Source organism: Paenibacillus sp. FW126-R14 (genome assembly GCF_058789495.1).
The window spans coordinates 1-57,671 of the sequence record NZ_JBYTBS010000044.1 but is presented as its reverse complement, the minus strand read 5'-3'; the positions used below and the strand labels follow the sequence as shown (position 1 = coordinate 57,671).

Below are 57,671 nucleotides of genomic sequence, written 5' to 3'. Positions count from 1 at the left end.
GATAGTGCTTAATTTCTTCATGCAGCTGCTCGATCAACAGCTCCTGAAATTTGCGCTTCCCGGCTTCGGTGATTTGATATACGGTTTTCTCCGGTCGATTCGTATCGCGCACGACTTCAAGTGCTTCCACAAGACCGTCCTTGCGCAATTGATCCATGGCATAATACAGCGAGCCGTCCTGCAGCTTCATATAATTATGCATGCCTCTTTCTTTCATCGTTTGCCGGATTTCATACGTATGCCGGTTGGCTTCCATCAAGAGACCGAGTATGACGAGCTTTATCGACATAGCGGTTAACCTCCTAGTGCCCTACAGAGCCGCTCCCTTTGACAGGGGCGCTTCCCATTTCCATCTTCGCATTCCCCATGAGCAAAATGAACGCGAGTCCGATGACCGCTAAAACGACTGTTGTTTGAAAAACGACCGCAATGGAATCTGCCAGTGCCGTCAGCAGCTTGTGCAGCACTTCGGCAGGAATGTTCGCCCGAAATTGCGGCTGCAGCAAAATGCGCGCATCATGATACTTTTCAGCCATCGCAGGATCATGTAGGGATTTTGTAATGTTATCTCTAAGAGAGTTTACCTGAATACTGCCGAATACCGCAACTCCGATAGCGGAGCCTACGGAACGGAAGAAGCCGACGAGCGAAGTCACGGTGCCTCTGCGGCGGAAATCTACCTTATGCAGGGCCGACATGGAGGTAATCGGGAAGCAAGCGCCGATGCCGAGTCCCATTAGAATCATAAACGTCGTGATTACCCACCGTTTGGAATCGATGGAGATGCCGCCCAAAAGCGAAGTGGCTACCAGCAATAGCGCCGCGGATACCAGCATCACATTCCGGTAAGAGAACTTCCCGATGAAGCGCCCGCCTAATGCGGAGCTGACGACGACGCCAAGCATCATCGGCGTTAATGTAGAGCCTGCGCTTGTAGCAGAGCCTTCAAACACACCTTGAATAAACAAAGGAATATACGTACCGGCCGAAATCAGAACGGCCCCGTAAGCGAAGCTGACGCCCATGCTTGCGGTGAACAAGCGATTTTTGAACAAATCCAGAGGAACAATCGGTTCTGCCGCAAATCTTTCGATCATCAGGAAGACGACCAAGAGAACGGCAAATCCTGCGAACAAGCTAATAATTTGCCAAGAATTCCAAGCGTATTCTTTACCGCCTAGCTCTAACGCAAACATGAGTGACATAATCGCTGCCGTCAGTAAAATCGTACCGCTCCAGTCGATCTTGGCCTTGCTGTGTTCCACGGACTCGTGGTACGAGAAAATAATGAGTAATAAGGATACGACACCGAGTGGAAGATTAATAAAGAAAATCCATTCCCATGTAACGTGATCCGTGAAATAGGCGCCGATAATCGGGCCGAGCACGCTCGACAAACCGAATACGGCTCCGAATAGCCCTTGCATTTTCCCCCTTTTCTCCGGCGGGAAAATGTCAAAAATAATGGCAAACGTTATCGGCATCAGAGCGCCGCCTCCGATACCTTGGATGGCGCGGTACACGATGAGCTGGGTCATCGAGGTAGCCGTTCCGCATAAAGCAGAACCAACCATGAATACAATGATCCCAATGATAAAAAACAACTTGCGCCCATACATATCCGACAGCTTCCCGAAAATCGGCATCGCTGCCACGTTCGCAATCAAATACGCCGAGAAAACCCAGACGAACTGGCTGAAACCGCCTAGCTTAGAAACAATGGTCGGCATCGCCGTCGAGACGATCGTCTGATCCAGCGAAGCCAGTAGAAGTCCTAACATTAACCCGACGACTGTCCATGTGGGGTTTGACTTGCGTGTTAACGACATGAAGTGAATCTCCTTTATCATTCAATTTTAACTATACGAATTATTATAATCAAATTTGAGTAATTAGCAATAAAATTCATACTTTGTCTTTCCTGTTTTTCCGAAAATATTGCCGACCCCGGCCCTACTATCATATAATAGGCTTACAAAAGCTTTTTATGCACTTTACAATTTCGATAAATTTTATTTGTAAACATACTATGAATCGCAGGAGGTAATCGCATGAATATGAACCAGTTGGAGACATTGCTCACGATTTCCAAGACGATGAGCTTCCGTAAAGCTGGCGAAATTCTTAATTTGACCCAACCTGCCGTTTCCGCGCAAATCAAGAGTCTAGAAGACGAATTCGGCACGATTCTCATTGATCGCAATCAGCCTGTTACTTTAACGGACAGCGGAAAGCTATTTTTGGAGCATGCTGAGAAAATGCTGCGGATCGCCAGTGACCTCAAGCAGCGCTTGACTGACTTACATCAAACGCCGCAGGGCCATATCCATATCGGCACGACGACCTCTATTGCCATGCAAATTTTGCCGCGGGTGCTTTCTTATTTTCAAGACCAATTCCCCCTAATCAAAACGACCATTCACTCTATGACGTCTTCCCAAATTATGGCCTCTGTTGAGAATAGCCAAATTGATATCGGGCTTACCTATTTATTTGAGAAAAATCAAGCGTTAGAAACTTCCGTGCTGTACTACGACACCTTCGAATTGATCGTCTCGACGCATCATCCACTTAGCCGGTTCGCCCATTTATCGATTGAGAAGCTGCGCAATATTCCGTTCATCATGCTTTCGCCGGAAACCGCCGGTCGGCGCTTCGTCGATCACATTTTCAAAGCGTATGACGTCTCGCCGCATATTGTGATGGAGTTGTCCAGCAGTGAGGAAGTGAAGCGGATGGTGGAACTAAATCTCGGCGTCGCGATCATCTCCAAGCTTTCTGTGGCGGATGAACTGCGGCATGGGACGTTGAAAATGGTAAAAGTCAGTGAGCTGGATAGTACGCATCCTGTAGGTGTAGTATATAAATCGGGACGCTACTTGAATTCTGCCATGCAGCAGTTCCTTGCAGATCTGAAAGGAATGCCAGAAACGCAGTTTCTTGGCTCAGAATAAAGAGAAATCAACTCAATTCATTGTTCAGGAGGCATCCTTGTATGAAATTCGACCTACATACCCATCATGACCGGTGCGGGCATGCACAGGACAAAATTCGCGACTATATCGAGGCCGCCATTGCCGGCGGTTTGAAAGCGATTGGGATTTCGGACCATTCCCCTTATTTCGGTAGCCCTGAAGATCACGCTCAACCTTTAATCGCCATGGCCAAAAGCGAATTTCCCCGCTATATTGAGGAAGTGCTTCAGCTTAAAAAAGAATATGAAGGCAAAATCGATGTGCTGTTAGGCGTCGAATCCGACTATTTCCCCGAGCACGTCGACATCTATCGCCAGGAGTATGCCAAATACCCATTCGACTACATCATCGGCTCGGTGCATTTGTCCAGCGGCGTCAGCATTTTTAACCGCAACCGATGGAAACATCTGAACGAAGAGGAAAAGATTCAGCACAAAGAGGAGTACTACCGCCTTATCGCAGATTCCGCCCGTTCCGGCATGTTCCATATTCTTGGGCATATCGATGCGATGAAAGGCTTTTACCCGGCTTTCTCCGACATCGTGACGCCGGCAGTAGGCGAAACTTTGAAAGTCATCGGCGAGTCCGGCGTAGCCATTGAAATCAATACGTCAGGCAAAACCAAAGATGTCGGCGGCTGGTATCCTTCGCACGCGATCTTGGAGCAAGCGCTTCACTATGGCGTCGAGGTGACGTTCGGCTCCGATGCGCATATCCCTAGCCGCGTCGGGGATGACTGGGATGAAGTGAGCAGAACGCTCAAAGAGATCGGCTTCAAACGCTGGGTGTACTTCAAAAACAAACAAAAACAAATTGTTCCGCTATAAAAAAAGAGGCTCCCTTGCGCAGATCACTATACGCGAGGGCAGCCTCTTTTAGTTGCTGCTAATATTGTCCATAAACGCCAGCTTCGGCTGAAGGCTCTCATGCAGTTTGTCATGCGTCTGACCTGCCGTCATAGGCATAAAGAAATAATAGCCTTGGATTTGGCTGCAGCCGTTAGCAACCAGGAAGCCGGCCTGCTCTTCCGTCTCGACCCCTTCAGCAATGATTTGCAATTGAAACGATTTGGCTACGGAAATGATCGCTTTAATCATAGCCCGATCCTTGTCATCAGTTTGTACGCCGCGGACAAACGATTGGTCCAGTTTGATTTTGGTGACCGGAAACCTTTTTAAATAGCTTAATGAAGAATAATGAGTGCCGAAATCGTCGACGGATATCGCAATACCAAGCTCGCGCAGACGGCCAAGGGCTTCCAGCTGCTCATCCTGCATCGCGACATTTTCCGTAATTTCGATTTCCAAATATTTCGCCTCAAGGCCCGTCTCTTCGAGAATTTGAATCACTTTATCGACAAAGCGCTCATCGTTCAGCTGCTTAACGGAGAGATTTACGGATATCGTCAGCGGCTCTTCCAGGGTGTTGTGCCAAGCTTTCATTTGCATGCAAGCTCCCCGCATCACCCATTCGCCGATCGCGACGATGAAGCCCATTTCCTCGGCAATCGGAATGAATTCCGAAGGGGAAATATAGCCCTTGGTCGTATGCTTCCAGCGCAGCAGCGCTTCAACGCCCGTAACTTTCCCCAGCAGGCAGTCAACCTGCGGCTGATACACAATCTCTAGCTCATTTCGATCCATCGACTGCCGGAGATGATTGCCCATTTCCAGCTTCGATACGGAATTCATCGCCATTTGCTGATTAAAGAAGCTGTAGGAGCTGCCGCTCTCTTTCTTGGCCATATACATGGCAATATCTGCGTTCTTAAGCAGCGAATCCCAGGTTAGACCTCCATGCGGATACTGCACAATGCCAATGCTCGCGCTGATGAAAAAGGAGCGGCCCGCGATCATGCACGGCGGCTTCAGGATCTCGATCAATCCTTCGCAAAAATGCTGAATGTCCTGTTCTTCCGGGCAGTCTTCGAGCAGGATCGCAAACTCATCCCCGCCGAATCTGGCGAACGTATGATAAGGAAGCTCGGAATGCTGAATCCGGTGAACAACTTCGTTCAACATGAGATCGCCCATATGATGTCCGTGCGAATCATTCACCATTTTAAAGTTATCCAGATCAAAAAACAGCACCGCCAGCGAAGTATGATTAATTTCGTTATAGACGATTTGTTCCTTCAAGATCATTTGAAAATGGGCCCGATTATGAATTCCTGTCAGCACATCATGATAGGCCATATAGGACAGCATATGCTCCGATTCTATCAGCCTTTTGGTAGACTCCTGCAGCTCCTGCTGTCCGGCGATCAGCTCCTCATTCATCGCTGTCAAATCTTCATTGGCGAGCTGCAATTCTTGTGTGCGCTCGTTCACGGCCCGGCTTAACGCATTGCGCTGTCTAACCATGTAGAGGATGAAAAAGAAACCGAGCAGCAAAACCGTCATATACGAGCAGCGCGCCACGAGAATCTGCTTGTTAATGCTATGCAGCGCACTGCTGTGAGGCAGCGCACCCAGCTCCCAGTTGTGATCCGCAAGCTCAATCGTGGTGATCATCGTGCTCTTCGCTTGGAAAACCGCATCATCTCCAAAAAAGGCCGGCTGTCCCGGGTTGCGGAGGGCGAGTCCTTCATTTCTTGCCTCTTCCTCTCCCAAGCCCGCTTCGGTAAGCAAGTTATCCGAGTCGGCTCCGACGGATACGAATCCCCAAAATTGCCCGTTTTGATAGATCGGTTTGCGGGCAACTAATCCATTCACCCCTTGCAGCAATTGAAACGGACCATCTATGGTCATTTTCTTGGTTTGAAGGGCTCGTGCAATTTGCTGCTGCACATTCGCCCGGGGATCTTTCAATAAATCCCAGTTTAAAATGGTTTCATTCCCCTTAAGCGGAAAAACGAATTTCATGACCCCTTTGGGCGCGATAATTAAATTAAGCGTTGAAGCCTCTGCTCCAAGATACAGAGAAGCTATGTAATTCAAAACCTCTTGATCCGGTATGTTTTCCAAATATGTAGAACTTACGTAAGCTTCTAAACTGACCATGACGTTAAAATTACGATCAATCACAGATTGCAAGGCCAAAGCCCTCGAGGATAACTGCGATTGTTCGATAATACTAAGCTCGTTCAACAAGGAGCTTTTGTACTTACCGAGCACAAACTCGGATGAAGAGATCAGTATAACGAAAACTAGAGCTATAATCGTATATTGCATCGTTTTCATGAGTCTCTGCTCCCGTCAATTAACATTAAACGCCAAACTTCGACACGTTCCTCTCTATTATTCCATCTACGAAGTACTAGATCAATCTTTTTATTGCCGAAAAGAAAACCTGCTTCCCGGCTCTTGCACTTTTCACAGATCCTATGAAACAATAGAGGCAAGTCACAGCCTTATTTGGGGGGAAGTCCGATGAAGACTCATCTCGGATCACTCGGGAATTTGCGTCCAACCGTTAACTTCTGCAATTATTTTCAAGCTCCGGCCGGTACGTATTGGGGCCCCCGCACGATTCCGGACTGTCAGCTCATCCTCTTGGTATCCGGTTCCGCCAGTTTTGAATTCGCAGGTAAATGCCTGAATTTACTTCCGGGAAACTGTCTGTTCTACGGAAGGGATACGCCGCACCGTTTAGCGATTTCCTCCGATGGTCCCTCTACTTTAGGCAGCATTCATTTTAGCTGGGATTCGGCTTCGAGCGAAGCGATTCATCCCGAACCGGCGATTATTTTACATACGAAAGAGCACTTGGCCAAGCCAGCCAGAACGTACACCGTTCATGTGGAAGGACACGGCGACGTGGATATGTGGCATTTCTATGAGGTTGCACAGCTGGAAAGCCTGTTTGCGCGGATCGCCAAGGAATTCGTACACGGAGAGCCAGGCTATGGCGCTATCGCCCGCGGCTATCTTCTCCAAATCCTTACCACGTTATTGCGCTATCAAATCGATAAACGTTTTCGCGCTGCCAGCGGGCATAGCAAAATCGCCGCATCGCTAGAGGCGATTCAACAGGATACGTCCCGACAGTGGTCAACGCCTGAGCTTGCAGCCATAAGCGGCTACCACCCCACCTATTTCGCAGAATTGTTCCGCGAAGAGACCGGGTATGCCCCAAAGCACTACTTGGTGATGGAAAGAGTGAAACAAGCGCAGCTGCTGCTGCTGCAAGAACCCTCCATTGAAGCCGTGGCGATGAAACTGGGGTATTCCAGCATTCATTATTTTTGCCGGAATTTCAAAGCCGTTACCGGCCTGACCCCTACTGAATTTAAGCAGCGCAATGCTGCGTTATAGGGAGTTATTTCCACAAATTGAACCTTGTTATATAATAAGCCAAGGAAATCTGAAGGATTGGAGACATGTTATGGACATTATTGAAATTCCTATCGCTCTCATCGATGAAGACACAGATCAGCCCAGATATCAGTTCGATGAGGAAGCGCTGCAGGAGCTGATGAAAAGCATTGAGGAGATCGGCTTGCTCTCGCCGATTAAAGTAAGAACGACGGGCAATAACCGCTACAAAATCATCTATGGGAACCGCAGATATAAAGCGAGTAAAATGCTCGGAAAACAAACCATGTCCTGTATTGTGTCCACGGTCACGGATGAGATGGAAATTTATTTGGAGCAAATTGCGGAGAATTTGACGCGGGAAGGCTTTTCCCCGATTGAGGAAGCCGAGGCTTTCCATAAGCTGATGAATGATGCCAGATTCAGTTCCTCCATTAAATACCTCTCCGGCAAGCTGGGGAAGCCTGAAGCCTACATCAAAAATAAATGCGATTTATTGAAATTCGGCAACGCCGTCAAAAAATTGATCGTAAGCGGAACGGAAATTCGCAAGGACAAATTGACGGAAGACCAGCTCCTGCCGCTCAAGGACTTACCGCTCGAGCACCGCGATCCGCTGGCCTTGATTGTTGCAAGAGATGAAATGCCGGTCAGCGACGTGAAAAAAATCGCCAAAATGTTCAAGGATAAAGATATTTCGGAAAGCACGAAAGGGAAGCTGCTGTACAAATCAGGTCATGAGCTGGTGGAAACGTGGTCGATCTTTCAAAATAACCGCGCAGAGCGAGCCAAGCCTGCAGCTGCAAAGCCTTCTGCTAAAGCGCAAAAATCGCAGAAAGCAGCTGCGGCAAGCGATGCGCCAATAGCTGCGCCAGCCGGCCAGCCTCAGCTGGAAGCGGCTGCGGCAGCCGCAATCGCCGCAGCCCCCATTCAAATCAAACTGCAGCAGCTGCTTGAGGCCGTACAAGCTCCGACAGCGAGTGATCTGCATACCGATGCGGGCAAACTCGACATCACTGAGAAAGATAAGTTTCTGGACGATGTCAACACGTTAGTCGAGCATTTGGAAAAACAGTTGGATGAATGGAAAAAGGTAAGAGAGCTTGCCCTCTCAAAATAGCTTCTTCGCGTAGCAATGCCTTGGCAGACCGCCGTACATCGGGCGGGAGAATTGAAGCGTGAGTCCGGCCGCCTCTAAGTTGTGCCGGCTGACCGCATTGTCCGGATGAACAGTGGCGTAAAGGTACAGCATGTCCTTTTCCCGTGCGCGCTGTTCTCTCCAGGCATGGAAATGGCGCTGCAGCCCTTGTCCTCTCGCCGATTCGTGAACAATCGTTCCTTCCAGCGAAGCGACTCTGGGCAGTTCCTCCTCCGGCACGCCAAACTCCCGCCCGAGATTGCCGGCGCTTAAACCCGGGAATGCGATCACCGTATAAGCAACGAGCGCGTCCCCTTGATAAACGCCGTACATTTCGCCTTTTTGCTCAACATATTCGTACAGGGCATCCAAACGATCTGCCGAATACAGAGCCGCCGACGGCAGGCGCGAAACCACATCCGTCAGCAGTGCTTGTACCTGCGGTACGTCTTGTTCCCATAGCCGTCTTATTTCCAAGATGCTCGAACCTCCCTATGACTTGTTTTGCAGAGCCACCCACATGGATTTGTTCCTGAATTCTTCCTCCGCACCCAGCTCCCGCCCGAACCAGGCAGGTACTTCAAAGCGTTCAGCCGCTTCTAAGCTTGGAAATTCAACTTCCACCACGACCAAATCCACTTGTTTATACTCATCGATTTCAAAACAATTCCCCTGAAATTCCACTGTCGTGCGAATCTTCTCCAACGGAATCAAACCGGTACGCGCCAACAGCTGTTTATAGACAGATTCTGAGATGCTGTATTCGATTTCTTCCCGAACCATGCCATGGCCGGATTTAAACGTATGGGTAAAATGCGACTTGCCGGAGCTGTCAACCAGCTGACGCACGCGAATTTCCTGATCCTCCGAAAAAGCTAAATACGTTTGATAAATATACTGCTTGGAAACTAACTTCATTGTTTCCTTTTCTAATTCCCCTGCTGGAAACACAGGCAATAGAAACTTTCTTTCGATCTCGGCACCCATAGGTAAAGCCCCTCTCCCTAACCAATCGTTTTTTAAACTATTTTACCATAAAAATGTTGGAACAACCTGCTAGGAGCTATTTATACAAAGCTCTGAACCGGGCCGGGGATACGTCATTCCAAACCCGGAACATTTTGCCAAAATGAAATTCGTCGGCAAAGCCGCAAGCGATCGCGATCGCTTTCATCGGCTCCTCCGTCAGCAGCAGAAGGGTTTTGGCTTTCTCGTTGCGGATCCGGTTCAAATATTCCTTCGGAGAAATGCCGGTTTGCTGCATGAACATTTTGCGTAATTGGGAGACTGAAATATGGAAATTCCGCGCTAATTCCTCCATCCTGAGAGGCCGGTTATAGCAGGTTTCCATCCAAAATTTCGCTTGCTGAAAAGCTTTCATATACGGATCCGCCGATGCCTGCGTATCTCTCATATAATGAAGCAGCTTGGAAAGCACGTATTGAAACTCCGCCTGCCTTTCATGCGGATCCGTACTGCTGATCGACCACATTTGCTTAAATTGCTCATGAATCCAAACCGCTTGTTCCGGGGAATACAATTTGATGAACGGCAAGTGAAGCGTGTCCACATATACAGGCTTTTGCCAGGTTGAATGCGCATAAGGCACATCGAAAGCGTCAAACAAAAGCATCCGAATGTACAGCGGTTGGTCCACCGAGGATGACATGGTCAGCGAAAAACCGGGCTTCAGGTAGAGAAGCGTTCCCGGCTTCACCTGTATAGGCTCCTCCTCAGAGGAATGGGCAAATTCCCCCTCCCCGCTCATTATCCAGTACAGCGAATGAACATCCATCGTATTCCGAATATCCTTCCAACCAGGCACCGGAAGCTTCTCATAGGTAAGACGGAGATGATACATTCTGTGCGCTTTGATTTCCATATTGCCACCACCTGTAAAGCGATTTTGACAAAGATTAAAAGACTTTATCCATAGATAATCCCCATTCCTCCATGATACGCTTTACGAAACAGACATGAAAGGGGCTTTTTCTCATGATACGTTCTTTCAACCAGCATATCCTTCGCAAGACCCGTCTGCTCGATGGTTTATGGGACTTTGTCACAGACCCCGGCAATGCAGGCACGACGGAGGAATGGTACAAGCACTTTCCTTCCGATTCCCGAAAGCTCGTTGTTCCTTCCTGCTGGAATAATGAATTGGGTTTATTCGAGTACATTGGGGCAGCTTGGTATCGCACTTATTTTGATACGACACAGGATACGAATGTTCGCCTGATCTTTGAGGGCATTCTTCATCACGCCGATGTGTATGTAGACGGTCAGCATCTCGGATATCATTTTGGCGGTTATACGCAGTTCTCCACCCTCCTTCCGCATCTGGCGCAAGGACGGCACGAACTAATCATTCGCGTAGATAGCACGCTGGACTGGCAGACACTGCCGACGGATGTGGCCGATTGGTACTCTTACGGCGGCATCATCCGTTCTGTAGAGCTTCAGGAGCTGCCTGACGTCTATATCGATACATTGAAAATCGATTATGACCTAACAGACGATCAAGCGGATATCCGCTTGCAGGTTCAGATTCATTCTTTAAGCGACAAGGACGCTGAAATTGCTGTTAACGCCTCTACGGAAGGACTGGCCTTCCTCGCTTCGACGGTGCAGCTGGCCGCCGGCCAATCGGAGACGCTGACAATGCTCGGAAGCCTCTCCAACGTCCGTAAATGGGATGTCGGAGCTCCCGAGCTTTATACGTTCACAGTGCGGACAGACGATGACGATCTGATCGATCGTACAGGTTTCCGTACGGTGAAAGTCGACAATGGCCAAATCCTTTTAAACGGAAAAACACTTTATCTACAAGGGGTTAACCGGCACGAGGAGCATCCGGAGTGGGGTTTTGCATTTCCTCCTAAGCTCATGCTGAAGGACCTCGCTATTTTGCAAGATTTGGGCTGCAACATCGTACGCGGTTCCCATTATCCGCAAAGTCAGTTCTGGGTCGATTTGCTTGACGAACACGGCATGCTTCTATGGAGTGAGATTCCGATGTGGGGCTGTTTTATGAGCACGGAAACGCTGGCCAGTCCTCTCTTTGCGGAGCGCGGCGTGCGGATGCTGGATGAAATGATTACCCGGGATTATCATCATCCTTCGATCATTTTCTGGGGAGCTCATAATGAAATCGATACGCGCACGACAGAGGCGCTTGAGCTTACGAAGAAGTTTGTGGGCAAAATCCGCAGCATGGACGAGAGCCGTCTGGTCACCTACGCTACCATGCACCCGGTGGAAGATATCGTCCTGTCCTATTTCGATGTCATCGGCATCAATAAATATTATGGTTGGTACGAGGGCAACGTAAACGGCTTCCGCGATATGCTGCATAATTATTATCGCAATGCCGAAGCCCAAGGCGCCGGCGGCAAGCCTCTCATCATGAGCGAATTCGGTGCGGCCGGTATTTTCGGAGACGCAGGCTGGGAGCCGCGCTTATTCAGCGAAGACTATCAAGCTGACGTTGTGAAGCAGGCGCTGACCATTTTCCGCGAGGACCCGCGCATCGTGGGTACGCTGATCTGGCACTTCGCCGACATCCGCGTTGACGTGCGCAGCGACCGTCCTTACTTCCGCGACCGCGCGCGGAGCTTTAACAATAAGGGGCTGCTGAATGAGTACCGCAAGCCTAAATTGGCTTACCGGTTGGTGAAGGAGATTTATCGTTCTGAGCGGTAATTGATGAGGGATCTGGCCTTTGCGGCCGGGTCCTTTTTTGCTGTTTGGACAGTGCCCCGGGGTCAAACGCTTATGCTTGTTTGCGAGTAGTGTGCGAGGGAGATTGAGGAGATATTTGGGACCGATGGAGATAGATTGAGGTAGATCGAGGTAGATCGAGGTAGATTGAAGGTAGATTGAAGGTAGATGGAGGTAGATTGAGGTAGATTGAGGTAGATTGAGGTAGATCGAGGTAGATCGTGGTAGATTGAGGTAGATTGAGGTAGATCGAGGTAGATCGAGGTAGATCGAGGTAGATCGAGGTAGATGGAGGTAGATTGAGGCTGATGGGGGAAAATATAAAGAATAAGGTAGATAGTGTGCGATATTGAAGATTTGGGGGAACTACGGGGCGCTATTCGAGCAAAACGAGCTCATCCCCGGTGTGGGCGGAACTACAGGGTCTTATTTACCCTGAATGGCTATGATGTTGGCCCAGTTCGGTGAAATAGAGGATCATAGTTCCCTCTGAACTGGGATATGGCTGTTTTTTGGGAAAATAGCGGACTGTAGTTCCTCTCACTCGCAGGTTAGATCTCACAGGCAAAAAAAGGGACCTCGCCTACGGGGCCAGGTCCAAAGTTTATATTAAAAAAGGGGGTCTTGTTTATTATAATAGCCCATCCATATTAGAGGACTGTAACAGAAATGTTCCAATTGTGTTACAAAAAAAGCGATTCATGGCGAATCGCTTTTTTGCCGTCCGTTTTGTACATACTACAGATGTAAATCTTTAGGATAGGAGCATGTCTGGTAAACATGAACAGGACCATAAACGAGAACGGGAACCGTGGCACCCAAGAAGCCATCGTGGAACAAATCAAGCAGCAGGCTGTACCTTTAAACTCCCCGCAAGATCTGGACGTGCTGATCGAAGCCATCGGAGATCGAAAATATGTGCTGCTCGGTGAAGCATCGCACGGCACATCCGAGTTTTATAAGCTGCGCACGGAATTAACACGCAAACTGATACAAACGAAAGGCTTTTCGTTCATTGCCGTCGAAGGCGACTGGCCCTCCTGCTATGAGGTCAACCGCTATGTGAAGCAGTACAAAGATGCAAAATCAAACACACATGAAGTGCTGCAGGGCTTTAACCGCTGGCCGACGTGGATGTGGGCAAACGAAGAGGTCATAGAGCTTGTCGATTGGCTCAAGGAGCACAATGCGGATAAGCCCGTAGATCAACACGTCGGTTTCTACGGACTGGACGTCTACAGCCTATGGGAATCGTTAGAAGAAATCGAACGCTATTTGCAGGAAAAAGGCACGCCTGAGCAGCTCGCTTTAGCGCGCTCAGCTTTTGAATGTTTTGACTCCTATGACAAGGAGGGTCAAAACTATGGGGTGTCCGCAGCTTTCTACGGAGAAAGCTGCAAAGACGAGGTCGTGAAGCTGCTGAAAGAGCTTCACGCGAAGCGCGTGCGGTACGGCGAAGACAGCGAAGCGGCCCTCAGCGCGGAACTGAACGCGCTTGTTGCCGTGAACGCGGAGGACTACTACCGCACCATGGTCCGCCACGACGCGGAATCGTGGAACGTCCGCGACCGCCACATGACCGAGGCGCTGCGTCGCCTCGTACAGCACCACGGCCCAGACGCCAAGGTCATCGTCTGGGAGCACAACACGCACATCGGCGATGCGCGTGCAACGGATATGCTGGACGACGGCATGGTCAACGTCGGCCAGCTCGTGCGCGAAGCGCACGGCGAAGCCGATGTGTTCGCCATCGGCTTCGGCACTTACCGCGGCACGGTCGTTGCCGCGAAAGGCTGGGGCGCGCCGGAGGCGACGATGCAAGTGCCCGCTGCCCAGCCGGGCAGCTGGGAGGAGCTCATGCACCGCGCCGGCGCGCACGATCAAATCCTCCTGCTGCGCAAGGAGGATCCGGTACTTGGGCACGAGGTGCTGGGGCACCGTGCCATCGGGGTCGTGTACCGCCCTGCATATGAGCGCGGGAACTACGTTCCCTCGGTGATGGCCCGGCGGTACGATGCTTTCGTGCATGTGGACGAAAGCCACGCGCTTCGTCCCTTAACGATTGAAAAAGTGCTTGTGTGAACTCACACAAGCACTTTTTCGCATCTTCCCGCAAAAATTCGCCTCATATTTCCCAGGAAATTCTGAACTCTCGACAAAATATGGTAGAATAAGAAGCTAATAACGCCCATCACTTAGGAGCTTTTTTATATGATTCGTTCACTAGCGGTTACGACCGATTTTACCGTACTTCACGATATCCCCCTTAAACAGCTGAATGACGCCAATATCAAGTGGTATTGGGTTGATTTCCATCATCCCAGCGAAGAGGAAGCACTGTTGTTGAGAGACCATTTCCGTTTCCATCCGCTGGCCATCGAGGACTGTTTCTATTTGCTGCAGCGGCCAAAAATGGACCATTACGACGAAAATGTCCATTTCTTTGTCATGCACGCAATGAACGCTAAGACGCTGGATGCCGAAGAGGTGGATATGTTTCTGGGGAGAAACTTCATCGTTACTTTTCATTTGCACGCATCCAGGGAAATCGAGGATGCCTGGTGCCGCCTGTCCGAGCAAGAAAATTTGCGCAGCGAAGGCCATATTTATGCCGCCTATTTAGTGCTGGACAATTTGGTAGATCAATATTTTCCCGTCGTCTACCAATTAGAGGATCAACTGAACGAAATCGAAAACAACGTGCATTCCGAGTCCATTGAGGTGCTCATGAATGATATTTTTGAGATTCGTTCCAAATTGTTAAAAATACGCCGTACCATCGTGCCCATGCGCGATCTGCTGTACAGGGTCATCAATACCGAACGGATTGAACAATTTCGTGAGCATATCGTATTTTTCACGGATATTCACGATCATTTGCTGAAGCTCTCGGAGATGATTGAGTCCAACAGGGACATGACGGCCGATATGCGCGACAGCTATATCTCCTTGAATTCCAACCGCATGAACACAATTATGAAAACGTTGACGGTTATTACGACGATTTTCATGCCCTTGACGTTCATTGCCGGGTTATACGGAATGAACTTTGCTTATATGCCTGAGCTGCAATGGCAATGGGGGTATTTCGCCATTCTCATCATCATGTTCGGCATCGGTATCGGCATGTTCGCCTGGTTCTGGAAAAAAGGCTGGTTTAAATAGCCCGTTTCATTCTCTGGTGTATATTCCAAAAGGAGTTCGTATTCAAATGACCAAAATACTTATTGTGGATGACGACGCGCACATTCGCGAGCTTATGAGCTTTTTTCTGCAAAATGAAGGATTTGACATCCTAGAAGCGGTAAACGGCGAGGAAGCACTTTCCGTGCTGGCGGATACGGTCGTTGAGCTTGTCATTCTTGATATTATGATGCCGCTGATGGACGGCTGGGATTTATGCAAAGAAATCCGAAATCGGGATCCGCATATCCTTCTTCTCATGGTGACTGCCAAGGGAGAGTCAGGGCATAAAGTGAAAGGCTTTCAATTGGGGACAGACGACTACTTAGCGAAGCCGTTTGATCCGGTGGAGCTTGTGATGCGGGTCAAAGCGCTGCTGAAACGATCCCGAATATCCTCTTCCAAGATCATTCAACTGGGTGACATTGTGCTGAATCTTGGAACCTACAAGGTCGTTCGCGGAAATGAAGAACACTCGCTGCCGCTAAAAGAGTTCGAGCTGCTGTTCAAGCTGGCCAGCCATCCTGGTCAAATTTTCACCAGGGAGCAGCTGATCACCCAAATTTGGGGGATGGACTACGAGGGCGACGACAGAACCGTGGATGTACACATCCGAAGGCTGCGGCAGAAGTTTTCCGGCGATATGAAGCATTTTCACATTGAAACGACTCGCGGCCTCGGCTACAGGCTTGTGGTGCATGCAGGATGAAGAGCTTATATGTGCGTGTTGTGCTCACCTTTTTGGCTGCGATCGTCATCGGCTTAATCTCCTCCTTCATCATCGGAGTCGCCATCTTTCAAAAAGAGTTAAATGAGCTTGGACAAAACGATATGATCAAGGTGGGCGATAACCTCATAGGGCTTTATCAACAAACTCAGCCTCAGGATCTGGAAGCGTTCATGGAGAAGGCATCCGAGTTGACGGTGTACCCGGTGCAAGTTTTTTCGGCCTCAGGCGAAAAGGAAGTATTTGGGTCCGACAAAGGGCAGGCTGTTGGGATTGATGGGGAGACTATTCAACATGTGCTGAATGGCGGGCAGTACCGCTCGAAGGTTAAAGCACAAGGGGCGATCTACGTCGGGCTTCCTTTTGCGCTTGGGGGTCAGGACTATGCCCTCTTCCTCCAGTCGTCCTCCAAAAATGAGAAAGCCCTAAACCGGTTCTTGATTACAATTTTGCTGCTTGTGCTCGTGATAGGAAGCTTGTGTATCGTTATTGCCGCCCGCTATTTGGTAAGGCCGCTTAAATTATTGACGAAAGCAACCAAACGGCTCGCTAAAGGCGATTTCAATGTAGAATTGAAGCTGAAGCGAAAAGACGAATTGGGGATTCTTGCCCGAAGCTTCAACGAGACGGCCCGCGAGCTGAAGCAGCTCGAGATGATGCGTCAGGATTTTGTTTCGAATGTCTCCCACGAGATTCAATCGCCGTTAACGTCCATTTCGGGTTTTGCGAAAGCGCTCAAGCTCGACCATCTGGTAACGCCGGAGAATCGGGGACGGTATTTGGATATCATTTTGAAGGAAAGTGACAGGCTGTCCCGGCTTAGCGATAATTTACTTAAGCTTGCCTCTCTGGAATCGAAGCATCATCCTTTTGTGGCAAAAACGTTCAACCTCGATGAACAAATCCGACAGGTCGTGGTTTCCTGCGAGCCGCTTTGGTCAGCCAAGCATATTCGGATCGACCTGAAGCTGCCGATTGCCGCGAAGATCACGGCGGACCCCGATCAGCTCAATCAAGTATGGATTAATCTGCTAGGCAACAGCATTAAATTTACGCCCGACAATGGCACGATCCGCATCGAGCTCATCGCTAATACCCATTCGTATACCGTTGTCATGAAAGATTCAGGGATCGGTATTACGCCTGAGGAATTGAACCATATTTTCGTACGTTTTTACAAAACGGATCGATCGCGCAACAGCACAGGCAGCGGTCTCGGTCTCGCTATTGTGAAGCAAATTGTCTTGCACCATCAGGGCAACATTGAAGTAGAAAGCGCAGTCGGGCAAGGTACGAAGTTCACCATACATCTTCCGGCTTCTCCGCCACATACGCTTTAAACCGCAGCCGGTACCTCATGGTGCCGGTTTTTTTGGCATGGTTTTATAAACAATTCCACTAATACCCAATTCCGTTCACGCTCCGTTCACATTTCTTTTCTAAGCTTTAGGAGTAACGTAAGCCTTATTTTGAAGGAGATGAAGAATGAGCATGGTGGGAGATTTATTGGGTTCATTGAAATGGTTCACCGTATATGAACTGCTGTTATTTGCTATCAATTTGATTCTTTTAGTGTGGTATGCAATATCAGCAGTACCAGCAGTACCTATTCGAAAATATGTCAGATGGCTTGATTTTTTGCCTAGTGCAGGTCTCCTTATCGCGATTGCAAGTGTGCTAAATGGTGACACGACCATACTGGCGTTATTGCTCTACGCAGTGACCGCTATACTTTTCCTATGTACGGTCAAAAAAATAGTTAAACCGGCTCGGCGCATCCCTATGCCCAAATACAGAATTGTAAGAATCGTCCTATGTCTATTCGGCCTTCTCCCTCTTGCCCTCTCATTGATGCTGGCGGGTGAGTCGCGTTTCAATCCGGTGAGCCATTTTAGTACATTGAGCTATTCCCAAGCCTTTGTGCAATTGAACGAGCGGCTATCCCGGGAGTACCCGTTTGGAGATTGGAAAAAGATTGACTGGACGGCAATGAAAAATAAATATGAACCCCTATTTCAACAAGCAGAGAGAGAAAATAACAAAGATTTATATTATAAAACGTTAAGATCGTATCTTTATTCTTTTCGAGACGGGCATGTCAAAATCATGAATGAGAACCTGTACGATGACAATCCGGTTTTCAAACAAGAAGTCGGCGGCGGCGTTGGTCTTAGTACGATTCAATTGGATCAAGGCAAGGTTTTGGTTAATTTGCTTATAGCAGGCAGTCCCGCTGAACAAAGCGGTATCCAGCTTGGAGCAGAGATTATTTCCTGGGATGGAAAAGAGGCCAGTGAAGCTTATCGTGCCTCCTACTGGAGCGAAAACCCGATGGCTACGGAAGGGGACCAGCTTCAGAACCAAGGACGATTCATGGTGAGAGCCCCCATTGGAAAGGAAATTCAGGTTGCTTTTAAAAATAAAGGTGAGCATGAAATAAAAAAAGCAACATTAAAGGCTTATGACGACAGTTACGAGACGCTAAAGAAAACAAAAGTAAAATTAAACAAAACGGATGCGCCGGTGGAAGGCAAAGTTCTAAGCAACGGATATGGTTATGTGAAAATAAGATATTTTCTTCCAAGCACGACCATGTCTAATCCGGATAAAGTATTGGGAGATATATTGAAAGAGTTTCAGACACAGCAAATAAAAGGCTTGATTATTGATGTTCGTGACAATCCGGGAGGAAGCGATGACCTCGTTACCGCAATGGCAGGTTATTTCGTGAATAAGCCGAAGCTGTATGAATATGTAAGTTATTACAATCGGATGACTGGAAAATTCGAAATCAATGCCAATGAAACTCGCACAATCAAACCTGTGGAGCCTTACTATGGCGGTAAGTTAGCGATTTTGATCAATCAACGAACGGGAAGTTCCGGAGAAGGCTTGCCGATTGCGGCAAAGGGCTTGCCCAATGTCCGAATTGTTGGATTTACGTCTACAAATGGATCATTTGGCGTTGTATCAAGCCCTATTCAAGTTGACATGCCGGAAGGCTACATCCTGCAACTGCCTGATGGGAGGTCGCTGAACCAAGATAAAACGATTCAAGGAGATAGTGACAACCAAGGGCAAGGCGGAGCAATGCCCGACATTAAAATCCCTTTAGATGAACAAACGTTCGAAGATAAATATGTTCGCGGGCAAGATGTCGAGCTAAACTATGCGATTCAAGCTTTGGAGAACATGGAGTAAAACTATCCGGTATACCAAAACAGCGCATACTCCGTCATTACAGAAGGATGTCCCAGTTGGCGCAGCATCGCGGTAACATTTCCACGGTGATAGGTGCCGTGATTGACCACATGGAGGAGCATTTCCGCAAGGCTGGTGTCCCGCACCCCTGCATAAGGATTATCCAACACAATTGTTTTCTCCAAAGATGCTTGTGTATCCAAGAACGCTTTAAACCGCTCTGATAACTGGATGTACAGTGCTTCTATCTCTTCTATGCTCTTGGACTCGGCATCAGCCGTCAGCTGGGCCGAATCCGCCATAGCTTCGTTCATGCTTTTACCGTGCATCATGTCTAGCCAACCGGAGTCCACAACATAAATGTGAGCGATAGCCTTCGAAACTGTAGGAAAAACACTTTGCATCTCCCTCGTATAGATGTCTTCTCCAAGCTTTTTGAGGTGAGTCAGCATCGTTTGGTTTGCCCATACATGGAAATCGTACATGTTCCGTACTTGTTGTTGTGTCATAAGTATCTCTCCCTTGGCTCAATGTCATTTCTCATTATTGCCTTAATCATACAGGAGATGCCCTGACAGCATACTGTCAGTTGAACGGAAAAAATTCTACATCTTACATTTCCTTAGCGTTCGCAAACCGATGCATGCCAAAATCATGGATCGTGGAGTTTAAAATAGCATTTTTCAATGGATGCAGGTTCGGGGTGAATCTTACTTCAATGTTAAGCAACATAAGAAGATCGAGTAAATTCGTAAGCGGTTCGACTTCCTCCGGAATGATAGTTTGAGGGGAAATGTAGTAGCCGGCGTAGGCATCGAACAATTGGAATGTATCGCTCGGCATTTTATAACGATATAGCGTTGTATGTTTGATTCGTTCGTACCAGTCTGTTTCAACCGTTATGACAATATTTGAAGAGGTTAGGCCAAAAAACTTCTCATGATCCTCATCCGAAATATCATTCGTTTTCGTATACACAACTCGCGGACAATCTCTCGGAAGATAAAAAGTAAATGCGTGCGCATCATCAATCGCCCAGACGACCGGCGGCATATCCCTTCGATTTTCCTTCACTCTAGGAACAAATACTTCGATTCCGCTTTCCTCGCTAAAATGATATAAGTTCATCGGGAGCTCCTTTTTTCACACTAAAAACCAACGCTGAACTGTTTAATTTTTCCTGTTTCAGAATTTCGTGATAGACTGGGAAGTATCCTGCTTCATATGGCATATGGCTTGGCGGCGTATTAAAAACATAGGATGGATAAGGGAAGGTGATGGCAAAATGTCCGGGATTAAACCTAACATGGATACCCGTTTAGCCGAAGCTTTTTTACAAGAGATTTTGAACAGTACGGTTACCGATGTACGGCCGATTGAGCAGGGCGAAGTGAGCAAAGTGTTCAGCTACAAAGAGCAGGATGAGGAATTTATTATTCATTTCAATAGCAGCAGCGAAGGGTTTGTCAGAGAGCGGTACGTGCATGGCCTGTTCGCATCCCAAGGCATACCGGTTCCGCGTGTTTTGAAGATCGGCCGAGCGAACGAAGCCTTATGCTTCTGCATTGCCGAGAAAGTGCCGGGCCGAACCATCATTTCCTACCCGGAAGCCGAAATCAAGCAGATTCTTCCCGACCTTGTCCGGCAATTTACGAATATGAATGAAGTCCAGCTTGGCCAAACCGAAGGATACGGCTGGATTCAGCCTTCGGGAGACGGCTCGCACGGGAGTTGGCCTGAATTTCTGGCCTCCTTCTTCCAGCAGGAGCAAACCGGCTTTTGGCTTGGGTGGTATGCACTGTTTGAAGACAGCTTTTTGGAACGGGATGTTTTTGAGCGTTTATACGGCATGATGATGGAGTTGTCCAAATATTCCCCGCAGCAGCGCTATCTTGTGCACGGCGATTTCCATTTGGGAAACATGCTGACGGACGGACATCGCGTCACGGGCATCGTCGACTGGGAGATGGCCTTCTATGGCGACTTCGTGTTCGACTTGGCGACGCAGCATCTGTGGACCCCGCAGCTGCAAATCCCTGAATTGGTGCGCAGCACTTGGGCTGCTGAGGGACGGGACATTCCGCATTTCGAGGAGCGTCTGCGTTGCGCACTGCTTTTCAAAGGCATTGACGGCCTCCGGTTCTACGCCAAGAAAGGCGACCGGAGCGCCTATGATAGCGTGAAGGCGGAGCTTTATAGATCCGAAAGCTCCGTTAAATAAGGGATCGAATCCTGCGCGCCTCTCCTGGTAACCGAAATGGAAGCCGCCTGCTGCGCAATGTTCACCGCTTCATCCAAGGATTTGCCGGCAGCAATCATGGCCGCAAGCGTCCCCGAAAACGTATCACCGGCGGCCGTTGTATCTACGGCATCCACTTTACGGCCTTCCATGTACACATTTTCGGTTCCGTTATAATACACAATGCCTTTCTCGCCAAGTGTGATCAACGGGAAACGAATGCCCTTCTCGCGCAATATAGTAAGCGCTGCAAAAGCATCTTCGGTATTTTGCACGTCCACATTCGTGTACAGCCGGCATTCGATTTCGTTCGGCGTAAAATAGTCTACACCTTCCAATATCTCATCATCCAAGGGAACCGCAGGCGCTGGATTTAAGAAAATCGGTACCTTCCCTTTCACGAGCCGAATTGTTTCGTAGACAGTTTCCAGCGGGATTTCAAGCTGCAGCATAATGGCCGAGGCGGAGAGCAGCTGATCTTTATAGCTTTCAATATACGCAGGTTTAACCAGGTTATTGGCGCCGCCGTCAAGGATGATCGCGTTATTCCCACCGCAAACGGTAATCGCGGCCACACCGGTCGTTACTTCCGACTCAATTCCCACATAATCTGTGTTCACGCCGAAGTCTTTGAGACTGCCGATCAACGATTGTCCGAAAATATCAGCGCCAACTTTTGCCATAAACCAGGTATCGGCGCCCATCTTCGCGCATGCAACCGCCTGATTGGCTCCCTTGCCTCCGGCAGACAGCATAAATCCTTCGCCACGCATCGTTTCGCCCATTTCCGGAATACGGCTCGTCCGCATAACCAAGTCCATATTTGCACTGCCTATGACAACTATTTTCATAATTTTCTCCGATCCATTCTAAAAATTCTAAATGAGCCCCTCCCTGCCTAGAGCAGAAAAGGGGCTCTTACCGTGTTTTTTGGGATACTCAAATAAAGCCTATGTAACGATTTTTATAAACAAGAAAAATTAGCCTTTATTCGTTGCCGATATAAGAAGCATACTCATCAGCCGTAAGCAGGCCTTCAAGCGCATCTGCGCCGGAAACCTCGACCTCAACCATCCATCCTTCGCCAAACGGCGCACTGTTAACGAGCTCAGGAGAACCTTCCAATGCCCCGTTGACAGCCGTTACTTTACCGGATACAGGCGAGAAAATATCGGAAACCGTTTTGACGGATTCCACACTGCCGATGCTTTCATTCGCGGTAATGGATGCTCCTGCCTTAGGCAGCTCAACAAAGACAATATCCCCCAATTGATCTTGGGCAAAATCAGTGATTCCCACACGGACTACAGTATCCGACAGCTTTTCTACCCACTCATGATCTTTGGTGTATAACAAACCCGCTTGTACGTTACTCATCGTTTTACGCCTCGCTTACCAGCAAATTTTGCTTTTAGCTTAATCTAACGGGAACACCAAAGTCAAGGCGGACGTTGGCAAATGTTATCAAAAGTTGGTGTTGACAATTCACACCTGGATAGGCAAATATTAATACAATACTATAAATTGAATATTGGCGAATGATGGTACAGGGAGAGACCGCAAAGCAAGCTCGCGGCGCCGAAGGAGTAAGCCGGACAGCGGTGAATCTCTCAGGCAAAAGGACCTGTATCGGACGCAACTCTGGAGAGCTTCGAAGCGCGCGGCAGCGCGGGATTCGGACACCAAAGGGGAAACTCGGGCAGACGGATCGCACAGGTCTCATCGAGGTAACTCTCAGGTACAAAGGACAGAGCAAAAGGTATGTTTGTGTTGCATATCTTTTGCTCTTTTTTTGCATTTCCGGTATTTCCGGCATGTCCGGCAATTTTCGGCGGTTTTGGGCAACATAGGAGAAGTACAAAATCGAAGGTGAGGTTAAAGCATGCTGAAACGAACACCGCTCTTCCCGGTTTACGCGGAGCATGGAGCGCGAGTTATTGATTTTGGAGGCTGGGAGCTGCCGGTGCAGTTCGCGGGTATTCAAAAGGAGCACGATGCCGTCAGGCAGCAGGCCGGGCTTTTTGATGTGTCCCACATGGGGGAAGTCCGGGTGGCCGGAAATGGCGCCCTCCCTTTTCTGCAAAAAATCACCACAAACGACGTGTCGAAGCTCGAAGCCGGGCAGTGCCAATACAGTCTTATGTGCTATCCGGACGGAGGGGTCGTAGACGATCTGCTTGTTTACAAGTTAAGCGAAAACAACTATATGCTGGTCATCAACGCATCGAACATCGACAAGGATCTGGCTTGGATGCAGCAGCATCTCACAGATCAGACCGAGCTCACCAACATTTCGGATGAAACCGCCATGCTCGCTCTTCAGGGACCTCATGCCGAACAGATTTTAGCTAAACTGACAGACGCGCCTATCCAAACTTTGAAAACTTTTCGTTTCCTGCCCGATGTGAAGGTATCCGGAATCAACGCGCTGCTCTCCCGCACAGGCTATACCGGGGAAGACGGGTTCGAGCTCTATATCGATCAAAAGGATGCCGTTCAGCTGTGGAAGCTGCTGCTGGAGGCAGGCGGGGAATATGGCCTCGTGCCGGCCGGTTTAGGGGCCCGCGATACGCTGCGTTTTGAAGCGCGCCTTCCCCTCTACGGGCAGGAGCTCTCCAAAGATATTTCGCCGCTGGAGGCCGGACTGAACTATTTTGTGAAGCTCGATAAGGGAGATTTCATCGGACGTGACGTCATTGCCGGGCAGAAAGCGAACGGTACGCCGCGCAAGCTCGTCGGAATTGAAATGATCGACCGCGGCATCCCAAGGCCGCATTATCAAGTGTTCACGGCAAACGGTGTCGCAATCGGGGAAGTGACGACAGGCACTCAATCTCCTACGTTCAAAACGAATGTAGGACTCGCATTAATCGATTCCGCCTACAGCGCGCTGGGGACGGAAGTGAACGTAGAAATTCGCGGGGCACAGGTCAAAGCCAAAGTCGTGGCCACCCCTTTTTATAAAAGAAAGCCGTAACCGGAGAGGAGCACGCGCCCATCATGAAGCACCGCTATTTGCCCATTACCGAGCAGGATCAGAAAGACATGCTGGAGACGATCGGCATCTCCTCCATGGAAGAGATGTTTCAGGATATTCCGCAAAAGGTTCGCTTTCAGGGCGAACTTAACGTATCGAAGGCGCTGGATGAGCAGGGGCTGCTGCGTTATATGCGCCGTTTGTCCAGCCGCAACGCCGATTTCGACCGCTACGCCAGCTTCCTCGGCGCCGGCATCTACGATCATCACCTTCCCGTGGTGATCAATCATGTCATTTCGCGTTCGGAGTTCTACACCGCGTATACGCCTTATCAGCCGGAGATCTCCCAAGGGGAGCTGCAGGCGGTTTTTGAATTTCAGTCGTACATTTGCGAGCTCACGGGCATGGCCGTCGCGAACGCGTCGATGTACGACGGCGCCACGGCGCTGGCCGAAGCCGGCGCCCTCGCCAGCGGCGCGACGAAGCGCAGCCGTCTGCTCGTCTCCCGCGCGGTGCACCCGGAGGCGCGCGCGATCCTGCGCACGACCGCCCGCGGGCTGAACTTGGAAGTGGTCGAGATCGGCCTCACGCCGGAAGGCGTGACCGATCTGGCCGACCTCGCTTCCAAGGCCGGCGATTCGGCCGCCGTCATCCTCCAATCGCCGAATTTCTTCGGCTGCTTGGAGGATATCGGGGCGGCGGAGCCGATCGCGCACGGCGCGGGCGCCCTGCTCGTCGTGAGCGCGAACCCGCTCACGCTCGGGCTGCTCGAAGCGCCGGGCAAGCTCGGCGCTGACATCGTGGTCGGCGACTGCCAGCCACTCGGCATCCCGGCTGCGCTGGGCGGGCCGACATGCGGCTACTTCGCCGTCGCCGAAAGCTGGATGCGCCGCATGCCGGGGCGCATCGTGGGCCAAACCGTCGACCGCGCGGGGAAACGCGGCTTCGTGTTGACGCTCCAAGCGCGGGAGCAGCACATTCGCCGTGAGAAAGCCACGTCGAACATCTGCTCCAACCAGGCGCTTCTCGCGCTCTGCGCATCCGTGTACTTGTCCACGATGGGCAAGCAGGGCATTCAGGACGTCGGCAAGCTGAACGTCCAGAAAGCTCACTACGCGGCTGGCCGCATCGCCGCGTCCGGCAAGTTCTCGCTGCCGCTTGCAGGCAGCTTCTTCAACGAATTCGCCGTCAAGCTTCCGGACGGCGCCAATGTGCACGAGCTGAACAGCAAGCTGCTGCAGCTCGGTATCATCGGCGGCTACGACCTCGGCCGCGACTATCCCGAGCTCGCCGGCCATATGCTGGTGGCCGTCACCGAGCAAAGAACGCGCGAAGATATCGATGCCTTCGCCGATGCACTGGAGGAACTCGTATGACGACAAGTACGAACGAAAACAACATAACCGTGAAAAATGACGGCAAAGCGCTTATTTTCGAAATGAGCCATCCCGGCCGTGTCGCCTATTCCCTGCCAGAATCCGATGTGCCGGAAGTAGATCTGAACGACGTCCTGCCTTCCCAATTCCAGCGCAAGAACGCGCCGGAGCTGCCGGAAGTGTACGAGGTGGACGTCATTCGCCACTATACCGCCCTTTCCCGGCGCAATTTCGGCATTGACAACGGCTTCTACCCGCTTGGCTCGTGTACAATGAAATACAACCCCAAAATCAACGAAGACGTAGCCCGCTTCCCGGGCTTCGCCAAAATACATCCCTACCAGCCGGAAGAATCGCTGCAAGGCGCTTTGGAGCTGATGTTCAATCTCCAGCAAGACCTTGAAGCCATTACCGGCATGGATCGCGTAACCCTGCAGCCTGCGGCCGGCGCTCATGGCGAATGGACCGGACTTATGATGATCCGTTCCTATCATGAAAGCCGCGGCGAAAAGCGGACCAAGGTCATTTGCCCCGACTCCGCGCACGGCACGAATCCGGCCAGCGCCACGGTCGCAGGGTTCGAGACCGTTACGATCAAATCCAACGATCGCGGTCTGGTGAACCTCGATGAGCTTCGCAAAGCCGTCGGCCCGGATACGGCCGCTCTGATGCTCACCAATCCGAACACGCTCGGCTTGTTCGAGGAGCAGATCGTCGAGATCGCCCAGATTGTCCATGAGGCGGGCGGACTGCTCTACTACGACGGCGCTAACGCCAACGCGATCATGGGCATTACCCGCCCCGGCGACATGGGCTTCGACGTTGTGCATCTCAACCTGCACAAAACGATGAGCACCCCGCACGGCGGCGGCGGCCCAGGGGCAGGTCCCGTCGGCGTCAAAGAAAAGCTCATCCCGTTCCTGCCTACGCCGCTTGTGGCGAAACAGGAGGACGGCAGCTTTTATTTTGACTACAACTATCCGCAATCGATCGGCCGCGTCAAGGGCTACTACGGCAACTTCGGCATCCTCGTCCGCGCGTACACCTACATCCGAACTCTCGGTCCGGAAGGCCTGCGCAAAGTATCCGAGTTTGCCGTGCTGAACGCCAACTATATGCTGGCTAGGCTGACGCCTTACTTCGATGTGCCGCATCCGCGCTTCTGCAAGCACGAGTTCGTGCTGTCGGGCAACCGTCAGAAGAAGCTGGGCGTACGCACCCTCGATATTGCTAAGCGCTTGCTCGACTTCGGCTATCATCCGCCGACGATCTACTTCCCGCTCAGCGTCGAAGAATGCATCATGATCGAGCCGACCGAGACCGAAAGCAAACAAACGCTGGACGAATTCATCGACACGATGATCGCCATTGCCAAAGAAGCCGAAGAGAATCCGGATCTCGTCAAAAATGCGCCGTACACCACCGTAGTCAGCCGCATGGACGAAGCGCTTGCCGCCCGCAAGCCTGTCTTGAACTGCAGCTGCGGTTAAGTTGAAGGGCAGCTTTCGCAGTGAAATTAGAGGGAATTCCCCCCCTTATTTTGAGGCAAAGCATAACTATAACGAAGAGGGTGTCCCATAGTTGAAATGACTGGGGACACCCTTTTTCAACTCATCCTCGGATACAGTGATCACCAGCAGCCTACAGGTACTCTTTTCTCCTACTTATTGACCTCGTATAAATAAAATACGTAGTCGCTCGAAGCCCCCGCATGCCCAAGCTGTCGAAGCATGGAGGAGATATTGCCGCGGTGATATGTGCCATGATTGACGATATGCTGAATCAATTCGCCTATGCTTGCCTGCAGTACGCCGTAGGTTGGGTGGGGAAATTGCTTTTTCGCTTGCAGATCGTCAGCCTCATCCAGAAAAACACGGTACTCCTCCACTTTTCCCCGGTAAGCAGCCTGCAGCTGTGTCAAGGTTTTGTTCGCCGTCTTAGCTTCAATAACGCCGAACAGCTCTTTTATTTGCTCATAGCTGTTTCCCATCATGCCTGACAGCCATATCGTATCTACTTGGTAAATGTGTACGAGCCCTTTATAAATCGTCGGAAACACATTGCCGATCTCCTGATGGAGAAGTTCCTCCGGCAATTCTTCCAGACGTGCGAATACCCGCTTGTTGGCCCATACGTGATAATCATAGGTCTTGACCGCATGCTCTCTCATGCCTCATCCTCCTCGGAATGGAACTTCGTTTTCAACATACGCCTATTGTACATCCTCTTCACTGACAAAATGAGTCAGTCAATCCGCGCCGAGGCATAATGGTCATGCAAATTTTTCGTAATTTCCATCAGCATTTCGATAAGGAGCTGCGGCTCTTTAATTTGAATAGTCCCTCCATAACTGAGCAGGTAATAAGGAAGACGAGTATGAATGGCTTTTTCTTGCAGCTGAAAATGGGCCTCGTACCTTGTGCGTTCTACTAGCGTATGGGCCATATACCAGTGGCCGCACAGGTCGTCTAGCGCCTGTTCTCTCCCTGTGATTTTGACGGAGACCAAATCTTCCGGTTTATCCGAATCCGGCAGAAGGCCAGCGAGAATGAATTGGCGCGCCGAGAAATCAACCGGCCTCTCAAACGTCATGTCCGTCTTCGACATCTCGCGTATACGATCCACGCGAAAGCTGCGAATCTCTTGGCGCAGGTGACAGTGCCCTACGACATACCATTTGTTTTTCCAGCAAACAAGTCCATAGGGATCTAGATGGCGGGCTTCTACGATAGCATAGTAGCCCTTCTGATAGTGCATATGCAGTGTGATTCGCTGTGGAACCGCAACCTCCACTTTTTGCAGCAAAGAGGCCTCGGCGGCATCCGCCTGCGGCAAAATGACGTCAAGTCCTTGTTCATGAAGGTGGATTTGCTCCAGCTGCTCTTGATTGGTGTATATTTTTAGTTTGGCAATAGCTTGATTCAGCTTGTCGCCAAAGGGATAGCCTGCCTCCAGGGCAAAGGCGGAAGCATGAATAAGCGCCTTCTGCTCGTCCAGATCGAACACAAGAGGCGCTTCATGAAACTGTCCAAGCAAGCGATAACCGCCGTGATGCCCGGAATCCGAAATAATCGGGACGCCGCTCACGCATAACGCATCGATGTACCGGTAGATGGTTCGGATATGAAGCTCAAGCTTGTCCGCCAGCTGCTTAGCTGTTATTCGTTTGTGCGATTTGATGAGCCACAGAATGGCTAGCATTTGATCCGCTTTGGACATTTAGGGCTTCCCCTCCTCCAGTGAATCGTTTCCATTTTTTCATCTTAGCATTTTCTGGTATTTTTTTCCTGTTTGTACAAACCCATACCCATACTCATGCTCTTACCCTCCCGCAAAACTTGTACGAATGGGAACTACGGTCCTCTATTTTCCAACAAATCGTAGTTTCGGCCACGCAAAGGGAACTACGATCCTCTATTTCACCATTTCAGCCCCAATATTGGTTTTTTCGAACAAATAAGAACCTGTAGTTCCCATTTTCTCCTGAAGTCCGCCCAGTTAGCTCAAATAGAGCCCTGTAGTTCCTCCCTGTTCTGTCATGTTCTGTTCTGTTCTGTTCAGTCCTCTCCTCTCCATTCCGTCCCGCTCCAGTCCAATTCATTTCAATCCACTCCACTGGGGTTTGACCGCCGCCATGCATCGGTTACAATGCGCCCAGGATTCGCGCGCGTTGGTGCCTCCTCCCCCCTATACACAACCTTAATGCAGCGCCATCCCAAACAAATAAAAAAGGAGCTATCCCCAAGCAGAACGCTCTACCCGGAAATAGCCCCTAACAACCTTCACTAAACAGACAAGCGCTCAACCAACCGGTGCGACTCCAGCACAAGGTCGCCGCGAATCGTGCAAGCATTCGGGTCAGCCAAGCTGTCCAGGAAATGCTGAACAACGCTGGCGAAGCCCCTTCTTTCCAGCACGGTGTCCCAGCTTCCGAAGGTGCGTACGCGCGGCGCGGCGCCTTTTTCATAGAAGACCGCTGACTCCAAATTAGTCACGCAGGCAGAGCGGCCGCTGCCGTGCAGCTCGACCTTCTCCAAATCCACACCGGCCAGCCTTACCATGCTATAGGTGCCCAGTGAAGCGCCGAAGGACAGCGTCCCTGATGCGTGCAGCAGTTTCCCCGCTTCGTCTACCTGTTGGTTATAGGTAGAAACTTCATAGGAGCCGTCGCCGAGCCAAAGCAAAAGGTCCAGCATATGAATCAAATCATCATACAGCGTCTCTTTGGCACTATGCCCCTGCTGCTTAATCCGGTGCTTAACCGCTTCGCACCAATCGAAGCCGCCAGCTTCCTTCAGCCAATCCCGAGCTTCGATATAAAGCGGAGCAAATCTGCGGTTAAAGCCCGCAGCAAGCAGTACGCCTTTACGCTCCGCGTAAGCAGCCATCTCTAAGGACTGTGCCCAATCGTATGACAGCGGCTTATCTACATACACCGCCACGCCCTGCTCCATGCATCGCATCGCTATTTCGTAATGGGTCGCTGTCGGGCTGTGCACGAAAACAGCATCCAAATCAAGAGCGAGAAGCTCTTTCAGCTGCGTCGTCCCGAACGGAATGCGGTACTTCGTTTGCATGCGTTCAACCGTCGCCGGTGTAGAGCTCATGATGCCTGCGATGTCTGCTTGTTCGTTAACGGAAAGAAGGGGAAGGTATACTTTTTGCGCGATATCCCCAAGCCCGATGATTCCGATTCTTGATCGTTTCATTCTGTAGTCAGCTCCTTAATTGTTTCCCGAGCACCATGCGCCCTACGACTATGCCCAGTACAAACAGCACAGCGCCCACCAGAGTGGATACGCCATAAATTTGCACCCACATCGGCGCCTCCGAAATGAGCGCATACACTTTTCCGCCGGCAATCGGCCCGAGAAAAGCGGCAAAACCCGTAATCGCCGAGTAGGTTGCGATGTACATCGGCCGTTCACTTTTCGGCGTGTCGCCGATCGTAAAAGCAAAAACCATCTGATTAAACCCGCCCAATCCGATACCAAGCACAATATGAACCGCATAAAGCGCGACAACCGCCGGTATAAAAGCAATCGCTCCCCATAAAAGACAAGCGAGAGCAATAATCGGCAATGACCACAACAGCAAGGTCTGCGCTGTATAACGTGCATTTAGATTGCCCCAGACATAGTAGCTTGCCATCATAACCAAAGTATGGACGACCGTGATGTAGGAGACGGTTTCATAATTTATTTTCATGAGCTTCAGCATGACATAGGAAAATAACGGTACCGTCAGGCTTTGCACAAATAAAAACACAGCCAAGAAAATAATCGCTTTAAGAAAAGCGCTGTCTTTGAGTGGTTTCCCAATCATGCCTATGGGATTCGACTCCGTGGACGGCTCGAAAGGCGGATTCGGATATAAGCAATACGCCAGCACATTGAGAACCGCACAAACGCCGACGATCATAAATAAATAGGTAAAGCCCTGCTCCCCCGGATTCCGATCCAATATTTGTCCGCCGATAAAGAGAGCGAGCGAACTCACCCCGCCCAGAATCGTATTGCGAAGCCCGAAATAGCGCCCCCGAACCGGACCAGGCACAGCGTCGCTAATCAGCGAGGTCCACACAACGCCGCCCGCGGCATTGCCCAAATGAGCCACCGTGTACAAGACGATATACATCACAACCCACAGATCCTGCGGAAAAAGAAAAGGAATCAACCCTACGGAAGCCCACAGCAGCCTGTGAGAGGAGCCGAAAATAAGGAGCATTCGTTTGCGGTTTCTAAATTTCTGCATCGCCACAGCCATGCCGATTTGAATGATGTTCACGACCGTCGTGATCGCTAAAATAAATCCAATCTCCGTCGAAGTAGCGCCTAAATACAGCAAATAACCCGTTAAGAAGGGTCCCCCTAGAAGCTGGAAAATAATAACGGCCGGAAATCCTTCCAGCGTTGCAATAAGCAGACTTTTCCGGTAGTAAGACATCTTCTTTCTGGGATGTAGCAAGCTGTCAACTATTTTCATAAGCGTGTTCGCCTCCATTTTGTAAGCATAAAACCTCTCAATTGATCTAATAGTTTACAAGATATAGGGCGCTTATGTTAAAATAGGACAGACTACCTATTCTATCATGTCAGGCGGGATCAACGAATTACTATGAAACCAAACCATTTTGGTCTTATCACAAGCTCATTGCTCTTTTTGACTTTTATTGTACTCTCTCTTGTGTTCCAGTCAACAACTTATTTGTATATCGCCAGCGTTTGCCCGCTTCTCATCGTTCCTTTTCTTCCTGACATTCGTTCGGTCCAGTACATCAAGCCCAATCAGGCTAAAGGCGCTGTCCGGCTCATTACGATGGAAAATAAGGACAATTCCGATTCCGATTTTCTTGTGATCCTGTTTGAACAAGGTTATGTCAGATGGAATTCAGGGAAGCTCTATTTTAATTTGGATGATATTATGAAAGATGTATATGTCAAGCCAGATCCTTTCGCCGCCACGATGACGGTGTTAAAATACGACCTATTCCCTCATCGCAGCAAGAAAAACTGGGTCGGCATCTCCTTGTCCCAGCTCGAACAGCGTATCGGCCAACTCTCTTATACGACCAATGAAATTAACCGCCTAGTCATTCAAATGTCCGATGTGAACGAATTGCTGCAACGACCGGTTCCGCAGCCGGCTGCAGCCGGAAGAAGTGTCGGCGCATAAAAAAACACCTAACCTTGTGTTCTTGCAAGGTTAGGTGTTTTTTTGATCATTCGTATAGCTGCTCGCCGCACAAATAGGTTGCTAATGTCCGGACCATAACGCCTGTGGCCCCTTTGGGCTCGATGCCTTTGGCTGACCATAACCACGCCGTGCCGCCGGTATCCAGATGAATCCAAGGCGTCTCCTCGGCGAAGTAGCCGATGAACAGCCCTCCGGTGATAGCCCCCGCCCAGCGGTCCGCGGACGCTTGATTTTTGATATCGGCCACATCGCTTTTCAGCATGTCGCGATACTCAGGATAGTTCGGCAGCTGCCAAAGCTTTTCTCCCGCTTTCCCTGCCGCTTGGAGCAGCGGTTTCAGGAACTCATCGTCGTTCGTCACAGCCCCTGTCGCCACATCGGCGAAGGAAATTAAGATGGCGCCCGTCAAGGTGGCTACATCAATCAGGCGCGTCGCTCCGTGCTCCTTCGCGTAAGTAATGCCCTCCGCCAAAACGATGCGGCCTTCCGCGTCCGTATTCAGCACTTCAACGGAGTGTCCGCTGTACATGGACACGATATCGCCTGGACGGTAGGCTGAGCCGGATGTCATATTTTCCGCTGACGGGATGACCACTACGAGGTTAACCTTCGGTTTCAGCCTGCCGACGACGTGAAGAGCTCCCAGCAGTGTTGCGGCTCCGCCCATATCGCTGATCATTTCTTCCATGCCGTCGGGGCTTTTCATCGAGATGCCGCCGGTATCGAAGGTAATGCCTTTACCGACGAGGCCCAGCACGTCGGCGGAGTCAGGATCACCCTTGTACTGCAGGGTGATCATCCGTGGCGGGTTGGCGCTCCCTGCGCCAACCGCGATCAAGCCGCCCATCCCTCTAACGGCGATCTCGTGCTCGTCCAGCACTTCGCTGTCAAAGCCGTAGTGCCGGGCAAGCTTTAAGGCTTCCTCTGCCAGGGCAGCCGGAAGGAGCTTATTGGCCGGTAGGTTCGTGAGGTCCCGGGCATAGTTGGTCCCCTCCGCAACCGCCTCAGCGGATGCGATCGCGGACGACAGAAGCGCTGCATCCGCAGCCGCTTCTGTGAGCAGTACGGCCCGGCGCAGCTCTGCGCGCGCCGGCTCGTTCTTGCGGTACACCGCGATGCGGTATGTACCGAGAAGCAGCCCTTCGGTCAGCGCCGTGACGGCGGACCGGCTGTCGATCCCGCTTGGCAGCTTCAGCGCCAAGCTTTCCAGCTTCAGCGCGAGCGTCTCGCGCGCTGCATAGACGGCGGCTGCTCGCAGCGTATCGCGTGAAGCTGCGGGGCCGAGCCCCGCAACGAGCACGTACGCGTACGGCAGCAGCCCGTGGGTCGGCAGCGCCTCGAGCTCGCCTGAGGCGCCGGTGAAGAGGCCCTTGGCGCGCATGCGCTGAAGGGCCTGATCGAGCTGCGGCTGTCCGAGGACGGTGTCCTCGCGCAGCTCGGCTTCGCTTAGGCAGACGAGGATGGCGTCTGCCTCCTGTTCGTTATGCGTGAATGACGTGAACACGCCCGTCGTAATTTCCGTGATTTTTGCAAACATTGCGTCATACTCCCTGTTTATTTAATAGAAAGATGCTGCCTTCTGAATGACAGATTGCATAGGCAGATGATACGGACACTTTTCCTCGCAAAGCGGCTTCTCTTTGCACGGATCATGATCAGCACAGCCTACTATTCTATCCTTTTGCTTCTGAAAAAATCCCTCGCCCTTCGGCAGCAAACCGAATTTCTCTCTGAATCTGCTCGCTATCATCACATCCGGGATTGCGATTTCAAGCGGACAGGAACAATAGTTGCAGCGTCTGCAATCGTGCTGACCCAGCTCAGCAGCCAATTGCTCGAGCTCTAGGCGCTCTTCTGGTCCAACTTCCTGTTCCTGTGCAGCCAGGTTTTCTTGCACTTCCTTGATGCTAACCATCCCTGATATCGTGACATGCACATCTTGGCTGTACGGATAACGGATGGCTCGATCAACGGGCTGTATGAATCCCCCGGACAAAGGCTTCATCGCAACCTTCATTAAATCCATCTCAGTCGCTTTGGGAATCAGCTCATCCAAGGCAAAAGGCTGCGCCAAATTCAAATGGAACAAAATTTGATCAAATTGCCCTTTGGCAATCCATTTTGCCAGTAAATCCGGTCGGTGACCGGAAATGCCGATGTATCGCACTTTGCCTTCCCGTTGGGCTTCCAGCGCTGCCTTGTAGGCTCCTTCCACATCCATAGCTTTCTTAAATTCACTCACATAGTTTACATAGTGAATTTGAAGCAAGTCGACATGGTCCGTTTTCATCCGCACCAGACTCCGCTCGATTTCCGCCTTAGCTGTTTCGTAATCGCGCGCGCCCGTTTTTGTCGCTAAAAAGTACTCTTCTCTGCGATGCGAAATGCATTCGCCGATGATCTCCTCACTGTTGCGATAAGCCGCTGCGGTGTCGATATAATTAATGCCGTGGTCCAAGGCATAGTTTAATGTTTCTCTAGCCTGTTCTAGCGGTACTCCCGGAAGGTTCATTGCACCAAAGCCAAGCGACGAAACATTGTAGCCTGATTTACCGAATCTCGAATATCTCAAACCAATATCTCCCTTCCCAGTTCCGTTAACGAGCGGATGAATAATTGCACATGCAACTATTGTAATACAACTTGGTCCTACTTTCCACGAAGTCATGAATGATCAGGAGAACTACAGGGCGCTATTCCGCCAAAAATCGGCCAAATGGAAGGCGAGTGGGAACTGCAGGGTTTTATTTCCTCGGTTTTGAGCACGTATTGGCTTGGAAGGCCTAGATAAAGGAACATAGTTCCCCTTGTTTTAGCGAAACGCCCTATCTTTAAAAAATAGAGGAGCATAGTTTCCCCAAATGTTGACCGCGTCGTGGTTGACGGGAAATGGACCTGGGCGCGTGTGGCGTTTTGAGTGCCGATGGACACATATAGTGCATACTGGGCTATTTTGAACTGCTAGGAGCGGTATTAGAGGTCGAGTTCTTTTGGACACTTTCTGTGAGAGTTAGGTACGCTTGACGTATGCCCTTAGGTGATATTGATGCTAGAATCGTGAAAAGAGGCTGTCCCATAAGTAGAATATTCTTGAAGGTTCCAAATCCGTGCTTTACGAAGAAGCCAAGGTGAATTAACTGGAAAATCCCGCTCTAAATGGCTCGAATGATGACCTTGCAGCGGTTTTAAAAGGAAAAACTCCCGTTAGTTTGACCGGATGACGTGAATTCTCACGAAATCGGCGCAAATAGAGGGAGTTTTTCCAGCTAAATCGATCTGACAAGCATCTGCAGTCAAAATAAAGGGAAATTTCCCCTTATTTTGACCACAGCAGCATAACTGCGTAAAAGAGGGGACAGCCTCCTCGAGCCCCCATCATCGACCGTCTTTACCGTCATTCCTTTGATCCCACTCCCGGTCTCCAAAATTCCAATGGAAAGTGGAATTACGCTCATTTTCCGGCTTCGGAGACGATATTGGCTTCGCTGTCGGTTTGCCCGTTGGCTTGATGGAAATGGTTGGCTTGACAGTCGGCTTCACACTAGGCTTTGGGTTTTCACCTGGCTTTGACGATGATCCTTTTTTCGAATCATCGTCATCATCTCTGCGGTCCGGCTTTTGTGTTGATTTTTTATCATCGTTGTCGTTCTTGCCGTTTTTGTCATTCTTGTCATTCTTGTCGTTTTTATCGTTTTTGTCGTCACGATCATTTTTATCGTCTCGGTCGTTCCTGTTGTCGTTACGAACATTTTTCGGCGTTGGCGTTGGTGTCGGCCTCAAGCTAGGCTTGCCGTTGTTATCGTTCTTGCCGAGCTTGCTATTGTTGTTGCCATTATTTTTGCCATTGCTGTTTTTGTCGTTTTTATCGTTTTTGTCGTTCTTGTCATCTTTGTCGTTCTGGTCATTACTTGCATTGCCCTTGCCTTTGTTTGAATCGTTATGTATCTGCTGATTCCGCTCGCTCAGCTTACCGGATTTTTCATCCGCGACCAGTTTTTGCAGAGAAGACTTATCGATTGGCTTCGATGGGGCTACCAGTTTATCGATTCCGCCGCTTTCCTTCGCTAACTGATGAATGGAAACGCTTTTGATGTCATCCAGAGATACTTTCGCCCCATTGTCTACCGCATTGAGATAAATGGCATATTTACCCGCGGAAACACCGCTGGCCTTTGCTTCTTGTCTCACTTCTGTCGGGGCTGCGAACGCAGTTACTTCATAGTTCTTGACTTGCTCCGGATGGGCCTGCTCAATATGCTTGTTGACCTGATTTTTCAGCTTGGTTGCAATCGCCTCATCGTTTACCGCTGTTTTTTGCTCTACAACCGTGGAGGAGATGATGATGTCGCCTTCGCCTTTCGCGAGCGCTCCCTGCTCAGCCTTGTCCAGAATGTCCGAGGTAACGCTCTCCAGCGTTTTGCCCTTGTACTTTAAGGTGCTGATTAACTCAACGCCATCAGGATTTAGTCCGCTCAAGTCCTGTACCATTTCTTGATCATCAATGCCGATTTCAATGCTCGGATTGATATCTATGGTTACGTAAGCGACTACTTGACCGCTCGGCACATTGCCTGTCAATGTGGATACTAAGACGAAGCACAAAACAATGGCGGCTGCCAAGCCGGAAAGAATGCCTATTCGCGGTACCCGGAAGCGCCTTATCGCGGGTGCAAACAGGATTTCCTCCCCTACTTCACAATTTCGCGTCCCCCTAGGAAGCTTCTCAAATCGACCCTCTGGATTCATGACAATAATGGAGCTCTCGCTTATTTCCATTACGATTCCCTTGTTCATGCGCTGTTCTTCCTTTCTTTATGCTGTGCTCATTCTCGAATCTGTAAATAATCTCGCAAGTAAGGGTATGGACCGTTGAAAATGAGAGCTATTGCTATCAAATATTTACGGTTGCGCTCCAATGTTTTTCTTGAAACCTGTACTTGCTCCAGCAGCTCTTTGATGGGCAGCTGCCGTTTCGTCAGAAGAGTCCGCATAAGTTCCGCATCCTGCGCCAGCGTCCGTCCGATGCCGAACAGCATCTGTCTGGAATCGTCATGTTTAGGAGAGGCTTCCGTCAATTCAGAGAAATCGATATCAAATTCACTAAGGCAGCGGCTGAAATCCATAATTTCGCTTCGCCGTTCTTCAAGTCCTTTTTGCTTCTCATAAGCTTCTATTGCTTGATGAACCTCAATCGGATTGAGTAGGTTATCTTCATCATCTTCCTGATCGAATGAACTATAAGGAATCTGTCCTTTGAAACGTTGTTCTTTACGCAAGAAATCAATTAATCTCCTCCGCATGACCGTTTCGGCAAAGCCTAGAAAAGATCTTCCCATAACGGAAGAATATTGATTAATCGCTTCATTAAATGCCCCTAGAGCAATACTAAACTCATCGTCCCTAGCCGGATCTATATATCGTTTACAAAACCTGCTTGTCACTTTAGCTACGTAGGGCTGGTAATCCGAAATAAATTGATTCCTAAGTCTTAGGTCTCCTGCTTGAATTTGATGTATGGTAACCTCAAGGGAAGAGGCATGGGATTCACTTTGTCCCTGGGATTCCTTTTTCCCAAGGAACCTTTTGAATAGTACCAGTAGCACCTTTCCACCTCACAGTATAGTAGTTTCGTCCTTATGTATAACAATTCGGGGGGTACGCTTGATGTTAAAGGGAAATAAAAAGTAGATTTATTATAACATAGATGTTCAAATGAGCACCTACTGGCAAATAAAACCTGTGTAGACGATTTCATTTTAATCCAGAATCCTTTACAATTAGGGCAAGGAGGTGTTTCATTTGGAGCAAGGTAATCAATTTGGCAAGTTCCTCGAGACTTTACGCGGGAAAATGTCCTTGCGAAAGGTTGCCAGCAAAAGCGGCCTGTCTCATGCTTACATTCGAGATTTAGAACTCGGACGTAATCGTACCACGAATGACATCATCAAGCCATCCCCTGACACCTTAAGGAAGCTTTCGCAAGCTTATCAATATCCTTATACGGATCTTTTAATGAAAGCCGGATATCTGGAAGAAGCGTCATCTTGGCAGACGCCCGGTGAAATCCGTTTAGATAATGTCTGGTATGTGGAGTTCGGTACGAAATCAATCAAGTACTTTTCGCAAGAAGGAATCGTGGAAGAAAACGTAGAATCGCTCGTGGCTTTTACCAGCTTCATAGAGGCATTAATGGATCTCCAATTTGTGAAAGTGGATATGCATCTGTTCGTGAATCTGAACAAAATAAAAAAGTATGCCCCCTCAGAAGGCAAACTTTATTTTGATACGCTGGAAGATGGACCTTTCATTACCGTTGCTGCAATGGCGCAGATGAAATATCATCAGACGCTGCTTGACTATGTGGCTAGAAACACAGGCATGTCTATGGACGCAGATAGCGATGCCCGCCAACTAACGTTGAAAGCTAAGCTCCTTACCTAACATGACATAAATAAAAAGCGCTGTTTCGAAACCAAGCAATTGAATCGGCATTAGTGCGCTCAGCATGCTTTCCGGATAAAAATCTTGGTAAGCGATTCCAAGGATTACCACAAGAATAAAAAGGTAGAATCCTGCGTTTTCTTTGGTTAGCGGTATTCGTGTGTAATGCGTCAGGAACGTGAAGCCGAGCCGAAGCTTGCGAATGCCGACAAGCATGCCGCATTTCGTGCCAATGATTAAAAGTAGAATAATTGCTTGCTGAGCCGTGTCGTCATCCATATCTGTAAACGAAGCGAACGGCATTAGTTCCCATATCGTATAAATTCCTGTAGACACAATGTCGGACAAGATATACCCGGATATTGCAGCGACAACAGCCGGTATGGGTTGGAATTTCCAAACGCTTATGATCAGCACAGCGATGATGCTTATGTAAAATAAAGGACTTTGGTCCATATAGGCGACCATCGATCCGGCAAGTGCAGCGAATGAAATGGGCCACCAGTGCGGCTTTATTTTTTGTCTGAACAGAACCAACGATAATAGAATCACGGGGACAAAATCAAGACAGGCCAGAATAAATTTCGCCCATGTAAACAAAAACTAACCCCTCATTTCTAAGCTTGCTCCTAGGAGATATCTCACTTAACTCTACAACTAGAATTATACAAGATAACGGATCTTTTGCGTTCAAAGTGGACTAAGTTGGCTGTTTCCGAGCATAAGCTGACAGAATGCATAGGAAGTGGTGAGAGAAATGGAGTGCGATGAGTGTATGGGGCACCGTTTCACAGTTGCCATCGTAGAAGATAATTATTGGGCCGGCAAGCTGCTGGAAAGCTATTGCCAGCAATGCGGATTGCATGTCATCTCGGTCGCCTCGGACGGCGAACAATTTCTTGAGACATACGATCAGCTTCTGCCGGACATCATCCTGGTGGATATCGGACTTGCAGGTAATCTGGATGGCATCGCCATGGTGCAATCATTACGCAAAGCCGGTTATCAGCAGAAAGTGATCATGGTAAGCGGCACGACAAATATCGATCATATCCTTACGAGCTTCCATGACCTTGGATCTCTCTATTTTTTGTCTAAGCCGGTGGCGCTGCCTAAGTTTCAGGCGGCCATTCGGAAAGCCATTGCGAAAATTCAATTGGAGCGCAGCCAATTGCTTCAAGAGGCTCCTCCTGCCAAGACAACCTGGATTACCGTCAAAAATCAAAAATCTCAGCTGCCCATCTCGGAGGAATCGATCCTTTTCGTTGAGAAAGAAGACAAGCGCTTAACAAGAATTCATCTCATGAATGGCGCTCAAATGGAATCGAGTACCAATCTAACGGATATTCTGTCTCAGAGTTCGCCGCTGATCTTTAGTCCGTTCAAAGGATTCCTTGTCAATATGCGGCACGTTGTTTCGTATGTCAAAGAAAGCGGCTTTCCTTCGTCACGCAGATTTCTTATTCATTTGAACCATACATCTGTAAAAATTCCGCTAAGCAGAAGCCTGCAAAAAGAATTCGGTCAATTGCTGCAAGGAATTCATGGGAACGTGTAAAATAAAAGGCCGCTAATCCGTTGAAAAAGGATAGCGGCCTTTATGGTTATAACCTCTACATGGGCTTAGAGGTTTTTTTGTTTTTCAGCTTATCGCGGCGAACGCTTAGCATTTTCAATCGTTTCATGAGCTGATCTTCCCATTCGGCATCCCCTAAGGATTTGGCCACCCCGAGCAGATCCAGCGCCATATCGATTTGACTGCGCACGATCTCCATGGGCTCTTCGCCTTCATGGTTCACGCAGTTGTCGTGCAGCAGATGATCTTTCCCATCTACATACTCCAAGAAATCAACCTCGTGAGCCCCGTCCCCATGGGCGTACTCCGCCAAAATTTCATATTCGTTCTCCACCAGATAATGAACCTCAATGCGGTGACATACCGGGCAGAAGAGAATCGGCACATTATGAATCTGCGTACGAATATGTTTTAATGTCCCTTTTGTTCCAATCATACTAGCGCCACAACAAAAACTCATCGTCATCACTCCCTTTGAGCTTTCCGTGAGGAAAACTTGCATCGTAGCATAATCTTCATTACCCCGGATTGATCTAATATATTCGCCTCGAAAGCTTGAAATTCCTTTTTTACGAGACATCTAGATTTTAGCAATCCACGCATATTTTTCTGGGGAAAAGCAAATGCTTTTACAAGCAAACGGTCATCCGACATGAGATTTCCAGAAAAGAGGAAATGGCCTTGAAAGCATTCCCTATTGCAAGCTATGAGGTTCCCGGAAGATATCACAAGGACTTACTCCATCTTATGGTCGTAGGCGCACATTCGCTCTATGTATATTGGGAAATATCTAACAGACGCAGATGGCTGGTGTCTCAGCATTTTGAATGCGACTTCGGCGTCATGCCAAACGTCATCCGTTTGTACGATGTAACCCATTTGCTTTTTAACGGACATAACGCACATGCCTATTGGGATGTAACTACAGAGCCCAAGGCTGATCACTGGTACTTGCATCACGTCCATGCCGGCCGCAGCTATATAGCGGACATTGGCACCTATACGTGGGAACGTGAATTTATCCCCTTGCTTCGATCCAATTGTGTTGCAACACCCAAAGATTCGGAAGCGGAGTAGGGAGAACGGGGTGACGATTCTCTTTGATTAATCGCATAAAACCGAAACCTGAGATTAAGGGCTATTTGGCCCTCGTGCTGCATGCGCATCTTCCTTACATCCGCCATCAGGATCACGATGCAGACCGGGAGGACCGCTGGTTTTTTGAAGCCATGACAGAAACGTATTTACCCTTGTTGGAAGTTATGCATCATCTATCTCAGGATCAGATCGATTTCCGCATAACCTTCTCCATGACTCCGACTCTCTTATCCCTGTTCAGCGATCCGCTCCTGCAAGACAAGTATCGCGCTTACCTCGGCGAGCTTATCGCGCTAGCAGACAGCGAACAGGTTCGTTTACATAAGGACCCCGTTCTCCTTCCGCTTGCCAAACATTACTCGCAGAGATTTCAAGAGCTTCAAAAACTGTATGAGAGCTACAACGGAAATATCATTGTTGCTTTTAAACACTATCAAGCGCTGGAACAAATTGAAATCGTACCTTCCGCCGCGACACACGCTTATCTGCCGTTGATGAAAACGGAGGCGTCCATCCGGGCGCAAATTTTGACGGCCGTCCAAGCGTATGAGCGTTATTTCGATCGAAAGCCGCGCGGCTTCTGGCTGCCCGAATGCGGTTATACGCCAGAGATTACGCGCATGCTGGACGAGGCTGGCATTCAATATGTCTTCACGGATTGGACGGCTGTTGCTTTTGCTTCCCCGCAGCCCCATCGCGGGCTGTTGGCGCCTCTGACGGCAGCATCGCATGGCTTGACCGCCTTTCCTTGCGATCCGGAATCCGCTCTGCAAGTAACTTCTGCCGAGCATGGCTACAGCAGCGACTTTCTTTACCGGGACTACTACGCTGGCAGCGCTGCTTGCTTCAAATACAACCGGAATACAAGCAATGGCAGCCTCAAAGTGCCCTATCACCCGGCGCTCGCCTTAACGAAAGCAGCCGAGCATGCCGAAGATTTTCTCCAGCATCGGCAAAAACAAGTAGAGCAGGGACTGCGCTGGATGGACCGAAAACCGATTATCGTGTCTGCCTATCCTGCGGAGCTGTTCGGTCATTGGTGGTATGAAGGTCCCCACTTTCTGGAGCAGCTCTGCCGCAGCCTGTTTCTCGATCAGACGACGCTCAAAATGGTCACCCCCAGCGAATACTTGGAGGAATATCCGACGTCGGGCGCGGGCCAGTTGAACGAATCCAGTGCAGGCCGAAACCATAATTCCGAAGTATGGCTGCAAGAAAGCAATCACTGGATCTACCGTCATCTGCACGAAGCCGAAGAACGGATGATCCGAATGGCAGCAAAACAGGAGCATCCCAGCCCTCCTGACAGCATAAGCGTCGAAGTGCTCAAGCGGGCCTTAAATCAAGCGGCCAGAGAGCTCATGCTGGCGCAAAGCAGCGATTGGGCGTTCATGATGGACTCGCAGTCCTTAGCTGATTGGGCGATTCGCCGAACCAAAACGCATCTTGGCTGCTTCCATCAGCTGTGCGATCAGGTGGATGCGGGAGAGGTCGATGAGATTTTTCTTGCCGACCTGGAGGAGAAAGACCGCTGCCTTCCGGATGTCGCGTACGAGTCATTCATCAACTTCTCTCGCCCATCGCCCATGTCTATTCTTCCAAGCTGGAGCGAATGGGAAACGTTGCAAGAAGAAACGAAGCACCGTCCCAACGTGTTCATGCTGACCTGGGAATATCCGCCTAAACAAGTCGGAGGATTATCCAGAGCCGTCCATGAACTGTCCGAGGCGCTTGCCGCCCGCGGAGAAATCGTCCATGTCATCACGACTTCGTGTGAGGGTGCGCCCGGTTTTGAGAAAAAGAACGGCGTTTATGTCCATCGATTGCCTGTGCTGCATTCCGGCGACACTTCTTTCTATCACTGGACCTTCGAAATGAATCTCGCGATGACCGACCATCTGGTCAAATGGAAAGAAAACGGCGGGCGCATCGATCTGCTGCATGCGCACGATTGGATGGTTTTCCACGCCGCAAGGGAAATAAAAATGAGCTATGGCATCCCGCTCTTTGCCACGATCCATGCAACGGAATGGGGACGGAATCAAGGAAATCTGCACGGGGACTTGCAGCGGAAAATTCATCAGATCGAATGGAAGCTGACGTATGAGGCTAACCGCGTTTTTGTATGCAGCTCCTACATGAGAGATGAAGTTGTACGGATATTCAACCTGCCTGCGGATAAAGTCGCCGTTCATCCGAACGGGATACAGCTCCCAGCCTCATCAAGCAAGGAGGCTTCGGCACGTCCTCATGAGCTTATGAAGCAGGATAAAGTCATTTTCTATATCGGCAGGCTTGTTTTTGAAAAGGGCATTCACACGCTCATAGACGCCATGCCGAACATCTTGTCCCTGGTGCCGCACGCGAAGCTCGTGATAGCCGGGTCGGGGCCGATGGAAGCCGAACTGCGGACACAAGCGGCTCATTTGGGAGACCGCGTCTTGTTTACCGGTTTTATTGATGACAGCTACCGCGTTCAGCTCTATCAAAGCGCAGACGTTTGCGTCATTCCCAGCTTATACGAACCTTTCGGTATTGTGGCTTTGGAAGCGATGGCTTACCGCAAGCCGATCGTGCTCTCCGATACAGGCGGTCTGGCCGAAATCATTCGGCATGGCGTGGATGGGTACAAGGCTCTGCCGGGACACACCGAATCACTGTCTTGGCATGTTACCGAAATGCTCCTAAATCCGAAGCTGGCCGCCAAAATGGCCGATAACGCCTACCAATGGCTTCAAACAAACTACCAATGGAGCCATATCGCTGCGCATATTCAAGAGGAGTACCGCCAGCTGACCTATGATTTATCCGACATTCACATTTAAGGAGGCCCTACTATGAAGGCTGTTATTATGGCTGGAGGCAAAGGCACGCGGCTTCGGCCCCTTACGTGCCATCTTCCCAAACCTATGGTGCCTCTCCTGGGCAGACCGTGCATGGCCTATATTATCGAACTGCTTCAAAAACACGGCATTCATGATATCGCGGTCACGATGCAGTATAAACCTGAAGTCATACGCGACTTTTTTGGCGACGGAGAAGCCTTTAACGTGAATCTTCACTATTTTGAAGAAACGAGCCCGCTCGGCACGGCCGGAAGCGTCAAACAGGCGCACGATTTTCTGGACGATACCTTCGTGGTCATTAGCGGGGATGCTCTCACCGATTTCGATTTGGAACAAGCGCTAGCTTTTCATAAAGAAAAACAAGCCAAAGCCACGCTGCTCCTGACTCGTGTCTCTCACCCGCTCGAATACGGCGTTGTTATGACCGATCAGGATGGGCGGATTACCCGGTTTTTGGAGAAACCAAGCTGGGGCGAGGTGTTTAGCGACACGGTAAATACGGGTATCTATATTATGGAGCCGGAGACGCTGGAGCGAGTGCCCCTGGGACAAGAATTTGATTTCAGCCAACAGTTATTCCCAGCTTTGCTCCAAGAGAACAATGGGCTCTATGGCTACATCAGCCCCGGCTATTGGATGGACATCGGCAATTTGCAGCAGTATCGCCAAACCCAGTTTGATATGCTCGACGGTAAAGTCCGGCTCCACATTCATGGCACCCAAATTCGCCCTCAGGTGTACATAGCGGATGATGTGGAGACTAGCGACACCGCCCGCATCGTTGGGCCTGCTTACATCGGCAAGGGGAGCAAGCTCGAAGACGAGGTAGAGCTCGGGGAATACTGCATCTTGGGCGAAAATAACCGGCTTTCCAAAGGCAGCAAGCTGACGCGCAGTGTGTTATGGGACCATAATCATATCGCGCCAAACAACGAATTGGCCGGCTCCACACTGACCAGCCGTATTGTTTGTAAAGAGGCATCGTATTTGGGAGAAGGCTCGGTCGTCGGCAATCATGTCGTTATCGGGGAGAAGAGCCGCATTGAACCTAACGTGAAAATTTGGCCTCATAAACAAATCCGCGACAAGTCCCGCCTTCATACTTCTTACATATGGGGGGAGCATGCGGCCAAAACGTTATTCAAAACGCGCGGAGTAAGCGGTCTTCCCAATCTGGAAATAACGCCCGAGATGGCCGCTAAATTCGGCACAGCCTACGGAGCAACCTTGGCCGCCGGCAAAACGCTGACCGTAAGCTGCGCTCCGCACGGCTTCACCCGGCTGCTAAAGCGCGCCTTGACAGCAAGTCTGCAGTCTGCCGGCACGCATGTCATCGATTTGGGAGATTGCTTGGTGCCGGCGGCTTCGTTCGCCATTCGCCGCTTAGGCGCGGCAGGAGGCATCCATCTGGATTGGTCAGGCCAAGAGGACGAGCAGTGCCATTTGGCCTGTATGGACGCAGAGGGACTGCCAATCCCGAGATCCGCCGAGCGCAAAGTGGAAAACAGCTTCTGGCAGGAGGATTACGGCCGGGCATCCATGAATAAGCTTGGCGGATACAAAGACGAGACGCATTGGTTTCAAACGTATATTCGCACGCTCGCGGAAGAAATCGCAGATGAGGGGGAAGCTTTGCCCATACTGGCTTTGCGGATCGTCGTCCAAGCCAGTTCATGGCTTCAGCCCTATCTCGTTCCTTTCTTCGAGAAATTGGGGATCGAAGCGATTCATGTGACGGCGGCCAATTGCCAGGAGCCTCTCCCCCTTTTCACATCGCTGGCCGGAGCCAGTCTCGGCATGCATATCGGGGATGACGGCCGTACGCTGCAGCTTGTAACGGAGAAAGGAGAAACCGTCGATACCGATGTGCAAACGGTATTCCTGTACCTGTGCTACTTGCACAGCCGGCCCGGAGCAACAATCGGCGCTCCCGTCAGCGCTCCCGAGCTTCTGGAAAGCATAGCGGAAGGGCTCGGCGCTTCGATCGTTCGGACCAAGGAATGGGAACGCTCCATTCTCGAAGCTACGCCCCAAGCGCAGATGCATCCGTTGTTCGACTCGCTTTTTGCCGTTGGACTTGTTCTGCTTCATTTGGGCAGAACCGGCATGCCGCTCTCGGAGCTGCTGGCTCTGATTCCGAGCTTCTACCTGCATCGCGAGCAAATTGATTGTCCTTGGGACGCTAAGGGAGAAGTGATGCGCAGCATGATGGAACGAACGAAGGATACGCCTGTCGACTTGGTGGACGGCATCAAATTTTATCATGACAATGGCTGGATCTTGCTGCTGCCGGATAGCGATGATCCCGTTTTCAGGCTTGTCGCCCAGTCTCCGAATCCCATTCTTGCCGAGCAGCTCGTCCATTCCTATCGCAACCACATTCTAAATGTTCTTCAATAAGCATACTATATGACAGATATATCCACTGCGGGTGTTTTCGAAGACTTACGATGAAGGGGAGAGCGGCGTGAATATGATTCCGAGTGTTTCCAGGCAGATCGCTTTTGTACAGTATGACGATCAATCTTCCAGTATGACGGTTCAATACCATACCGGTTTCAAGGCCTCTTATACGAATATTAATCCGGATGACTACCGGTTGATTTTAAGCTCCGTCAACCGCTACGATTCTTTAATGAGACTTACGGAAACCCGATACATGGAAGGCCAGTCTCCAATCAAATAAAGCCTACCCGGATATCTCCCCTTTTTGATAAGGCGGAGATTTTTCGTTTCCAGGACGTGTATGCTACAATGTTGTCCAAAGGTCTAAAGCAGCTTATTTCCCAAAGAAAAGGTGAGTTTGATTCCTACCCAAGCCCTCTCTGCGCATCCTAATGACAGGGATACACTTCACTTGCTTGTACAATCACAGACCAATGTTTTTGCCTACTGGCAGCTTTCTTCCAGAAAAATGAAGATGGTACAGGAACACTTCGGCACAGACTGGCTTCTGCTGCAGCCGACCTTGCGCTTATATGAAACGCCCGAACAAGCTGCCGGCTCTGCTGGAACGGCTAACGTTTCAGAGCTGCCGCTTCCCCCAGGACCATCCTGCTTCCTAAGCGGATTTCTGCCCGGACAGCATTACTTCGCTGAACTCGGCATCAAGAATGACCAGGGACATTTTCTCCCGCTGCTGCGTTCTAATACGATTCTGACTCCCCATATACATACGAATCAAGAAATTCCTTCAAACGAACTCACACCGAACAACCTTGTTGTTTACCGGCCTGCCGCCGTTTCCATTGAGCTGGTGACATCTAAAACTTATGAGCATTTCTCTGCCTACAGCGTGTACCTACCCAAGAGCGCATTCCCGGCAAATACGGAATTCGGAGGCGATATTGATTGAGCACAAACGTACACGGTTATGTTGCTTTGCTCCTGCATGCCCATATCCCTTACGTGCGTCATGATGAAGCCGACATCACTTTGGAAGAACGCTGGTTTTTTGAAGCGGTCGTCGACAGCTATCTCCCTTTGATCGAAATGATGGACCGGCTGCTGGAGGAGGGCGTGCCTTATGCGCTGACCTTATCCTTATCTCCTCCGCTGCTTGCCATGCTGGAGGATGCCGGCCTGCAGAAGAGGCTGCGCAAGCATCTGGCCTCCCTGTGCGAGCTGGCGCAGCGCGAAGTCATCCGCTTATGGGGGCATGCCGAATTCGGCGCTACGGCGAGGCTCTACGCCGACCGCTATCACCGGCTGCTCGCTTTGTACGATCGCCTGCGGGGCGATCTCATCGGTAAATTCCGCAGTCTGAGAAGCTCAGGCTGCTTAGAACTCATTACGTGCGCCGCGACGCATGCCTTCTTGCCCCTGGTCAAGAATGACGCCGCGCTGCGCGCGCAGCTTGAAGCCGCCGTCCAGGAATTCCGGCGGCACTTCGGGTCCGCCCCGGCCGGTATCTGGCTGCCGGAGTGCGGCTATACGCCTGCGGTGGAGCCCCACCTGGAGGCGCTGGGGCTGCGCTATTTCGTTGTGGATGCGCATGCGTATGCCGGAGCGCCAACCTGCTTTCCGCTGCGTACGCCAAGCGGCGCATGCGCCTTTGCCCGGGACGAGGATGCCGGCGCTCAAGTATGGAGCGCCGAAAGCGGCTACCCGGGCGACCCCGACTATCGCGAATATTACCGCGATATCGGCTTCGACCTCGGCGCGAACGGCGGCGCCGAGTGGGAGTACTTGAAGCCCTATGTGCTGCCGGACGGCGCACGCATTCATACGGGCTTCAAGTACTACCGCGTCACCGGCACGGGTGACGCCAAAGCGCCCTACCACCCGGCGCAGGCCGCGCAGAAAGCTCAGCAGCATGCTGAGCATTTCGTCGCCAGCCGGGTGGCGCAGCTTCGCGGCCTCGCGGAGGAGCGCGAGGCGGGTGTTGGCGGCAGCGCAGCGCAGCCGCCGGGACCGCCGGTCATCGTATGTCCATACGATGCCGAGCTGTTCGGGCACTGGTGGCATGAAGGCCACCAGTGGCTCGAGGCCGTGCTGCGCGGCCTTGCGGCTGCGCGCAGCGATGGTGTCGTCGTGGCTGCGACGACACTAGGCGGCTACGCGGCCGCTCATGCGCCGGCTGCGGCAGCCGTGCTGCCGGAGTCGAGCTGGGGCCGCGGCGGCTATGCCGAGGTCTGGCTGCAGCCGCGCAGCCAGTGGGTGCATCCGCTGCTGCACGCGGCGGAGGATCGGCTCGTGCTTGCGGCGGTCAAGTACCGCAAAGCCGAGCTGCTCGGCCCCCTGCAGGTCCGTGCGCTGAATCAAGCCGCGCGGGAGCTGATGCTCGCGCAAAGCAGCGACTGGACATTTATTCTGGACGCTGAGACGGTAACCAATTATGCGGTGAAACGTATTGAGACGCACATTGCGTCTTTCCATAAATTGTTGGATGCGGTTGAAAACGATACGGACTTCTTTTCAACCGGAAAGCTCTCCGAGCTTGTGACAGCCTTAGAGCGGAAATCCCCTTTTTTGCCGGAAGTCCATTACCGTCTTTATCAGCCTGCTGCTGTAAGCTTTTTCCGTGATTCCTCAGGCGAGCTTCCGACTCCTGCTCCATCACAACCCGGCACCTTATCGCCCATGCGCATTCTGATGCTTGCTTGGGAATATCCGCCCCATGTCATCGGAGGTCTTGCCAGAGCCGTCAACGACTTATCCGTACAGCTTGCCGCAGCCGGCCATGAAATTCATGTCGTCACCTGCCTTGCACCCGATTGTTCGCCTTATGAGCGGATAGATGGTGTGCATGTGCATCGGGTTGAAGTGCTTTCTACTCCGGAGTCCCTTCATTTCCTGGACTGGGTGTTTCAGATGAATATGGCCTTTGCCGACAAAATTCTGCGCTTATGCGCTCAAGGCGTACAATTCGACATCGTTCACGCGCACGATTGGCTTGTGTATTATGCCGCCAAAGAGTGCAAACATGCCCTGCAGCTCCCGCTTCTGGCTACGATTCACGCGACCGAATCCGGACGCAACATGGGTAAGCTCGACACTCCGGTACAAAAACGCATACACGCTTTAGAACAGAAGCTCGCAAACGAAGCGGATCATATCGTGGTCTGCAGCCCATACATGCAGCAAGAGGTCATGCACCTTTTTCATATTCCTTTTCATAAAATGACCCATATCCCTAACGGCGTTATGCCCTTTCGGGTACCTGCCGCTTACGACTCGACATCTAACCGGAAGCTTTCTCAAGCGCTTTCGTTCTCTTCGGCTTCGCCTGACGACGCGCCCCCTCCCATCCTTGCATTCCTTGGAAGGCTGGTCTATGAAAAAGGCGTACACATCCTTATCGCTGCCATGCAGGCCGTGCTCAAAGAATGTCCGGCCGCCCGTCTGGTTATTGCCGGCACAGGCCCTGAGCTGGAGGGGCTCCAGCAGCTTGCCGCTCCGTTTGGCGACCATATCCGCTTCACCGGATTTCTGGGTGAAACCGACAAAAGCCTGCTTTTGCATCGAGCAGATCTCTGTGTTTTCCCAAGCCTGTACGAACCTTTCGGCCTTGTTGCTTTGGAAGCGATGGCCAGCGGCACGCCGCTGATCGTATCGGACACGGGAGGTCTGTCCGGCATCGTGGACCATGGCGTTAACGGGTACAAGGTGCCTCCAGGAGATGTGGGCCTGCTGGCTTCGCACATTGTGCAGCTTTTACAAAATCCCGTTGCTGCCGCCGAACTCGCTGCGGGCGCTTTGATCAAAGTAAGGGACCGCTTTGGGTGGGAGCAAATCGGCGCCATGACGTTATCTGCTTATGCGGCATTGATCGGCGCTCATGAGGAGCCATCAGGTATATTCCCGCATCAAAAGGAAATAATCAAATAATATGGGTAACTATGCCAATTGAAAGCGTGCCCAGTCGAAATTTTCAGAATTTTTTCGAAGAATCATTGATTCCTTGGTAATTATTAGGTAACCTATTGGCAGGCCTATATCTGAAATCGACAATTAAACAACGAGTGGGGAAGTGATTGTATTGCCTAGACATCTGGTCATCGGAAACGGAAAATTTCTTATTAATCTCGATCAGCATTCCTACATGCGAGATCTGTACTATCCTTTCGTAGGCCAGCTTAATCATATTGGCGGCTATCAATGCCGTGTAGGTATTTGGGTCGACGGTGACTTTGCCTGGCTGAATTCCCCCGAGTGGCAGTTCAAACTTGGTTATGTGGAGGATTCCCTCGTCACGGAGGTGACCGCAACGCATCCCGGTCTTGGCATCACCTTGCTTATGAATGACGGCGTTCATCAACGTGAGGATATCTACATCAAGCGCATTCAAATTACGAATCACAAATCTACCGTTCGCGAAGTGAGAATGTTTTTTAACCAAGACTTGCTCATTAACGAGACCGAGGTTGGCGATACCGCTGCCTTCTATCCGCTCACGAATACGGTGTTCCACTATAAAAAAGACAGATATTTCATGTTCAACGGCAGTACGGGAACAGAAGGCATTTTTCAATACTCTACAGGTGTCAAAAGGTTTTATAACGCCGAAGGCACGTGGCGCGACGCGGAAGACGGGCATTTGATGGGCAATGCCATCGCGCAGGGCTCGGTTGACAGCACGATCTCGTTCCGGCTCTTCGTACCGCCTAACGCCAACCAAACGCTCTACTATTGGATGGGAGCAGGCAAGAATCTGGAGGAAGTTAAGAAGCTTGATGCTTATGTCAAAGACAGCCACCCCGGGAAGCTTTTGGACCGCGTAACGGTCTATTGGCAGCGGTGGGCCAATAAAATTGAGCGCGATTATTACGATTTGAATGCGGATGTACAGCGCCTCTTCAAACAAAGCCTGCTGCTCGTCAGGACGCAAACCGATGTGAACGGCGCCATTATCGCCGCCAACGATTCTGACATCATGCAGAGCAATCGCGATCATTACAGCTACATGTGGCCTCGCGACGGTGCTTTAATTGCTTATTCCATGTCCATGGCGGGCTACCAAGGAATGATTATTCCTTTCTTCAATTTCTGTGCGAACGTGCTGTCACCTGAAGGTTACCTCCATCATAAATACAATCCGGACGGCACCGTGGGCTCCAGCTGGCATCCTTACATCCATTCCGGACGGGTTCAGCTCCCTATTCAAGAAGATGAAACGGCCCTTGTGTTATTTGCGCTTTGGGCGGACTTCCAGAAAAATGGAAGCCTTGAATTTGCGCAATCGCTCTACCGCAACCTCATCCGCAGAGCAGCCAGATTCATGTCCACTTACATTGATCAGGAATTGAATCTGCCTAAGCCGAGCTACGATCTGTGGGAGGAGCGCTACGGGATTTATACGTTTACGGCATCAGCTGTATATGGCGGATTGATTGCGGCTTCGAACTTTAGCAATCTTTTCGGGGATGAAGAGCGCAGCAACCGCTACAAGCATACGGCGGAGAAAATTAAATCCGGTATTCTCAAACATCTGTGGGACGAGAATGAAGGCCGGTTCGTACGCGGATTGTACATGGAAGATGGCGAATGGGTCAAAGATATGACGCTGGAAAGCTCCGTATACGGCATCTTTGAATTCGGAGTTCTGCCTGCGGACGATGAACGTGTGGTCAGTACGATGAAAGCGAATAAAGCCGGTCTTACGATCAAAACAGCCGTCGGTGGTTCCGCCCGTTATCATCATGATTATTACTTCCAACGCTCTACCGATATCGAAACTGTGCCGGGTAACCCTTGGATCATTTGTACGCTCTGGATTGCCGAGTGGGAAATCGAGTATGCCAAAACGTTGGCCGATCTCGAAGCCCCGCGCCAAACATTGGAATGGGTCGTCAAACACGCCATGGAAAGCGGCGTCCTATCGGAGCAATTGGATCCATTCACCGGCGATCCGGTTTCCGTTGCCCCTCTTACTTGGTCGCATGCGACTTATGTGCTCACCGTTGTGAAATACTTGAACAAGTACAAACAGCTCGCAAAGCAGTAATATGTAAAACCGTGGAGTTAACACTTTGGGTAAAGTGCTGGCTCTGCGGTTTTTTGCTTATGAGACTAACTGCGATTCATCCCTTTGCTTTGAACATAGTGTGTAAAACGATGCACCGGCGCTTTGCTTTGAAGCACCTTAATCAGCTTGTGGGACCACGTGTCGCTTCGCGCATTTTCGTTGCGGCCCGCATAATAGGCGCTCATCTGCGCGTCATATTGATCGATTTGCTGCAGCTGCTCCTCCTTGCTGGTGCTGTAGTGATTTTCAAAATAAACGGCTGACATCGGCAGACGCGGCTTAATGTCCGTGTGCTGGTCCGGCACGCCGATGGCCATTCCGAAAAGCGGCACAACGTACTTCGGCAGCTGAAGCATCGTATCAAGACGCTCAATGTCCCTTGCAATAGCGCCGATAATTACCACGCCCAGCCCCATCGATTCGGCGGCTAATGCGGCATTCTGTGCAGCCAGTGCGGCATCGATGACGGCAATTTGGTAAAATACCGAGCTCTCCAGCATGGACTGCATATTCTCCGCTTCCTCCTCCGACCCCCGCACCGTAATCCGGTGAAGATCCGCACAGAAAATGAACAGATGGCCGTTGTTGGCCACATACGGCAAGCCGGTTATGGCGCCCAATTCTTGTTTCATAGCCGGATCCGTAATCCCAATGAGCGAATAGGATTGCATGAAATTGGATGATGACGCCATTTGTGCAGCCCTTACAATTTTCTCGATCTGCTCCCGGGTCACCTGCTCCTCTTTAAAACGTCGAATCGATCGATGGTTCATCATTGTAGTTAGCACTTCATTCATATGTTCTACACTCCTCCGGTTAGTGCGTTGGTGTGTCTGAGTTTGCACTTGCAGCCGCTGCGATCAACCGTACTTCAAATATTGTTTCCTGGAAACTATATTATCGCAAGGCATCCCCTTTGTCAATATTGTTTCCCGGAAACTTTATTTATGGGTGTATTTTTGGTATACTTAACCTGAAAAGAAAGGCGGGTGTAACCATGATGAATGAGCAAAAAGAAGCTCTCGTGCGTGAGCTCATCGCTTCTTTTTCGAAGCTGGCCCAGCGCATTCAAGAGGTTGATGACGAAGAGCATCAATGGCTGATCCGGCATTGCCGTGATCCAGCTCTCATCGACATTATCAAAGACATGACCGTTATGATGCTGCACGTGCTTGATGCCATCGGAAAGCTGGAACCGGTGAACGGCATTACCATCTCCAAAAGATTTGATATTCCCAAAGGCAGCGTCTCCAAAATCACGAAGAAATTAATCGCCCTGGGGCTCATTCAAACGGAAGCTCTCCCCGGCAATAAAAAAGAAATCATTTACCGCACGACTCCGCTCGGCTTGGAACTCTTTCACCTGCACGCCCAGCTGGATCGCCATTTGGAAGAGCGTACTTTCCGTGTTTTGGAAAAATACGATGCCGAGCAGCTTCGCTTCGTCAGCGCTTTTCTGCAGGATATCATGCAGAGTTCCACGGGGGATCCGCAGCAAGTGGCTGTGCCGGTTCCGTTGGACGAATCCCAATGAGATGGCCCTGCGGACGGGCAATATCTGCATCATATTGGACGGAATCCTTAGCGGCCGCGCCAATCAAAAAAACCGCAAGGCCCTGTTAAAGCGGTCCTGCGGTCTTCTATTTTTGTCCCCTCACTCTAAGGCATAATTCGCCTCATACGTCCCCACATCCATGAGCTGCTCAAGCTCCGACGGCTCGCTGCATGCCATACGAAACAGCCAGCCTTTCTCATACGGCGATTCAATCAGCATCATCGTCGCTCGTTCCAGCAGCATGTTGACGGCGATGACCTCGCCGGATAGCGGGGCTAGCAGCTCATGCTCGTTTTCGGCGGTCTCCAAGGAGCCTGCATAATTTCCTTGCTCCAGTATCGCTCCGCGCTCCGGGAGCTCGATGAATAAAACCATCCCCCACGCTAGCAAGCCGGTTTCCGTCAGGCCAATGACAGCCTCGTTCCCTTCTTGGCGTATCCAATAATGATCCCTCGTATATTGCAAATGCGTAGGTACGGTCACGTTCATTCTCCTTCATGAAGAAAAAGCTCCCCCGCCGCATTCGCATGCCAGCTAAGAGGAGCTTCTCTATGTATGAAAAGCTTATTTTACGACAAGGTTTTTGTCGCCTGGTTTCCAGTTCATTGGGCACAATCCGCCGGATTGAAGCGCTTGAAGGACACGAAGTGTTTCTTCTACGCTGCGGCCTACGTCGTTGTGGTTAACAACTTCATATTTCAATTCGCCTTCTGGATCGATGATGAACAGACCGCGAAGCGCGATGCCTTCTTCTTCGATTAGAACGCCGTAGTCACGTGCTACGGATTTCGTGATGTCAGCAGCAAGCGGGAACTCCAATTTGCCAAGACCGTTGTCGTTGATTGGTGTGTTGATCCAAGCTTTGTGCGTGTGGATGCTGTCGATAGAAACGCCAAGAATTTCAGTGTCCAATTCTTTGAATTGAGCAGCCGCATGACTAAGCGCTGTGATTTCTGTCGGACAAACGAATGTGAAGTCCAATGGGTAGAAGAACAATACTAACCATTTGCCTTTGTAATCGGACAAAGATACTTTGCCAAACTCTTTACCGTCACCTGTAGCTGTCTCCATTGTAAAGTCTGGAGCTTGTTTACCAACTAAACGCTCTGCCATGTGTATGATTCCTCCTAATATCTATCTTATTCGTATAAAATGGTATCATTCGAGTAGATGAAAGTCAATAATTAGACAGCATACTACATAATAATTACTTTAAAATATGTAGGCTCCATGAACATGTCATCTTCTGCACTCTTTTCTGCACTTTTGACCGCTCTGCTCCCCTTAACCTAGGAGCAGAAAAACCGTCATTTAGCGCCGGTGCGGGCGGGTTCTCTATGTTGTACTTTGTACAATATTAATGCCCTATTTAGGGCGCGGCGCTCCTCTATGTTGTACTCCGTACAACCATTTTGTCTTGAACCCGCTTTCTTTTGGCCTGTTACGTCCAAATGATTGCACTTTGTACAATGAAGGAAGGCACTACATGGATTAGGCCGCTCCTATGTTGTACAAAATGCAGTATAGACTACGGTTTTAAGAAGCCTCATGGTGAAAATGCGCCCCCTCCACCCATTTGTCCCTTCCTTGGGCTAATCGTTTTGCGGTGGCGACGTCGCACATACAATTTTCGCTGCTACCTCATACTTACTCTCTCCCAATTGTCCAGCCAAACGCTTCAGTCTGCCACTCTGCGAACATCTCATTGAGTATCTTATTAACTACAGCTCGCTGTTACCAGACACACTATCCCCCAATTGCCCAGCCAAGCGCTTCAGCACGCCGATCCACTAGCATCTCATTGAGTATCTTATTAACTACAGCTCGCTGCTACCAGACACACTCTCCCCTAATTGTCCAGCCAAGCGCTTCAGCCTGCCATTCTGCTAACATCTCACTGAGTATCTTATTAACTACAGCTCGCCGCTACCAGACGCACTCTCCCCCAATTGTCCAGCCAAACGCTTCAGCACGCCGATCCACTAGCATTTCATTGAGTATCTTATTAACTACAGCTCGATTCTACCAGACGCACTCTCCCCCAATTGTCCATCCATGCGCTTCAAACTGCCGATCTATTAGCATCTCATTATGTATCTTATTGACTACAGCGCTCATACCTACCATACACACTCTCCCTCCATTGTCCAGCCAAACGCTTCAGCCTGTCGATCCACTAGCATTTCATCGATTATCTTATTAAGTACAACTCGCTGTTACCAGACACACTCTCCCCCAATTTTCTAGCCAAGCGCTTCAGTCTGCTACTCTGCTAACATCTCATTTAGTATCTTATTGACTACAGCTCGCTGCTACCAGACACACTCTCCCCCAGTTTTCCAGCCAAGCGCTTCAGTCTGCCACTCTGCTAACATCCCATTGAGTATCTTATTAACTACAGCTCGCTGCTACCAATTACTCTCTCCCCCAATTGCCCAGCCAAGCGCTTCAGTCTGCCGCTCTGCTAACACTCATTTGAGTATCTTATTAACTACAGCTCGCTGCTATCAGACACATTCTCCCCCAATTGTCCAGCCAAGCGCTTCAGCCCGCCGATCCACTAGCATCTCATTGAGTATCTTATTGGGTATTCCATCTAGAATCTCACCGAGCATCTCATTGCATTGCTCCAGCCCTACCCGCCCGCAGCGTGGGCGATTCTTAAACATGCAACGTCCGGGTGGTTTCTCTATGTTGTACTTTGTACAATATTAATGCCCTATTTAGGCCACCGCGTTCCTCTATATTGTACTTCGTACAATCATTTTGCTCTGAAGGCGCTTTCCATAGACCTATTACGTCCAAATGATTGCACTTTGTACAATGAAGGAAGGTACCACATGGGCTAGACCGCTTCTATGCTGCACAAAATGCAGTATAGACTACGTGTGTTGAGAAACCTTTAGGTGAAACGCGGGCCCATCCGCTCGCCCATTACATTGCACTTGAATTGGTTCTGGTTCCGGTTCCGGTTCTGCTTCTGGTTCTGCTTCTGGTTCTGGTTCTGGTTCTGCTTCTGGTTCTGCTTCTGGTTCTGGTTCTGGTTCTGGTTCTGGTCCTGGTCCCAGTTCTGCTTCTGCTTCTGGTTCCCGTTCTGGCACTGACTCGTACTGGCTCTGCCTCCCCCTCAGTCCCCACACCGACTCGCACTAGCTCTGCCTAGTCCTGTTTCCTGTCCTCCCCCCAGTCCTCCCACTTCC

49 protein-coding genes and 1 riboswitch (1 of these 50 running past the window's edge) are annotated in these 57,671 nt (G+C 50.3%); of the genes, 26 read left to right on the top strand and 23 right to left on the bottom strand.

The window, feature by feature from the left end:
• Positions 1-289 carry the start of a PadR family transcriptional regulator gene (locus tag AC3WRW_RS23840; RefSeq protein WP_492548770.1) on the bottom strand. Its footprint begins 290 nt before the window's first position, so only the first 289 of its 579 coding nucleotides appear in the window; the start codon lies at positions 287-289; its stop codon lies off the left edge, out of view.
• 13 nt (positions 290-302) lie between these two features.
• Positions 303-1,829 carry an MDR family MFS transporter gene (locus AC3WRW_RS23835; RefSeq protein WP_492548769.1) on the bottom strand — a complete coding sequence of 509 codons (1,527 nt, stop codon included), beginning with the start codon at positions 1,827-1,829 and terminating at the stop codon, positions 303-305.
• A gap of 222 nt (positions 1,830-2,051) precedes the next feature.
• On the opposite strand from AC3WRW_RS23835, the gene AC3WRW_RS23830 reads away from it, so the two are divergent.
• Together AC3WRW_RS23830 and AC3WRW_RS23825 are read left to right on the top strand one after the other, a co-directional pair.
• The gene (locus AC3WRW_RS23830) at positions 2,052-2,954 is read left to right on the top strand and encodes a LysR family transcriptional regulator (protein WP_492548768.1); all 903 of its coding nucleotides are present in this window, start codon (positions 2,052-2,054) and stop codon (positions 2,952-2,954) included.
• A 41-nt stretch (positions 2,955-2,995) separates the two neighbouring features.
• Positions 2,996-3,802: a histidinol-phosphatase gene (locus AC3WRW_RS23825; protein ID WP_492548767.1), complete on the top strand. Its 807-nt coding sequence runs from the start codon at positions 2,996-2,998 to the stop codon at positions 3,800-3,802.
• Positions 3,803-3,850: 48 nt separating this feature from the next.
• Here the strand turns inward: AC3WRW_RS23825 and AC3WRW_RS23820 are convergent, their stop codons facing one another.
• The gene (locus tag AC3WRW_RS23820) at positions 3,851-6,157 is read right to left on the bottom strand and encodes a putative bifunctional diguanylate cyclase/phosphodiesterase (protein ID WP_492548766.1); all 2,307 of its coding nucleotides are present in this window, start codon (positions 6,155-6,157) and stop codon (positions 3,851-3,853) included.
• A 189-nt stretch (positions 6,158-6,346) separates the two neighbouring features.
• Here AC3WRW_RS23820 and AC3WRW_RS23815 point away from each other — a divergent pair, with 189 nt between their 5' ends.
• Positions 6,347-7,231 (top strand): helix-turn-helix domain-containing protein, encoded by an 885-nt coding sequence (locus AC3WRW_RS23815; RefSeq protein ID WP_492548765.1) that lies wholly within the window; start codon positions 6,347-6,349, stop codon positions 7,229-7,231.
• A 70-nt stretch (positions 7,232-7,301) separates the two neighbouring features.
• Positions 7,302-8,351 carry a ParB/RepB/Spo0J family partition protein gene (locus AC3WRW_RS23810; protein WP_492548764.1) on the top strand — a complete coding sequence of 350 codons (1,050 nt, stop codon included), beginning with the start codon at positions 7,302-7,304 and terminating at the stop codon, positions 8,349-8,351.
• On the opposite strand, the gene AC3WRW_RS23805 is transcribed toward AC3WRW_RS23810, so the two are convergent.
• From AC3WRW_RS23805 to AC3WRW_RS23795, 3 genes are all read right to left on the bottom strand, one after another.
• A complete protein-coding gene (locus AC3WRW_RS23805; RefSeq protein WP_492548763.1) occupies positions 8,343-8,846 on the bottom strand; it encodes a GNAT family N-acetyltransferase in 504 nt (167 codons plus the stop codon). The two genes, AC3WRW_RS23810 and AC3WRW_RS23805, sit on opposite strands and share 9 nt — an antisense overlap.
• Positions 8,847-8,861: 15 nt before the next feature.
• A complete protein-coding gene (locus AC3WRW_RS23800; RefSeq protein ID WP_492548762.1) occupies positions 8,862-9,356 on the bottom strand; it encodes a CYTH domain-containing protein in 495 nt (164 codons plus the stop codon).
• Between the two features lie 76 nt (positions 9,357-9,432).
• Entirely contained in the window at positions 9,433-10,251 is an 819-nt protein-coding gene (locus AC3WRW_RS23795) for a helix-turn-helix transcriptional regulator (RefSeq protein ID WP_492548761.1), read from the bottom strand.
• Between the two features lie 113 nt (positions 10,252-10,364).
• Between AC3WRW_RS23795 and AC3WRW_RS23790 the strand changes: the two genes are divergently transcribed.
• The 6 genes from AC3WRW_RS23790 to AC3WRW_RS23765 all read left to right on the top strand — a co-directional run bounded on the left by AC3WRW_RS23790 (position 10,365) and on the right by AC3WRW_RS23765 (position 19,200).
• Positions 10,365-12,071, top strand: a complete 1,707-nt coding sequence (locus AC3WRW_RS23790) for a glycoside hydrolase family 2 protein (RefSeq protein ID WP_492548760.1) — start codon at positions 10,365-10,367, stop codon at positions 12,069-12,071.
• Positions 12,072-12,869: 798 nt separating this feature from the next.
• Positions 12,870-14,171: an erythromycin esterase family protein gene (locus tag AC3WRW_RS23785; protein ID WP_492548759.1), complete on the top strand. Its 1,302-nt coding sequence runs from the start codon at positions 12,870-12,872 to the stop codon at positions 14,169-14,171.
• Between the two features lie 129 nt (positions 14,172-14,300).
• Complete coding sequence (corA, locus tag AC3WRW_RS23780) at positions 14,301-15,254, top strand: magnesium/cobalt transporter CorA (protein ID WP_492548758.1); 954 nt, start codon at positions 14,301-14,303, stop codon at positions 15,252-15,254.
• A gap of 46 nt (positions 15,255-15,300) precedes the next feature.
• Positions 15,301-15,981 (top strand): response regulator transcription factor, encoded by a 681-nt coding sequence (locus AC3WRW_RS23775; protein WP_492548757.1) that lies wholly within the window; start codon positions 15,301-15,303, stop codon positions 15,979-15,981.
• A complete protein-coding gene (locus AC3WRW_RS23770) occupies positions 15,978-17,339 on the top strand; it encodes a HAMP domain-containing sensor histidine kinase (RefSeq protein ID WP_492548756.1) in 1,362 nt (453 codons plus the stop codon). The genes AC3WRW_RS23775 and AC3WRW_RS23770 overlap by 4 nt, the downstream gene beginning before the upstream one ends.
• A gap of 145 nt (positions 17,340-17,484) precedes the next feature.
• Positions 17,485-19,200: a S41 family peptidase gene (locus AC3WRW_RS23765; protein ID WP_492548755.1), complete on the top strand. Its 1,716-nt coding sequence runs from the start codon at positions 17,485-17,487 to the stop codon at positions 19,198-19,200.
• Between the two features lie 2 nt (positions 19,201-19,202).
• Here the strand turns inward: AC3WRW_RS23765 and AC3WRW_RS23760 are convergent, their stop codons facing one another.
• Together AC3WRW_RS23760 and AC3WRW_RS23755 are read right to left on the bottom strand one after the other, a co-directional pair.
• Positions 19,203-19,709: a DinB family protein gene (locus AC3WRW_RS23760; protein ID WP_492548754.1), complete on the bottom strand. Its 507-nt coding sequence runs from the start codon at positions 19,707-19,709 to the stop codon at positions 19,203-19,205.
• Between the two features lie 103 nt (positions 19,710-19,812).
• Positions 19,813-20,328, bottom strand: a complete 516-nt coding sequence (locus AC3WRW_RS23755) for a DUF6886 family protein (RefSeq protein ID WP_492548753.1) — start codon at positions 20,326-20,328, stop codon at positions 19,813-19,815.
• A gap of 157 nt (positions 20,329-20,485) precedes the next feature.
• On the opposite strand from AC3WRW_RS23755, the gene AC3WRW_RS23750 reads away from it, so the two are divergent.
• On the top strand, positions 20,486-21,421 hold the full coding sequence (locus AC3WRW_RS23750) for a phosphotransferase family protein (RefSeq protein ID WP_492548752.1): 936 nt from the start codon (positions 20,486-20,488) through the stop codon (positions 21,419-21,421).
• On the opposite strand, the gene rbsK is transcribed toward AC3WRW_RS23750, so the two are convergent.
• Both rbsK and gcvH read right to left on the bottom strand, forming a co-directional pair.
• A complete protein-coding gene (gene rbsK, locus AC3WRW_RS23745) occupies positions 21,394-22,290 on the bottom strand; it encodes a ribokinase (RefSeq protein ID WP_492548751.1) in 897 nt (298 codons plus the stop codon). The two genes, AC3WRW_RS23750 and rbsK, sit on opposite strands and share 28 nt — an antisense overlap.
• A 136-nt stretch (positions 22,291-22,426) precedes the next feature.
• Complete coding sequence (gene gcvH / locus AC3WRW_RS23740; RefSeq protein WP_492548750.1) at positions 22,427-22,816, bottom strand: glycine cleavage system protein GcvH; 390 nt, start codon at positions 22,814-22,816, stop codon at positions 22,427-22,429.
• Between the two features lie 161 nt (positions 22,817-22,977).
• Positions 22,978-23,075, top strand: a riboswitch (glycine riboswitch).
• Positions 23,076-23,321: 246 nt separating this feature from the next.
• Here gcvH and gcvT point away from each other — a divergent pair.
• The 3 genes from gcvT to gcvPB are packed head-to-tail and all read left to right on the top strand — an operon-like array spanning position 23,322 to position 27,282.
• Positions 23,322-24,416: a glycine cleavage system aminomethyltransferase GcvT gene (gene gcvT / locus AC3WRW_RS23735; RefSeq protein ID WP_492548749.1), complete on the top strand. Its 1,095-nt coding sequence runs from the start codon at positions 23,322-23,324 to the stop codon at positions 24,414-24,416.
• A gap of 23 nt (positions 24,417-24,439) precedes the next feature.
• Positions 24,440-25,792 carry an aminomethyl-transferring glycine dehydrogenase subunit GcvPA gene (gcvPA, locus tag AC3WRW_RS23730; protein ID WP_492548748.1) on the top strand — a complete coding sequence of 451 codons (1,353 nt, stop codon included), beginning with the start codon at positions 24,440-24,442 and terminating at the stop codon, positions 25,790-25,792.
• On the top strand, positions 25,789-27,282 hold the full coding sequence (gene gcvPB / locus AC3WRW_RS23725; RefSeq protein ID WP_492548747.1) for an aminomethyl-transferring glycine dehydrogenase subunit GcvPB: 1,494 nt from the start codon (positions 25,789-25,791) through the stop codon (positions 27,280-27,282). The genes gcvPA and gcvPB overlap by 4 nt, the downstream gene beginning before the upstream one ends.
• Before the next feature lie 170 nt (positions 27,283-27,452).
• On the opposite strand, the gene AC3WRW_RS23720 is transcribed toward gcvPB, so the two are convergent.
• The 4 genes from AC3WRW_RS23720 to AC3WRW_RS23705 form a co-directional block, all read right to left on the bottom strand.
• A complete protein-coding gene (locus AC3WRW_RS23720) occupies positions 27,453-27,962 on the bottom strand; it encodes a DinB family protein (protein WP_492548746.1) in 510 nt (169 codons plus the stop codon).
• Between the two features lie 74 nt (positions 27,963-28,036).
• Positions 28,037-29,011 (bottom strand): helix-turn-helix transcriptional regulator, encoded by a 975-nt coding sequence (locus AC3WRW_RS23715; RefSeq protein WP_492548745.1) that lies wholly within the window; start codon positions 29,009-29,011, stop codon positions 28,037-28,039.
• Between the two features lie 566 nt (positions 29,012-29,577).
• On the bottom strand, positions 29,578-30,501 hold the full coding sequence (locus AC3WRW_RS23710) for a Gfo/Idh/MocA family protein (protein WP_492548744.1): 924 nt from the start codon (positions 30,499-30,501) through the stop codon (positions 29,578-29,580).
• A 7-nt stretch (positions 30,502-30,508) separates the two neighbouring features.
• Positions 30,509-31,777 (bottom strand): MFS transporter, encoded by a 1,269-nt coding sequence (locus AC3WRW_RS23705; RefSeq protein ID WP_492548743.1) that lies wholly within the window; start codon positions 31,775-31,777, stop codon positions 30,509-30,511.
• 132 nt (positions 31,778-31,909) lie between these two features.
• On the opposite strand from AC3WRW_RS23705, the gene AC3WRW_RS23700 reads away from it, so the two are divergent.
• The gene (locus AC3WRW_RS23700) at positions 31,910-32,467 is read left to right on the top strand and encodes a hypothetical protein (protein ID WP_492548742.1); all 558 of its coding nucleotides are present in this window, start codon (positions 31,910-31,912) and stop codon (positions 32,465-32,467) included.
• A 46-nt stretch (positions 32,468-32,513) separates the two neighbouring features.
• Here the strand turns inward: AC3WRW_RS23700 and AC3WRW_RS23695 are convergent, their stop codons facing one another.
• The 4 genes from AC3WRW_RS23695 to sigI form a co-directional block, all read right to left on the bottom strand.
• Positions 32,514-34,025 (bottom strand): leucyl aminopeptidase, encoded by a 1,512-nt coding sequence (locus AC3WRW_RS23695; RefSeq protein WP_492548741.1) that lies wholly within the window; start codon positions 34,023-34,025, stop codon positions 32,514-32,516.
• Positions 34,026-34,046: 21 nt separating this feature from the next.
• On the bottom strand, positions 34,047-35,060 hold the full coding sequence (locus tag AC3WRW_RS23690; protein ID WP_492548740.1) for an aldo/keto reductase: 1,014 nt from the start codon (positions 35,058-35,060) through the stop codon (positions 34,047-34,049).
• A gap of 803 nt (positions 35,061-35,863) precedes the next feature.
• Positions 35,864-37,282, bottom strand: a complete 1,419-nt coding sequence (locus tag AC3WRW_RS23685; RefSeq protein ID WP_492548739.1) for an anti-sigma factor domain-containing protein — start codon at positions 37,280-37,282, stop codon at positions 35,864-35,866.
• Between the two features lie 29 nt (positions 37,283-37,311).
• Positions 37,312-38,091, bottom strand: coding sequence for an RNA polymerase sigma factor SigI (sigI, locus tag AC3WRW_RS23680; protein WP_492548738.1), 780 nt, complete (start codon positions 38,089-38,091; stop codon positions 37,312-37,314).
• Between the two features lie 196 nt (positions 38,092-38,287).
• On the opposite strand from sigI, the gene AC3WRW_RS23675 reads away from it, so the two are divergent.
• Positions 38,288-38,929, top strand: a complete 642-nt coding sequence (locus AC3WRW_RS23675; RefSeq protein ID WP_492548737.1) for a helix-turn-helix domain-containing protein — start codon at positions 38,288-38,290, stop codon at positions 38,927-38,929.
• Here the strand turns inward: AC3WRW_RS23675 and AC3WRW_RS23670 are convergent.
• Complete coding sequence (locus AC3WRW_RS23670) at positions 38,900-39,529, bottom strand: hypothetical protein (protein WP_492548736.1); 630 nt, start codon at positions 39,527-39,529, stop codon at positions 38,900-38,902. The two genes, AC3WRW_RS23675 and AC3WRW_RS23670, sit on opposite strands and share 30 nt — an antisense overlap.
• Before the next feature lie 175 nt (positions 39,530-39,704).
• Here AC3WRW_RS23670 and AC3WRW_RS23665 point away from each other — a divergent pair, with 175 nt between their 5' ends.
• The gene (locus tag AC3WRW_RS23665; RefSeq protein ID WP_492548735.1) at positions 39,705-40,487 is read left to right on the top strand and encodes a LytR/AlgR family response regulator transcription factor; all 783 of its coding nucleotides are present in this window, start codon (positions 39,705-39,707) and stop codon (positions 40,485-40,487) included.
• 55 nt (positions 40,488-40,542) lie between these two features.
• Here AC3WRW_RS23665 and AC3WRW_RS23660 read toward each other — a convergent pair whose 3' ends face one another.
• The gene (locus tag AC3WRW_RS23660; protein WP_492548734.1) at positions 40,543-40,965 is read right to left on the bottom strand and encodes a hypothetical protein; all 423 of its coding nucleotides are present in this window, start codon (positions 40,963-40,965) and stop codon (positions 40,543-40,545) included.
• A gap of 215 nt (positions 40,966-41,180) precedes the next feature.
• Between AC3WRW_RS23660 and AC3WRW_RS23655 the strand changes: the two genes are divergently transcribed.
• The 7 genes from AC3WRW_RS23655 to AC3WRW_RS23625 all read left to right on the top strand — a co-directional run bounded on the left by AC3WRW_RS23655 (position 41,181) and on the right by AC3WRW_RS23625 (position 52,895).
• Positions 41,181-41,582, top strand: a complete 402-nt coding sequence (locus AC3WRW_RS23655) for a DUF4912 domain-containing protein (RefSeq protein ID WP_492548733.1) — start codon at positions 41,181-41,183, stop codon at positions 41,580-41,582.
• Positions 41,583-41,605: 23 nt separating this feature from the next.
• Positions 41,606-44,428 (top strand): 1,4-alpha-glucan branching protein domain-containing protein, encoded by a 2,823-nt coding sequence (locus tag AC3WRW_RS23650; RefSeq protein WP_492548732.1) that lies wholly within the window; start codon positions 41,606-41,608, stop codon positions 44,426-44,428.
• A 12-nt stretch (positions 44,429-44,440) separates the two neighbouring features.
• Positions 44,441-46,849, top strand: coding sequence for a sugar phosphate nucleotidyltransferase (locus tag AC3WRW_RS23645; RefSeq protein WP_492548731.1), 2,409 nt, complete (start codon positions 44,441-44,443; stop codon positions 46,847-46,849).
• A gap of 73 nt (positions 46,850-46,922) precedes the next feature.
• Positions 46,923-47,135, top strand: a complete 213-nt coding sequence (locus tag AC3WRW_RS23640; RefSeq protein WP_216625716.1) for a hypothetical protein — start codon at positions 46,923-46,925, stop codon at positions 47,133-47,135.
• A gap of 111 nt (positions 47,136-47,246) precedes the next feature.
• Entirely contained in the window at positions 47,247-47,804 is a 558-nt protein-coding gene (locus AC3WRW_RS23635) for a DUF4912 domain-containing protein (protein WP_492548730.1), read from the top strand.
• A complete protein-coding gene (locus tag AC3WRW_RS23630; RefSeq protein WP_492548729.1) occupies positions 47,801-50,779 on the top strand; it encodes a 1,4-alpha-glucan branching protein domain-containing protein in 2,979 nt (992 codons plus the stop codon). The genes AC3WRW_RS23635 and AC3WRW_RS23630 overlap by 4 nt, the downstream gene beginning before the upstream one ends.
• Before the next feature lie 151 nt (positions 50,780-50,930).
• The gene (locus AC3WRW_RS23625) at positions 50,931-52,895 is read left to right on the top strand and encodes a glycoside hydrolase family 15 protein (RefSeq protein WP_492548728.1); all 1,965 of its coding nucleotides are present in this window, start codon (positions 50,931-50,933) and stop codon (positions 52,893-52,895) included.
• Between the two features lie 65 nt (positions 52,896-52,960).
• Here AC3WRW_RS23625 and nfsA read toward each other — a convergent pair whose 3' ends face one another.
• The gene (nfsA, locus tag AC3WRW_RS23620) at positions 52,961-53,713 is read right to left on the bottom strand and encodes an oxygen-insensitive NADPH nitroreductase (protein WP_492548727.1); all 753 of its coding nucleotides are present in this window, start codon (positions 53,711-53,713) and stop codon (positions 52,961-52,963) included.
• A 200-nt stretch (positions 53,714-53,913) separates the two neighbouring features.
• Here nfsA and AC3WRW_RS23615 point away from each other — a divergent pair, with 200 nt between their 5' ends.
• Complete coding sequence (locus AC3WRW_RS23615) at positions 53,914-54,450, top strand: MarR family winged helix-turn-helix transcriptional regulator (protein WP_492548726.1); 537 nt, start codon at positions 53,914-53,916, stop codon at positions 54,448-54,450.
• Positions 54,451-54,570: 120 nt separating this feature from the next.
• Here AC3WRW_RS23615 and AC3WRW_RS23610 read toward each other — a convergent pair whose 3' ends face one another.
• Both AC3WRW_RS23610 and AC3WRW_RS23605 read right to left on the bottom strand, forming a co-directional pair.
• Positions 54,571-54,954 (bottom strand): glycine cleavage system protein H, encoded by a 384-nt coding sequence (locus tag AC3WRW_RS23610; RefSeq protein WP_492548725.1) that lies wholly within the window; start codon positions 54,952-54,954, stop codon positions 54,571-54,573.
• 81 nt (positions 54,955-55,035) lie between these two features.
• Positions 55,036-55,584 (bottom strand): peroxiredoxin, encoded by a 549-nt coding sequence (locus tag AC3WRW_RS23605; protein WP_047681044.1) that lies wholly within the window; start codon positions 55,582-55,584, stop codon positions 55,036-55,038.
• Between the two features lie 1,826 nt (positions 55,585-57,410).
• Here AC3WRW_RS23605 and AC3WRW_RS23600 point away from each other — a divergent pair.
• On the top strand, positions 57,411-57,575 hold the full coding sequence (locus AC3WRW_RS23600; RefSeq protein WP_492548724.1) for a hypothetical protein: 165 nt from the start codon (positions 57,411-57,413) through the stop codon (positions 57,573-57,575).
• Positions 57,576-57,671 lie beyond the last annotated feature (96 nt).

Coding starts and splice junctions, on each gene's coding strand:
- AC3WRW_RS23685 (WP_492548739.1), bottom strand. CDS start 37,282: ATGAACAAGGGAATCGTAATGGAAATAAGCGAGAGCTCCATTATTGTC.
- AC3WRW_RS23775 (WP_492548757.1), top strand. CDS start 15,301: ATGACCAAAATACTTATTGTGGATGACGACGCGCACATTCGCGAGCTT.
- AC3WRW_RS23825 (WP_492548767.1), top strand. CDS start 2,996: ATGAAATTCGACCTACATACCCATCATGACCGGTGCGGGCATGCACAG.
- gcvT (WP_492548749.1), top strand. CDS start 23,322: ATGCTGAAACGAACACCGCTCTTCCCGGTTTACGCGGAGCATGGAGCG.
- AC3WRW_RS23795 (WP_492548761.1), bottom strand. CDS start 10,251: ATGGAAATCAAAGCGCACAGAATGTATCATCTCCGTCTTACCTATGAG.
- AC3WRW_RS23790 (WP_492548760.1), top strand. CDS start 10,365: ATGATACGTTCTTTCAACCAGCATATCCTTCGCAAGACCCGTCTGCTC.
- AC3WRW_RS23645 (WP_492548731.1), top strand. CDS start 44,441: ATGAAGGCTGTTATTATGGCTGGAGGCAAAGGCACGCGGCTTCGGCCC.
- nfsA (WP_492548727.1), bottom strand. CDS start 53,713: ATGAATGAAGTGCTAACTACAATGATGAACCATCGATCGATTCGACGT.
- gcvPA (WP_492548748.1), top strand. CDS start 24,440: ATGAAGCACCGCTATTTGCCCATTACCGAGCAGGATCAGAAAGACATG.
- AC3WRW_RS23720 (WP_492548746.1), bottom strand. CDS start 27,962: ATGAGAGAGCATGCGGTCAAGACCTATGATTATCACGTATGGGCCAAC.
- AC3WRW_RS23665 (WP_492548735.1), top strand. CDS start 39,705: ATGGGGCACCGTTTCACAGTTGCCATCGTAGAAGATAATTATTGGGCC.
- AC3WRW_RS23755 (WP_492548753.1), bottom strand. CDS start 20,328: ATGAACTTATATCATTTTAGCGAGGAAAGCGGAATCGAAGTATTTGTT.
- corA (WP_492548758.1), top strand. CDS start 14,301: ATGATTCGTTCACTAGCGGTTACGACCGATTTTACCGTACTTCACGAT.
- AC3WRW_RS23660 (WP_492548734.1), bottom strand. CDS start 40,965: ATGAGTTTTTGTTGTGGCGCTAGTATGATTGGAACAAAAGGGACATTA.
- AC3WRW_RS23770 (WP_492548756.1), top strand. CDS start 15,978: ATGAAGAGCTTATATGTGCGTGTTGTGCTCACCTTTTTGGCTGCGATC.
- AC3WRW_RS23760 (WP_492548754.1), bottom strand. CDS start 19,709: ATGACACAACAACAAGTACGGAACATGTACGATTTCCATGTATGGGCA.
- AC3WRW_RS23815 (WP_492548765.1), top strand. CDS start 6,347: ATGAAGACTCATCTCGGATCACTCGGGAATTTGCGTCCAACCGTTAAC.
- AC3WRW_RS23615 (WP_492548726.1), top strand. CDS start 53,914: ATGATGAATGAGCAAAAAGAAGCTCTCGTGCGTGAGCTCATCGCTTCT.
- AC3WRW_RS23710 (WP_492548744.1), bottom strand. CDS start 30,501: ATGAAACGATCAAGAATCGGAATCATCGGGCTTGGGGATATCGCGCAA.
- rbsK (WP_492548751.1), bottom strand. CDS start 22,290: ATGAAAATAGTTGTCATAGGCAGTGCAAATATGGACTTGGTTATGCGG.
- AC3WRW_RS23835 (WP_492548769.1), bottom strand. CDS start 1,829: ATGTCGTTAACACGCAAGTCAAACCCCACATGGACAGTCGTCGGGTTA.
- AC3WRW_RS23785 (WP_492548759.1), top strand. CDS start 12,870: ATGAACAGGACCATAAACGAGAACGGGAACCGTGGCACCCAAGAAGCC.
- AC3WRW_RS23830 (WP_492548768.1), top strand. CDS start 2,052: ATGAATATGAACCAGTTGGAGACATTGCTCACGATTTCCAAGACGATG.
- gcvPB (WP_492548747.1), top strand. CDS start 25,789: ATGACGACAAGTACGAACGAAAACAACATAACCGTGAAAAATGACGGC.
- AC3WRW_RS23640 (WP_216625716.1), top strand. CDS start 46,923: ATGATTCCGAGTGTTTCCAGGCAGATCGCTTTTGTACAGTATGACGAT.
- AC3WRW_RS23800 (WP_492548762.1), bottom strand. CDS start 9,356: ATGGGTGCCGAGATCGAAAGAAAGTTTCTATTGCCTGTGTTTCCAGCA.
- AC3WRW_RS23655 (WP_492548733.1), top strand. CDS start 41,181: ATGGCCTTGAAAGCATTCCCTATTGCAAGCTATGAGGTTCCCGGAAGA.
- AC3WRW_RS23810 (WP_492548764.1), top strand. CDS start 7,302: ATGGACATTATTGAAATTCCTATCGCTCTCATCGATGAAGACACAGAT.
- AC3WRW_RS23695 (WP_492548741.1), bottom strand. CDS start 34,025: ATGTTTGCAAAAATCACGGAAATTACGACGGGCGTGTTCACGTCATTC.
- AC3WRW_RS23700 (WP_492548742.1), top strand. CDS start 31,910: ATGAAACCAAACCATTTTGGTCTTATCACAAGCTCATTGCTCTTTTTG.
- AC3WRW_RS23605 (WP_047681044.1), bottom strand. CDS start 55,584: ATGGCAGAGCGTTTAGTTGGTAAACAAGCTCCAGACTTTACAATGGAG.
- AC3WRW_RS23820 (WP_492548766.1), bottom strand. CDS start 6,157: ATGAAAACGATGCAATATACGATTATAGCTCTAGTTTTCGTTATACTG.
- AC3WRW_RS23750 (WP_492548752.1), top strand. CDS start 20,486: ATGTCCGGGATTAAACCTAACATGGATACCCGTTTAGCCGAAGCTTTT.
- AC3WRW_RS23705 (WP_492548743.1), bottom strand. CDS start 31,777: ATGAAAATAGTTGACAGCTTGCTACATCCCAGAAAGAAGATGTCTTAC.
- AC3WRW_RS23715 (WP_492548745.1), bottom strand. CDS start 29,011: ATGTCCAAAGCGGATCAAATGCTAGCCATTCTGTGGCTCATCAAATCG.
- AC3WRW_RS23765 (WP_492548755.1), top strand. CDS start 17,485: ATGAGCATGGTGGGAGATTTATTGGGTTCATTGAAATGGTTCACCGTA.
- gcvH (WP_492548750.1), bottom strand. CDS start 22,816: ATGAGTAACGTACAAGCGGGTTTGTTATACACCAAAGATCATGAGTGG.